Source organism: Pseudomonas beijingensis, from assembly GCF_030687295.1.
Taxonomy (GTDB): Bacteria; Pseudomonadota; Gammaproteobacteria; order Pseudomonadales; family Pseudomonadaceae; genus Aquipseudomonas; species Aquipseudomonas beijingensis.
This window is the reverse complement of the sequence record NZ_CP117425.1, coordinates 917,494-974,346: the sequence shown is the minus strand read 5'-3', so window position 1 is coordinate 974,346 and position 56,853 is coordinate 917,494. Positions and strand designations below refer to the sequence as shown.

The following is a 56,853-nucleotide window of genomic DNA, read 5'->3' as shown; positions in this document are numbered from 1 at the left end:
CCGGCAAGCCCACGATCAACAGCAACGGACCACAGGCCGACCGCAACCAGCCACTGGGCACGGGTCCAGGTTTGCCACCAGCGCCAGGGCCCAAGGCGAGCGCCAAAGGTGAACATCAATATGGCGACGGCCGCAAACGACAACCAGAACCCCGGCCGCAGGCTGGCGAGCGGGTCGAACACCAGCACCCCGACGAAGGCCAGCAGCCATGCCCACCACGGATCCGGCTGTTTGAAGCGCAAGCGCCACAGCAACACCAGGCCGATCATCGCGCAGGCCCGTCGCACCGGCACCTCGAAACCGGCGAGCAGGCCGTAGCCCAGGGCGGCGCAAAAGGCCAGCGCACACGCCCAAGGCAACCACGCCAGCCCCGTCGGCCACAGGCCATAACGCGCCGCACCGGCCACCAACAGGTACACCAGGCCGGCGAGCAGGCCGATGTGTTGCCCGGAGATCACCAGCAAATGGACCGTGCCGGTGTCTTGCAAAACCTGCCAGTCCTCGCGGCTCAGCCCACCCCCCGTCGCCCAGGACCAATGCCGCCAGCGCACCGGAGCGGCCGTGGGTGTCGACCTGTGCCAGCGCCTGGCGCACCTCGTCACGCCAGGCGCCCCGGGCTGCTTGCAGCAGACGCCCCTCCTTGACGGTACCGGTCGCGCCAATGCCACGGCTCAACAACCAGGCGGCATAGTCGAAGCCGTGCGGGTTCAGCAGCCCGGCAGGCCGCTTGAGCTTCACTGCCAATCGCCAGCGTTCGCCGCTGTTGACGGGCGGGCCACCGAACCAGGCGAGGCGCATCGTTGTCGGTAATCGGGTACGACGTGAATGGGCATCGGCCAGTTCGAAGCGCACCACGCCGTCGCCCTGTTGCGGCAAACCGACGACGCGCCCTTCAACCCAACGGGTTTCTCCGTCCAGGGCGGCGGGTAATCGATTGTCCAGCGCCCACTGCGCCGACAGGCAGGCCCAGGCCAGCCCGAACAGGAAAAAACCCGCCGCGTAGGTTCGAAATGGCAACGCCATCAATGCAAGCACCGGCATGGCTGCAATCAGCCACAACGGCGGCAGTGCCGGTAAAAAAATCGGGGCCACCAGCCCCAGTGCAAGCGCGACTAACCCTGTGCGCATAACCCGTCCTTGAGAGTGCCCTCTTCAGGCATAGACGGTTCGCGGCACCGCTGGCGTTATCAATTGTCACAAAGTCTGAATCTGCCAGCCGTAGAATCCAGACATACTTGCGGCTTTACTGCGTTGAACCGACCGAGAAGCCTTATGCCCCGGCGCCTATTCAAACGTTACATGCCAGACCCAGAGAGCATTCGGGAACATAAATCCTTACGTTTTCTCGGCACCCTGCTGCACGATCCCAACCTTTGGCACCTCAATCGGCACTCCGTGGCCCGGGCGATGGCGGTTGGCCTGTTTGCCGCGTTCTTGCCGATCCCATTGCAGATGTTGCTGGCCGCCGCGTTGGCCGTCACGGTGCGCGGCAATATGCCGATTGCGGTGAGCCTGGTGTGGCTGACCAATCCGATCACCATGCCGGCGGTGTTTTTCTGCACCTACCAGACCGGTGCCTGGCTGATGGACGTGCCTGCCCGGACACTGCCCGAAGAGCTGACCTGGGAATGGATCAGCGGCCAGTTGTCCACCTTGTGGCAGCCGTTCCTGCTCGGCTCGGTGGTGACCGGCCTGGTGCTCGGCGCCCTGGCCTACTTCGTCACCATGAGTTACTGGCGCTGGTGGGTGACCCGACAGTGGAAGCGGCGCAAGAAAAGCCGGATGTGAGATGCAAAAAAGGCCTCCTGGGATGGAGGCCTTTTTTGTGGCCACAAATCTGCGACCTCATGAAGATCAATGTAGGAGCGAGCTTGCTCGCGATAGCGGTATGTCAGTCAATAGGTTATTGAATGATCTGACGCCATCGCGAGCAAGCTCGCTCCCACAAGGGGTCAGGGGTTAAAGCTTAGGTACGCATCCCCCGCCCGCTGACCAGCAACCGCGCGCAACCGAGGTAAAGCACCACGGTTGCCACCAGCATGAAGGTGATGGCGATGCTGATCTTGATGTCCGATACCCCGAGGATGCCGTAGCGGAACGCGTTGACCATGTGCAGCACCGGGTTGGCCAGGGACACGGTCTGCCAGAACGGCGGCAACAGGGAGATGGAGTAGAACACCCCGCCCAGGTAGGTCAGCGGCGTGAGCACGAACGTCGGGATGATGGAGATGTCATCGAAGTTGCGTGCAAACACGGCATTGATGAAACCCAGCAGCGAAAAGATCGTGGCCGTGAGCACCACCACCAAGACCGTCACCCCCAGGTGATGCACCTGCAAATCGGTGAAGAACAACGACAGCAGGGTCACGATAAGGCCCACCGCCAGGCCGCGCAGCACGCCGCCCAAGGTGTAGCCGATGAGGATCGTATGGGGCGACACCGGCGAGACCATCAGCTCCTCGATCGAACGCTGGAACTTGCTGCCGAAAAAACTCGACACCACGTTGCCATAGGAGTTGGTGATCACCGACATCATGATCAGCCCCGGCACGATGTAGTCCATGTACGTGAAGCCACCCATGTCGCCGATCTGCCGCCCGATCAGGTTACCGAAGATCACGAAGTACAGGACCATGGTGATGGCCGGCGGCAGCAGGGTCTGCGGCCAGATCCGCATGAAACGCCGGACTTCACGGTAAACGATGGTATTGAGGGCGATGAGGTTGGGGCGCAGTTCGGAACTCATGCTCATACCGCCACCTTCGCCAGATTTTTCTCCACCAGGGACACGAACAACTCCTCGAGGCGATTGGTTTTGTTGCGCAGGCTCAGCACTTCAATGTTTTGCAGGGCCAGTTGGGTGAACAGCCCGGTGATGCCCACGGCTTTGTCCACCTGCACTTCCAGGGTATGGCTGTCCACCAGGCGAGCCGGATAACCGATGAGCTGGGGCGCGGTCTTCAGGTCGTGTTTCAGGTCCAGCAGGAAAGTTTCCACATGCAGTTGGCTGAGCAACTGGCGCATGCTGGTGTTCTCGACAATGGTGCCGTGGTCGATGATGCCGATGTTGCGGCACAACTGCTCAGCCTCTTCCAGGTAATGGGTGGTGAGGATGATGGTGATGCCTTTCTGGTTCAGCTCGGTCAGGAAGCTCCACATCGAGCGACGCAGCTCGATGTCCACGCCGGCGGTCGGTTCGTCGAGGATCAGCAGGCGCGGTTCATGCACCAGCGCGCGGGCGATCATCAGGCGTCGCTTCATGCCGCCGGACAGTGAACGGGACGGCACGTCACGCTTGTCCCACAGGCCCAATTGGGTCAGGTACTGCTCGGCGCGCTCGTTGGCGACCTTCGGCGGGATGCCGTAGTAACCGGCCTGGGTCACAACGATGTCGAAGGTCTTTTCGAACTGGTTGAAGTTGAATTCCTGGGGCACCACGCCGATGCAGCGCTTGAGGGCGGCGGGCTCGCGGTCCAGGTCATGACCAAAGACGTTCACCGTGCCGCTGGTCTTGTTCACCAGCGTGGAAAGAATGCCAATGGTGGTGGATTTGCCGGCACCGTTAGGGCCGAGCAAGGCGAAGAAATCACCTTCGGCGACGTCCAGATCGATACCACTCAAGGCCTGGAAACCGTTGCCGTAGGTTTTGGTTAGCTGCCGGATGGACAGAGCGGAACTCATATCGGATTACGCACCAAGAAGGGAAGGAAGAAAAGAATAGATAAGGGCGGGCGGCGAGCAATGCAACACAGCGCACGAAGGCCATGGTGCTTGGCGTCGCCGCACAAGTACAGTCAAGTGTGTCGATAGTAAGTATTAAGTCAACGCGGTCATGACGGCTTTGCGGTAGGCCGGACGCTGCTGCAACCGCGCGTACCAGGCCTGTACGCCAGGCCGCTCGGCGCGCTGGATGGGCATCTCGAACCAGGCATAAATGAAACTGCCCAGGGGAATGTCGCCCATGCCGATTTCATCACCCGACAGGTAAGGTTGTTCACTCAAGGTCTGTTCGACCATAGCCAGCAAATCGTCGCACTCCTTGATCGCCGCATTGATGGCCGCCCAGTCCTGTTGTTCGGCCGGGGTGCGCAAGACGCCCCAGAACACCGTGCGAAACGGTGCGGCGAAGCTGGACGTGGTCCAGTCCATCCATTTTTCAGCCAGGGCCCGAGCCTGTACGTCAGCGGGATACCAGGCCGAACCCGACGCATGGCGAGCTGCCAGGTAACGCACGATGGTGTTGGATTCCCACAGCACGAAGCCGTCGTCCTCGATCATCGGCACGCGGCCATTGGGGTTTTTCGCGCGGTACTCGGGCGTGTCCACCACACCGAACGCCCCGCCCGCATCGATGGCCTCGTAGGCCAGCCCCAACTCTTCTGCGCACCACAACGCCTTGCGCACATTCGATGAATTTTTCCGGCCCCATATCTTCAGCATCACGGCGTCCTCGATGGATAAATGCCGCAGCAGCATACGCCGGATCAAGCGTGACTCAAATCGCCCTGCATGTCGCCGAGCAAGAGCGGTACCTGCTCGCCGAACAGGTGCGGGTAGCACTTCTCCAGGTGTTCGAAGAAGAATGCCTCGGGCACGTCGGCGAACTGGCCATGGTTCGGTGATGTACTCCATCAGCTTCGCCCCTTGCCGATTGAACGGGTGGAAGACGCTGTCGTGGCGACCGTCGAACTCCAGCGGGGCCACGTCGAACAACGCGCACAAGCCCTGGTTGAAAGCCGGCGTGGCCTTGACCCAGCGGTCGTTCAGGTACAGCTCGGTATAACCGTGCATGGCGAACACGTCGCTCCTGAGCAATTCCAGCAGACGCGGGGTGGACAGGTGGTTGCGCACATCCGCCAGGCCGATGCGCGCCGGGATGCCGCAATGCCGGGCGCAGCCGGCCAGCAAAGTGGCCTTGGGCACACAATAGCTTTCACCGGCAACCAACGCGTAACTGCCGCGCAGGGTCGCCGGGTCGCGGCTGAAGGTGTAGGGGTTGTAGCGCACCCCCTCGCGCACGGCGTAATACAGGCTGACCGCCTGGGCCAGCGGGTCGTGGTCGGCGCCGCGGTGAGTTTCGGCGAAGTCGATGACCGCGGGGTGATCGCTGTCGATGAAGCGGCTAGGGGGTCAGGTATTGCTGCATAAAGGAAGGCCTCTGGAGAAACATCCCCCTCAGGGTCGAACTCGGTCTTTGTGGCGAGGGGATTTATCCCCGCTGGACGCGAAGCGGCCCTAAACCTGACACCTCGGTGTGCCAGGCAGATTGAGTGGGCCTGCCTTGGGGCGGCTTCGCAGCCCAGCGGGGATAAATCCCCTCGCCACAAGTACTGTGTTCGACTGGGGCTGACGGTGTCCGAGTTTATCCCCAGCCCTCGGCCCAGCGATAACGGCATTCCGGCCAAACAATGGCGTTTTCTCACCTTGTTAACGAACGATTTCCCACGGCTGTTGCCAACCAGACTGGCGCAATACATCCAGGGTTTCCCACGAAATCAATCACATCGCGCTGACCGCCGGTTTTGCAGATGCCGTCTAAGCTCTGAAGGTCGGTTTTGCCTTGGTTCACGGAGGATTACATATGCTGTTGTTGTGGATACTGGTCCTGATCGTCGGGATCGCCTGGCTGGCGCATCGGCGCACCGCCCCGCTGCCCGCGCTGGGTATCGTCGCGGTCTATCTGTTGGCCATGGGCATTTTCAGCCATGCGCCCGGCTGGCTGATGCTGATCCTCTGGGTGGTGCTCGCGGTCATCGCGGCCCCGTTGCTGCTGCCGGGACCTGCGCCGCCAGTATTTCAGTGCGCCGATGTTCGATTGGTTCCAGAAAACCCTGCCGCCCATGTCCGAGACCGAGCGTGACGCCATCGATGCCGGCACGGTGTGGTGGGACGGCGAACTGTTCAGCGGCCGCCCGGACTGGGACTTGCTGCTGGCCTACCCCAAGGTGCAACTGACCGAGGAAGAGCAGGCGTTCCTTGACGGCCCTACCGAAGCCCTCTGCGCGATGGTCAGCGACTGGCAGATCGGCCAGGCCATGGACCTGCCACCTGAAGCCTGGGCCCATATCAAGGAGCACGGCTTCTTCGCGCTGATCATTCCCAAGGAATACGGCGGCAAGGGTTTTTCCGCCTATGCCCACTCCCAGGTGGCGATGAAACTGGCCACCCGCAGTGGCGACCTGGCCTCCACCGTGATGGTCCCCAACTCCCTCGGCCCCGGCGGAACTGCTGCTGCACTACGGCACAGACGAGCAACGCGACCATTACCTGCCGCGACTGGCCCGAGGCGACGATATCCCCTGCTTCGCCCTGACCGGACCGCTAGCCGGCTCGGACGCCGGGGCGATGCCCGACACCGGCATCATCTGCAAGGGTGAATGGGAGGGCCAGGAAACCCTCGGCCTGCGCCTGAACTGGGAAAAGCGCTACATCACCCTCGGCCCGGTGGCCACCCTCCTGGGCCTGGCCTTCAAGGCGTATGACCCCGACCACCTGCTGGGTGACGAAGAAGACCTGGGCATCAGCCTCGCCCTGATTCCCACTGACACCCCTGGCGTGCAGATCGGCCGCCGTCACCTGCCCCTCGGCGCCGCGTTCATGAACGGTCCGAACTGGGGCAAGGACGTGTTCATTCCACTGGACTTTCTCATCGGCGGCCAGGCCATGCTCGGCAAGGGCTGGATGATGTTGATGAACTGCCTGTCGGTCGGGCGCTCGATTTCCCTGCCGGCGGTGGGCACCGGTGCGGCGAAGTTCACCAGCCTGGTGACGGGCCAGTACGCCCAGGTACGCGAGCAATTCAACGTACCGTTGTCGGCGTTCGAAGGCATCCAGGAAGCCATGGCGCGTATCGGTGGCAACGCCTGGATGATGGATGCGGCACGCATGCTGACCGCCAACGCGGTGGACCTGGGGGAAAAACCCTCGGTGCTGTCGGCCATCCTCAAGTACCACCTGACCGAACGCGGTCGCGAGTGCATCAGCCACGCCATGGATGTGCATGGCGGCAAAGGCATCATCATGGGCCCGAACAATTACCTGGGTCGCAGTTGGCAAGGTGCACCAATCTTCATCACGGTCGAAGGCGCGAACATTCTGTCGCGCAACCTGATGATCTTCGGCCAGGGCGCCATTCGCTGTCATCCGTTCGTCCTCAAGGAAATGGCCCTGGCCACCCGTGAAGACAAGGACCAGGCGCTGGTCGAGTTCGACGCCTTGTTGCTCAAGCACATCGGTTTCGCGATCAGCAATGCCGCCAGCACCCTGGTGCTGAACCTGGGCCTGGGGCATTTCGAGAGGGCCCCCGGCAATGCCTTGAGCCAGGGTTATTTCCGCGCCCTCAACCGGCAGGCGGCGGCATTCGCCCTGCTGGCGGACTTGAGCATGATGCTGCTGGGAGGGGAACTCAAACGTCGCGAACGCCTGTCGGCCCGCCTGGGCGACGTCTTGAGCAACCTGTACCTGGCGTCCGCCGCGCTCAAGCGTTATCACGACCTGGATTCGCCGGACCACATGACGCCGCTGTTCACATGGGCCATGGAGGAAAGCCTCGGCCAGTCGGAACGTGCGCTGGATGAGTTGCTGAGCAACTTCCCGAACCGGGTACTGGGTTGCCTATTGCGCCTGGTGGTGTTCCCCTTCGGCCGTCGTCACAAGGGTCCGAGCGACAGGCTCGACGCCGAGGTGGCCGCAGTCATCGGCCGGCCCAAAGGTGACCCGACCCTCGAAGAGTTGTTGCAGGGCTGCTATCGCCCGCAATCGACCGACGATCCAGTGGGCGCCCTGCAACACGCCGCCGACCTGCTGGCGGCCGCCCATCCGCTGCACAAGAAACTGCACGGTGCACTCAAGCAGGGTCAGCTCAATCCGGCACCTGGCGAACCACTCATCGATGCGGCCCTGGAGGCCGGCGTGCTGCAAGCCGGTGAAGCGCAGACCTTGCGCGCGGCCGAGGCGGCGCGGCGCAAAGTCATCGACGTGGATGATTTCGATAAGGCCGAATTGACGCTGGCGCAGGACAAGGTCCGTTGATCCTGACGGCCAGCTACGCTCGTCAACTATAAAAGCGGGCGCAAGGGCTTTATACTCCTGCGCCCGTTTTGCTCTTGAGGACTTATCTCGTGTCCAACATCGTTGCCGATCACCTTGTCTTGCTTGACCACTTGCGCAGCATCCTGGTCGCCGTGGGTGAAGCCGAACAGGTGCCCGAAGAAAGCCACGCGTTATTCCTGGAGCGCTTTGACGAGTTGCGCGCACAATTGCCCGTCGACCCGATCGAAAGCCAATACCTGGGCCAGGACCTCCTGTGCCAAGTGATCGTCCGTTATCCACAAATCGCCCACCTGGTGCCTCGCGACCTGCTCTGGTACTTCGCCGGTGACTGCCTGCACTACATGCCTGACGAAGAAATCGCCCTGTACCAGGCCCTGGAAGAACGTCGTTTCGAAGCCGAGCAGAACGACGAGCCTTTCGACTGGAACCAGGAAAAGCAACTGCTGGCGATGTCGGACCAGGACAGCAAGCACTGATTGCGATCCGTCATGCAAAGGCCCGCACGGTTAACCCGGCGGGCCTTTTTTTGGTCTTGTCGAAGTGTGTTGCCTGGGCGGGCCTCATCGCGAGCAAGCTCGCTCCCACAGGAGACCTGCAGTGAATATAGAATGTGTACTCACCATCGGCCCAGTGTGGGAGCGAGCTTGCTCGCGATGGCGCCCGTCAGAACAACCCATCACTCTCCGGCAACTCATAGTGCACCGCGTCCTTGCTGGATCGCCCCCCTCCCCCCACCTTGTACAAGGTCGGCTCCTTCGCCAGGCATTCCACCAGATAATCGATGAACACCCGCAGCTTGGGCGGCAGGTAGCGCGTCGGTGAATGCAGCAACCACAAGCCACCGTGGTAGGAAGCCTGGAACGTCCAGTCGGCCAACACCTGCACGATCAACCCCTGCTCCAAGGCATGACGGGCGGTGAAATACGGCAGGCTGCCGATGCCGATGTGCTGCAACACCGCCCCCAACCGCACACCTGTGTGATTCGCCGCATAACGTCCGCGCACACCTACGGTGACCGTCTTGCTGCCTTTCTTGAATTTCCAACGTGCGTCATTGGGCGTTTCTCCCAGGTAAATGCAACTGTGCTCCAGCAAGTCGTGGGGATGCGTGGGAACGCCATGCTCTGCCAGGTATTGCGGCGTGGCGCAGAGCAGGTGGTCAATGGTCAACAACTGACGCCCCACCAGCCCGGCTGATGGTTGATCGGTAATCCGGATGGCCAGGTCGACGTGATCATCGATCAGGTCGACCTGCCGATCCTCCAGGAACAACTCCACATCGACCTTCGGATAACGACGCAAAAATTCAGGCATGTGCGGATGAATCACGAAACGCCCCACCGCCTTGGGCACGCTGACGCGGATGCGCCCTTCAGCCTCCTGGGTGAACTGGCCGCTGATTTCCATCACCGACCGAGCGGCGGCGACCATCTCCTGGCAGCGCTTGAACACCTCTTCGCCGCCATCGCTCAAACGCAACTTGCGGGTGGTGCGCTGCAACAATCGGGTCGCCAGGGCTTTCTCCAGGCGAGAAATGCTGCGGCTGATGGCCGACGGCGATGAGCCTGACTGGCGAGCCGCCTCGGAAAAGCTACCGGTCTCCACGACCTTGACGAAGACGGCCATTTCGGCGAGCAACGGCAACGGAAGATTTGTGCTCATGACGCAACAGTCCTTTGAGATTTGAACGGATTATCACCCTTTTACGCGCTACCTATAATCCCGTCACAATTTCTGATGCGGGTATGGACCATGACGCTTCGCCTCTTTTTCCATAGCGATGACCTGAAGGCCAACGTGGAAGTCCTGGACTGCAGCCCCCAGGAAAACGAATTCGCCGTGGTGCTGCGCGCCACCCTGTTCCATCCCCAGGGCGGCGGTCAGCCCTGCGACATCGGATGGATCGACGACAGCCAGGTACTGCGCGTCCTTCAGGACGGGCAACAGATCATTCATTACGTCGACCGCCCCGTAGCCCCGGGCATGGCCACGATCCGCGTGGATGAGCAGCGGCGGTTGCTGAACTCACGCCTGCACTCGGCGGGGCACCTGATCGGCCATTTTGCTGAAAGCCGTGGCTGGAAACCGATCAAGGCCCACCACTGGCCCGGCGAAAGCCGCGTGCAGTTCCAACCTGGGGAACATCCCCAGGAGCTGGACACATCGATCATCCAGCAAGGCATCGATGCCTGGATCGCCGAGGACCTGCCTCGCCTGGTTACACTTAGCCAAGGCAGCCGGGAAGTCGGCTTCGGTGAGCTGACGGCCTATGGCTGCGGCGGCACCCATGTACGTCGGCTGCAGGATCTGGGTGCCGTCACCATCGCCTCGCTTTCACAGAAGAAAGGAACGTTGTCGGTTCACTACCATGTGGACTGACACCCGCCTGCTGCCTGGATCGCGGTTCGCAGGCCGACTGAATGGATCGGCCCAAGATCCTTGCCGTCGAAAACCTCGATTGGCGGTGTTCCGCGTCCCATAAATCAAAATGTTCCGTGTCTTTCCATGTAATTCGTCAGCGAACAATCGCAAGAAAAGACGGATTATTGACGCGCCCCTGATCGTTTTTTCCCACCTGTCAGCTTTTAGTCATTTTTTTGTCCTGAGGCGTGGCGCTTTGCCATGTTTGGACTAACGTGAAACAGAAGCGAGGACGGAGCCGGTAAAAGGTGCCTCAAGCGACCTGATCGATACCGTCACAGCCCTCGACAATTCCCGGAGATCCCGGGGCCCAGAAAGGTTGTTCGCAAGCTGCCTGTCGTTCAGTCGGGTCGGTGTAATGCGCCCGTTTGCTAGTAGCGACGAGGCCTGAAGCCGGCATTGATCAAATGATCTGGCGAGATGGAAAGGGGCAGCCCGGGCCTCTTAAGTGATCCGAGGCATCTGGCAAGCCTAGGGAAGGCCTCTCTATTGAGGATCACTTCATGACCCAGCGCACCGCACCCGTTTTAAAACATTTCATTCATGGCCTGTTCTGGATGGGCCTTGGCCTGGATGCGGCTCAGGCCGCAGCGGCAAACTGTTCGCAACTGGACAATTTGCCGGCGACCTTCGAGGTCGGCCAAGGGCTCCAGAGCGAACTGCGCATCCTCGCCCCCGTGACGAAGTTGGCCGTCGGCGACCCGAAAATTGCCGATGTGCAACCCAGTGGCAGCGATGCCTTTATCCTCACGGGTCTGGCGCCCGGCGCCACGAGCCTGATGGTCTGGACCGATTGTTCGAAAATACCGCGCCAGAGCATGGTCTTTGTCAAAGGCCGGGCCACTGAGGCGCTGACGGGCGCTGCGAACATACCTTCCGAAGACCCGATGCTGCTCGCCCAGGTACAGACCGACATCCGTTTCGTTGAAGTCAGCCGGACCAAGCTCAAGGAAGCCTCGACCTCGATTTTCGGCAGCCGTGGCAATTTCCTGTTCGGCTCGCCGAGGACCATGCCCACCATCGGCGGTGTTGTCCGGCCTTCATTGCCGGTCAATAACGACATGTTCAACTTGTCTTTCGCTACCGGTAAGACCCTGTTGATGATCAACGCCCTGGAAGGCAGCGGTTTTGCCTATACCCTGGCACGGCCAAGCCTGGTGGCCCTCAGCGGGCAGAGCGCGAGCTTCCTGGCCGGTGGCGAAGTACCGATCCCGGTGCCCAGTGCCGGCAGCGACAACGTGTCCATCGAGTACAAGGAATTCGGCATCCGCCTGACCCTGACCCCCACCGTCATCGGCAAGAATCGCATCGCCTTGAAGGTAGCGCCGGAAGTCAGTGAGCTGGATTTCACCAACGCGGTGAATATCGCCGGGACACTGGTGCCGGCACTCACCGTGCGCCGTACCGATACCAGCATCGCCCTGGCCGATGGCGAAAGTTTTGTCATCAGCGGCCTGATCAGCACCCGCAACAGCTCCCAGGTGAACAAGTTTCCAGGGCTGGGCGACGTGCCGATTCTCGGCGCGTTCTTTCGGGACAACGCCATCAACCGCGAAGAGCGCGAGCTGCTGATGATCGTCACGCCGCACCTGGTCCAACCGTTGGCGGCCGACGCGCAACTGCCGAGCTTGCCGGGTGAGCAATTGCGCAACTACGACCCGAATTTCTACCGCATGTACTTCCTCGAACATGGCGAGTTTGACAACCGCAGCGGGCTTTCCCAATGAGCCGGCGCCTGGTGTGCAAGGCGTGCGACGTCCAACGGTTCGCCAAGGGGTATTCCATGAAAACAGTGATCGCATTAACGGCGACCTTGATGCTTGCCGGTTGTGCCAGCAGCGGCGTGGTGGCTTCACGTACGGCCGATTGCGCCAAGCCCGGAGCCGACCAGGAACTGGCCTTGAACATGGCGGAAGACATGGCCAACGAAGGTCGTTTATATGCCAGCCTGGCGAACCTCGAACGCTTGCCCGAGGACTTGGTCCAGGTCCGCCTGCGCAAGGCTCGGGTGCTGCGCCTGATGGGCCGAAACGAGGCCGAACCGTTGTACAAAAGCCTGCAGGGGACTTGTCTGGCCGCTGATGGTGAACATGGCCTGGGTCAGTTGGCGGCCGCCAGGAATGACAATGCGGCGGCGACGCAATACCTCGAACACGCCGCGAAAATGGCCCCGACCGAAGGCAAGATCCGCAATGACCTGGGGGTTGTCTACCTCAATCAACGGCGCATTTCAGAGGCCCGCTTCGAGTTCATGACCGCCATGGAGCTCCAGCAGTCCGACACGCTGGCCGCGTTCAACATGGTGACCTTGCTGATTTACCAGGACAACTGGAAGCAGGCCGCCGAGCTCGCGAACATGGCCAAGCTCAGCCCCCAGCAAGTGGCAGATGCCCAGGCCCGTGCGGAAAGAATCAGGGGCGCGGCACCTCAGGCAGTGACATCACCCGCCAACCGCCTGACCGAGGTCGTCGATGCTTCAACCGGCGCGGTCCAGTAGAGCGTTACGAGGAGTTCAAGAAATGATGAGCAAACATTTGATGATCGTGTGCATGGTGAGCCTGTCCACCGCCGCCTGGGCCATTGAACCAGGACCCTCCTCAGCCGCACAGCAAGGCACCGAGGGTTGGATGCAACTGCAGATTCGTGGCGTGGTGGCCTCCACCAACCTGCAAACCGCCTCGGCCGCCGAGCGCGAGATGGCGATGCAGCGTTGGCTCAACAGCTTCAACTATCCGATCCCGGAGTTCTTTGACCAGGACTCGGCAGGAGAGATCACCAGCAGCAAATGAAATACGTGGGAAAGGAAAGATCGCAGCCTTCGGCAGTGCCTACATTCGATCCGATGTAGATGCTCCCGGAGGCTGCGGTCTTTTGGCTTGAACGATCGGCAGATCACAGGCGTGAACCTGTGGGAGCGAGCTTGCTCGCGATGGCGGTCTCCCAGTCAGCACCTTCATTGACTGACCCACCGCTATCGCGAGCAAGCTCGCTCCCACAGTGGTACAGAGCCGCCGCAAAAAGCAGGGCTGCTGCGCAGCCCAGCGGGAGCAAGCTCCCTCGCCACAGAGCGGTGTGTTGGCTGGAGTGATCAGTAGGTGGGCGCCGGAAAACCTGTGGGAGCGAGCTTGCTCGCGATGGCGATCTCCCAGTCAGCACCTTCATTGACTGTCGAACCGCTATCGCGAGCAAGCTCGCTCCCACAGTGGTGCAGAGCCGCCGCAAAAGCAGGGCTGCTGCGCAGCCCAGCGGGAGCAAGCTCCCTCGCCACAGAGCGGTGTGTTGGCTGGAGTGATCAGTAGGTGGGCGCCGGAAAACCTGTGGGAGCGAGCTTGCTCGCGATGGCGGTCTCCCAGTCAGCACCTTCATTGACTGTCGAACCGCTATCGCGAGCAAGCTCGCTCCCACAGTGGTGCAGAGCCGCCGCAAAAAGCCGGGGCTGCTGCGCAGCCCAGCGGGAGCAAGCTCCCTCGCCACAGAGCGGTGTGTTGGCTGGAGTGATCAGTAGGTGGGCGCCGGAAAACCTGTGGGAGCGAGCTTGCTCGCGATGGCGGTCTCCCAGTCAGCACCTTCATTGACTGTCGAACCGCCATCGCGAGCAAGCTCGCTCCCACAGTGGTGCAGAGCCGCCGCAAAAGCAGGGCTGCTGCGCAGCCCAGCGGGAGCAAGCTCCCTCGCCACAGAGCGGTGTGTTGGCTGGAGTGATCAGTAGGTGGGCGCCGGAAAACCTGTGGGAGCGAGCTTGCTCGCGATGGCGGTCTCCCAGTCAGCACCTTCATTGACTGTCGAACCGCTATCGCGAGCAAGCTCGCTCCCACAATAGATACCGTGTGTCCTACATATTCCCGAAAGCCCTGAACACACCAATCATGGCCGGGCCAATGGCGACAAGAAAGAAGCTCGGCCACAGGCAGAAAATCAGCGGAAAGATCAACTTGGTGCCAATCTTGGCCCCCATTTCTTCCGCCGCCTGGGTCCGTCGGTCGCGAAACTCATCGGCATAGATCCGCAAGGTATCGGCCACGCTGGTGCCGAAACGGATACTTTGCGCCAGCAGGCTGACCAGGCCCTGGATATCCTCCAGCCCGGTGCGCACGGCCAGTTGCTTGAGCGCCTCGGTACTGGTGATGCCCGCCCGGATCTGCGCATTGACCAACGCCAGCTCCTCGGCCAATTCCACCTGACTGACCGACATCTCTTCAGCCACCCGTTCAATCGTCGTGGGCAGGGCCAGGCCCGACTCGACGCAGACCACCATCAGATCCAGCGCATCCGGGAACGCGGCGCGCAGCCGGCCTTGGCGGGCCTGCTTGCGTTTGCCGACGTAGATCGCCGGCAGCAGCCAGCCGATGCCCGCGATAAGGGCCACCGTCAGCAAGCCGATAGCCAATGAAACCTTGACCATCGGCAGCAGCAACAACGCAACGCCAACCAGCAACAGCGGCAGCATCAGGCGCACGGCCCAATACATCTGCACCGCCGAGGCTGAACGGTAACCGGCGTGGGTCAGCAAGGTCTGGGTGGCCGACGTGTGGGCCTGGTCGGTGGAAGCAAAGCGCTGGCCGACCCGTTCCAACAAGAGCTGCAGGTTACCGGGCGCCTCCTGCCCTGCGGTGTTGCCGCCATAACCGCGCTTGATCAGCGCCAGGCGCCGCTGCACCGGATCCTGCAGGCCCAGCATCAATAGCAGGAGCGCGACGGCCGCCAGCACTGTACTGAGGCCAATCGCGCCGATGAACAACAGGCGTGCCAACTCTTCGTTGCCGGTCAACCGACTCAACAATCCGAGTAAAAAGTCCATGACTGAAACCTCGCGGCGCAACAGCGCTTAAACCTGGATCCGGATGATCTTTCTTATCCAGAAAATCCCGATCAACATGGCGCAGAACGCGCCGATGATCAGCTTGTGCCCTATGGGGTCATTGATCAGCACCGGCATGTAGCTGGGGCTGGTGAGCACGATGGCGATCGCCAGCACGAACGGGATCGCCACCAGCACCCACGCCGACATCCGCCCTTCCGCCGACAGCGTCTTGATCTTGCGCTGGAACCGGAAACGCCCGCGAATCAAGCGGCTCAGACGCTCCAGCACTTCGGTCAAATTGCCGCCAGTCTCGCGATGGATGAGGATCGACGTCACCAGCATCATCACCGTCATGCTCGGCATCCGCTCCAGCAGCCCGAGCATGGCCCGGCGCACGTCGTTGCCGTAGTTGATGTCGGAAAAGGTCATGCCGAACTCCTGGGCGACCGGTCCCTTGTGCTCCTCGGCGACCAGCCGCAAGGTTTCATTGAACGGGTGCCCGGCGCGCAAGGCTCGGCACATGGCGTCCAGCGCATCCGGCAAACCTTCCTCGAACGCGGCGAAACGCTTGTTGCGGTCACGCAGGATTTTCAGTACCGGCAACCAGGTCACTGCAAAGGCCGCCAGCAGCGCCATCCACCAGAGCGGCGAGACCATCAGCACCAAGACACCCGCCGCCGCCCCCAGGATCAGGCCAAGCAGCATCACCCGATAAGCCCGGTATTCATGCCCGGCCTGCTCGATCAGTTGCGTCAGGTTGGCCATGAACGGCAGTTGTTCCAGACGGGCTTCCAAGGGGGACAGGCGCGTCAGGTACTTCTGTCGCAACACGGTCTGCATGTTGGGCAGGTGGTTGGCCTTCTCCAGCACATGCAGGCGCCCGCGAATACGCTTGCGCATCTTGCCGGCTTCGCCGAACACCGGCACCACCACGCCCTGGGACAGCAGGAACACGGCGATAAACACCATGCCGAGGAAAATCAGGATGAACTCACTGGGGATATTGCTCATGACGTGCGGCCCTCCATCCACTCAGGGCGAAACAAGGTCAGCGGCAACTCGATGCCGCGCTTGGCCAGCACATCGCGGAAAGCCGGGATCATGCCACTGGGCCGATATTCGCCAAGCACCTCGCCGTGCTCGCCGATGCCCTGGCGCACGAAGGAGAAAATTTCGGTCATGGTGATGACCTCCCCCTCCATCCCGTTGATCTCTTGCATGCTCACCACGCGTCGCTTGCCGTCTTCTTGACGCTCCAGTTGGATCACCACATCGATGGCCGAGGCAATTTGTTGACGCATGGCCTTGATCGGAAACGTCGCCCCGGTCATCGACACCATATTCTCGATTCGCCCCAGCGCATCCCGTGCGGTGTTGGCGTGAATGGTGGTCAGCGAACCGTCGTGGCCGGTGTTCATCGCGGTGAGCATGTCCATCGCCTCGGCACCGCGCACCTCACCGATGACAATGCGGTCCGGGCGCATGCGCAGGCTGTTGCGCACCAGTTCCCGCTGGCTCACCTCGCCGCGCCCCTCGATGTTCGACGGCCGGGTTTCCAGGCGCACCACGTGGGGCTGTTGCAGTTGCAGCTCGGCCGAATCCTCGATGGTGACGATGCGCTCGTTGTGGGGGATGAAACTGGACAGCACGTTGAGCATGGTGGTCTTGCCGCTGCCGGTCCCGCCGGAGATCAGCACGTTCAGGCGCCCGCGAACAATGGCCTTGAGCAACAAGGCAATGGCCGGGGTCAATGGTGCCGACCTGGATCAGGCTGTCGGTGTTGAGCAGGTCCACGGCGAAGCGCCGGATCGACATGCTCGGACCGTCGATGGCCAGCGGTGGAATGATCGCGTTGACCCGCGAACCGTCCTTGAGCCGGGCATCCACCAGCGGCGAAGACTCGTCGATACGGCGTCCCAGGCTGGAGACGATGCGGTCGATGATGTTCAGCAAATGCTGGTCGTCGCGAAAACGCACGTCGGTGCGTTGCAGCTTGCCGAAGCGCTCGACGTAGACCGAGGCAAATCCGTTGACCAGGATGTCGGACACGCTGTGGTCGGCCAACAGCGGTTCCAGCGGCCCGAGGCCGAGCACTTCGTCGGTGATCTGCTTGATGATCAACTGCCGACTGGCGGTACTCACCGGTGCCGAGTGCTCCTCGAGCAGGCGCTGGCAGATATCGCGTATCTGCCGCGCGGCCTCGACCGGTTCAAGGGCATCGAGCAATGACAGGTCCATGACCTTGAGCAGTTGCTGGTAGATCTTTTCCCGCCATTCGGCCTCCACCGGGGTGACCTGGCTGCGGGTTTCATACAGCACGTCGGGGATGGCCTGCTCCCAGGCCATCAATGCGTCCGTGGGGTCCGGCAAACCGTCGCCGGGCTGGGCGCCCGCTGCGGCGCCAGGTTTGGCGGGCTGTTTGCGCAAGCGGTTACGAAAGTCGCTGATCATGGGTCATCCCCCGAAAAAACGGTTGAAGGCACGTTTAAGCAAGCCCTTGTCCGTGGCCATCTGGTGACCGACCAGGTCTTCGGTCAAATCGCGCAGGGCGGTGGTAATGGCCGCCTTCGGCGCATGCAGCCCCAACGGCACGCCAGTGTTCTGACTCTGGCTGACCAGGTTGAAGTCATTGGGCAATTTCGACAGGTTCGCGCAACGCAGGGCCTCACCGATGTCCTTGAGGCTGACGGCGGCGTTTTTGTCATAGCGGTTGATCAGGATCTGCAACTGCTCCCCACGCACGCCCAGGTCTTCGCGAAGGATCCGCACCAGGGCGCTGGCATCGCGCAGGTGGCTGACGCTCTGCTGCACCACCACATACACCCGATCCACCTGTTCCAGCACGGAGCCGGTGAGGTGATCGATCTGCCGCGGCAGGTCCACCACCACCCAGTCATAACTGGCGCGGGCCAGTTGCAACAGGGCGTCGAGCTGTTCGGGCTGGGCGTCCTGGGGCAGGCACAACTCGCCAGCCCGGCCTCCGAGGACGTGCAGGGTCGGGCTGAAGTGGCTGCAAAAACCCCGCAACGCGACACTGTCCATCTCATCGATCTGCTGCAGCACTTCCAGATGACTGTGGGACTGCGCCACGTCCAGGTAGTGGGTCACGCTGCCAAATTGCAGGTCCATGTCCAGCAACAGCGTATTGCCTGCCCGGGCGCTGAGTTGCTGGGCCAGGTTGCACGCCACCAGGGTTGCGCCGGAGCCACCCTTGGCGCTGATCACCGCGATCAGCTTCCCTTCGTTGCCGTTGCCGAGGCGGACTTCCGTCACCAGGCGATTGAGCGCCGCCACCAATTCCGTATCGGCGATGGGTTCGGGCAACACATCCCGGGCACCGGCCTGCATCGCCAGGCGCATGCCCTCCTGCTCGCCCAAGGGACCGCACACCAGCATCGGCGGACGTTCATGGGCCGGACGTTGCAACAACGCCGACAGCTCTTCGCGCCACAGATGGCTGACGCGCAACAGCAATAGGTCGGGCATGCGGTCCAGGCCGTAGAGCGGATCGACATGGCCGTTGCTGACCAGGCGCGTGCTGACCTCAAGGCCAGGCATGCGTTGGCAGACGCATTGCAGGTCACGCAGGGACGTGGCATCGCGGCTGCTGATCAGTATCCGCAGCCCGGCTCTGCCAGTGGTGGTCGAAAGCGGGTGTTCCCTGGTATTCAGCATGGTGTGATCTCCCCGGAATCGGAATGACGCCCAAGGCTTTCGCGTGGCAAGGTTGCCCTGAACGTGGGCAAGGTAATGGGCACGCCCAAGCCGGGAATGAACAGGTTGAAGACGAAGTTCTGCACGCTCAGCCGGACATAGCGGATAGCACGAAACCCGGAGGCACCGGACGTGTCGGTAGGGTTCGCCACCACGGCGCCATTGACGTCCAGGTAGGTCAGCGCCAGGTTAGACGTCGCCAGGTTGCTGATCAATTGACTGGTGCCGGTGTCCGTCGCGGCGTTGAAGATAGCCCGGCGCAACACCACCGGATCGCTGACATTGCACACCGCCGCCAGCCGCACGCCACGGCGCGCCGCTTCATCCAGCGCATTGACCGTGAAATACAACCGTCCCATTTCCACCACGCCGAACAGCAGGATGAACACCAGCAAGCCGACGAAGGAGAACTCCACGATGTAAGTGCCGCGCATGTGTTTGTGATTCATCACAGCGCCCTCATGACAGTGGTCGCGACCAACGGGATGCCCAGTGGAATGGCACTGCCGAAAAACCCAGGGATCGAACCCGCGCAGTTACCCGCGCCAATCACCGGGCAGAAGGTGTAGGTAATGGTGACGCGCACATGATCGATGCCCTCGGCGGCGACCTGCACATTCGCCGTGGTCAAGCCTGACACTACGGCGGCTCCCGTCGCGCTGGGCACGCCATACACCGCAACGTTTTTTGTCTGGGTCATGAGCGTGCTGCCCAAGGCGACGGAGCCAAGGGTGGTGTTCCACGCCTGGCTGGCGACGAAGCGCCCAGCATCGCGACTGGCCTGCAGCAGCACGTTGTACTGGTAGAGCATGCGACCGAACTCGCCGAAGGCCAGCAGCAACAACAGCAGCAATGGCAGCACCAGGGTGAATTCCACCAGCGCCACGCCTTGCTGGGCTTGCGCGGGTTTGAAATGAGAAAGTCCCATGACGCCTCCTACGAGTCGGTGCTCGGAGTGCCGCTGCCGTTGAGATAGGTTTTGTAGAGCTGGATGATCTGCGGGCCGGAATCGGTGGACGGCGTGGGGCCGGGGACGTTGTCGCCCTCGCACTCCTGGACGAACTGACCAAAGATGATGGACTCCGAACCACCACCGTTCACCGGCTGCAGGACGAAATAACAGCCGAACCCCAAGACCGGAATCGACGTCGAACCGCTCAGTTTCCCGGCGCAATCGCCAATCACGATCTTCAGCATCCGGCGTTCGAAAACCCCGTTGCTTTCACAACCACTGGCGCCTCCCGCCACACAGGCGGCGACGCTGGCCCGCCAGTCGTTGTAGTCCTGTATCGCCTCGCCGCCCGCCGAGAGATCGCCGTTGCTCGACGTCACGGTTTGGCCTTTGTATTGCGCCTGGGAAAGCGCATCGTTGTAGGTGATCGCCGGGGTACCCGAAGCCGTGACCAGGTCCGGTGGATAGTCCGAAGAACTGACCGGGCCGTTGTAGATACCAAAGCGCGTGTTCAAGCCCTGGGAGGTCGGGCCGGCTTTGTTACCTGGCGCCGTCTGGACGTTGTCGCCGACACTGCGGCAGACCGAGCCACCGCCGGCCAGGTCCTCCCGGACCGCACTGCCGCCTGAGCCGAAGTCCAGCAGTTGGAAGTTGCCGGGGCCGATGGGCGATGTGTTCCCCGCCGCCGTTTTCAAGACTTCCAGGTCACCAAACTGATACCCCCAGAAGTTGCCGGCGGCCGGGTTGTATTGAGTGGGGTCGCCACAAACCATCAACGGCGCCAGGTCACAAGGCGAGGTGGGGCTGGGGCCCGCCGTGGCGATCGCCGCCACGCGCTTGTTACCCAAGCCGGCGCTGCCCATGGTTTGCACGAAACTCCAGAAAAACCCGTTCAACTGATAGCTGGCCACCGACACCCGCACGTATTTGGCATCGGTAGGCCCGGGATAGGAGAACGGGCCGTAGACGCTGCTGGACAGCTCCACTACGGCAAACGCGCCCGGGTTGCCGGCGACCGCGGTGGCCAGCTCGGTATTGCCCAAGGCGTTGGCATTTCTGTTGAGCGTGTCCAGGGCCGCGGCGCGGGTCGTGCTGGCCATGTTGATGCCACCGCTCACCTGGCTCAGGGTCTTGGCGCCGCCCAAGGCCGCGGCGTCCACCGCATTCTGCAGGCGCGTCTTGTTCAGCAGCATGTGCCCGCCATCCAGGGCCAAGGCCGCCATCATGGAAATCGCCACCAGCGCGATCACCATCAGTACACTCACCGCCCCTCCCTGGCGCCGGATATTGGCATTCATCATCGAGCCCTCATCTACAACGTTTGAGGATCGGTATCGCCACGGCTCACAAGGGCCTGGCATGGGGGGGCTATTCAGCGGACATTGATCACGCTGCTTTCAACTCCGCGGATCAGCGTGATCGCCCCGCCTTGCGGCTTGGCACTGCGCAACACCACAGGTTTTGGTACCGGGGCGACCGCCATGGCCATGACCGGCGCAGGGGCTGGCGGCGCAACGGCCACGGGCTTTTTCTCCAGGTTCAACGGGTTGCGCAAGGCCAATTGCAGCTTGCCTTCGGTCTGCGCAGTGACCAGCGCTTCCGCTTCGGTGACCGACATTTCCAGGGTCACGGCCCGCACCACCACCGGCTGGGTCTTGTCGGTACCCGCGGTCTGGTCCACCGCCAGCACCCGCAGGTTTTCCAGGATGGTCCGGGACGTGGCGCTGTTGCTGCCGGCGCTGGTGGTCTTGGTCGCCAGTACATCGACCCGGTTGCCCGGCAAGAGGAAGCCACCCACGCCGACCACATCATCCACGCGGACCGAAATGGCGCGTTTGTCCGGTGCGATCAGCGAAGCCAGGGTGCTGCCGCCCAAGTGCTCACTCAGACGCGCGCCCCGCACGATGTCGCCGCGCAGGATGTCGAAGGTGGCGATCTTGCCCACGGCCTGTTCGCTGGCATCGAAGGCATCGTCCGGGATCGTGTCCATGGGCATGCGCACGGTGGTGACTTGTTGGGCCTCGACCATTTGCCCGAAGGGAATTTCCACCGTCGCGACCACCACGCTTCGCAGATGATCATCGGGGGACGCGTTGAGTCGTGCGCTTAGCCAAGCGTCAGCCATCCATGCGGCACCAAGGCCCATTACCAGGGAAACGCCTATCAGGGGAAGCGTACGAGAGCTCATGTCGGTATCTCCAGATCAAAGGAAGTCGAGCTGAACGAAGTAGTTGTGCCAGGCCCATTCCAGTTCCTGCGGCGACAGGGGGCCGGAACCGCCCAGGTAACGTTGGCGGTCGAGCGCCATGTTCAACAGGTCACGGGGATGGCAAGGCACCAGCGGCATGCCTTCGCCTGCATACAACTGCTGCAGCACATAACGCACCAACAGCGGGTCAAACGGGATGCCCAGGCGCTCGCACTCCTGGCGCCAGATGCGTTCGTACTCCTCGGGCTTGAGGTAGCCGAACTGCACTTTGTAGCCAATGCGCCGCAGGAAGGCCTCGTCGGCCAATTCGAGGGGGTTGAGGTTGGTGGAAAACACCAGCACCAGGTCGAACGGCAGTTCGCAATGCCGACCGCCGCCCAAGTTGATGAAGTCGCGCTTCTCCTCCATGGGCACGATCCAGCGATTGAGTAACTCGGCGGGCGCCATGCGCTGGCGGCCCATGTCATCGATGATGAACAGGCCGTTGCTGGCCTTGAGTTGCAACGCCGCCTGGTATTGCCGGGTGAACGGGTCGTAGCGCACGTCCAACTGCTCCATGCTCAGCTCGCCGCCGGTGATGACGATCGGGCGTTTGCAGCACAGCAGCCGGCGGTCGATGCCTTCGTTGAGCATCAGGTTGTTCGTTTGGCCGTTGTCGTCCAGGCGCTGGTGCACCTGCGGGTCGTAGATTTCGATCACCGACTCGTTGATAACGATGGCATGGGGCACCCAGATGGCTTCGGCAAACAACCGGATCAGCCGGCTGCTGACGTAGGTTTTGCCCGTGCCCGCCGGGCCGTAGATCATGATCGCCCGCCCTGAATTCAGGGCAACGCCCAACTGGTCGAGCATGCCTTGGCTCAGCACCATCCCCGCCAACGCCTGGTTCATGTCCTTGGCGGTAATGCGGCCGTGGTGGATGGTCTGGATCTTGATCAGCGAGCGATAGGTGCTGACCGGGAATGGCGCCGCGCCGATGTAGCCACTGCGGGCCAAGGCATCCCGGGCGGAACTGCGGCCGCGCTCGGTCAGGCCATAGCGCAGCGTCTGCCCACCGGTTTGCCCCAACTGGCCCAGCACTTCGACACGACCGTCCTTGCGCAGGAACGCCAGGACTTCCTCCAACACCGCGCCGGTCAGGGCCAGGCGCTCGACCAGTCGCGACATATCCAGCACGCCGCCATCGTGCAGGTGCTTACACACCAACTCACCCAGGAAGCTGTCGCTCAAGCCGGTGTCGCGAATGGTGCATGGCTGTGGCGCCAGGCGTTGTACCGCTTCCCGTTCGCTGGGGTAGGCATCGCTATCGTTGATGACGTGCATGACTAGACTCCCCAGCCGCCGGCAACCAGTTGCCAGTAAACACTGTTCAAAGTACCGATCAGGATCGCAATCGAATAAGGAAAGGGTTTACCGGCCACTTCGTCCGAAGTCGGCGCCAGATAAGCCTGGGCTCGCACCATCAACCAGTAGCGTCCCAGGGTCTGGAGCAGTTGGCCGCGGGCCAGGACGATCAGGACACCGCATACACCGCCGGCGATCAGGCTGAACAGCGCCGCCCACAGTGCGTAATGAAAAGGCAGGAAGCTGCCGACCATGGTCATCAGCTTGACGTCACCGGCGGCCATGCCACCGACCGCGTACATGGGCAGGAACAACCCGAAACAGATCAGCATGCCCAGCAGGCTGTCGCCCAGGCCGCCGATCCCGCCGGTATACACCTGGCCGGCCAATCCCAGGGCCAGGCCCAACAGGACCAGCGTGTTGGGGATGCGGTGGCGAAGCAGATCGCTCACCACCGCCACGCCCAGCAGTCCTAGCAGCAATACCGTCAACATCAGCAATTCCATGGACATGATGCGTCTCCATAGTGCGGTTGGGGTTAACAGGCAGCACCTTTAACCGCTGCACAAAGCGCAGTGATCCGATCATTCACCGCACCGCCCAGCAAAACGAACATCGCGGCAACCGCCACCGTAATCAGCCCGCCGGCCACGGCGTATTCCACAATGGTCAGACCATCTTCATCATCGATAAACTTAACTATCGAAGTTCTGAGTCTTTGAACTTTCATGTCATTTACCTCACTTCAACGGCAACAAAACCGGCTGATCAAGAACAACACGAAGCCCATTGAGCAAATACTTCGAAGCTTTATCAGACCATGCTGAAACCGGTGCCTCGATGGGCTTCATCCCGTTCCCGACAGGGAGCGCTTGTCAGCAGGCAGCGCCCTTGACCGCGGCGCAGAGTGCGGTAATCCGGGTGTTCACGGCACCGCCCAACAAGACGAACATCGCCGCCACAGCCACCGTGATCAACCCACCGGCCACGGCGTATTCCACAATGGTCAGGCCGTCTTCATCTTTGGCGAACTTCAGTACCGAAGCCTTGATAGTTTGAAGAGTCATTTCGCGCACCTCATCGGGTTGTTTTTCAAAGAGGCAGTACATTGCGAACTGCCTGATGCAACCCTAGTCAGCAGGTGGTCATAGCCGTTAGGAGGATTTTGCACATCGCTAGGATTTTTTTGCGCCGCGTGGCGAAGGCTCCGGGACGGGGAATCCATCCGTGCAACAGGCCGATACGGGCTTCCCACGAGGGAGCTGGCGCTAAAAGATCGAATTTTTATAAAAAATTATTCGGCGAAGTGATGGCACAGTGACAATACTGCTAGCTAAAGGGCAGCAAGCACCTGTGAGTAGTAGTCCTATGGCGCCAAACCCGACTGCAAAGCCAAAGCTGTTATGGGTTGATCTGACTCATGATCGATCCACCCAGGAACTCGTCTCCCAGTTCCAGGACACGTGCGACTGCACGCTGGCAAAAAACGCCATGCTGCCCAGCACGGAACAGGTCGACATGATCTGCATCCATTTCGACCGCCCGGACACGGCGGGCCTGCGACGCCTGTTGGAGATCAAGCGGATCGTGCCGGGCACGCCCATCACCATGTTCACCGTGCAGCACTCCGAAGAGCTGGCGGTGTGGGCCATGCGCTCCAGTGTCTGGGAATACATGGTGCTGCCCCTGTCTGTCGCCGAACGAAAGCGCTACCTCACGGCCGTGTCACAACTGTGTGAGCTGCGCCGCCATGCCAACGGCCGGGGAAAGACCTCGCAGATCGACCACTCCCCGACCCTGCCGGACAGCATTCGCCTGACCTCAGGGCACCAGAAGCACCAGGCCCTCAGTCACATCATGCTGTACATCGACCAGCATTTTCGCGACAGCATCGATCAGCGCGACCTGGCCAAGCGCTGCGGCATGACGACGTTTCGCTTCAGCCGGGTGTTCAAGGAAGCCAATGGGCTCGGTTTCACCGACTACGTGCTGAACAAACGCATGAGCTTCGCCAAGGAACTGCTCGATAACAGCCAGATGCCCATCACCAGCATCGGCTACGAGGCCGGCTTCAAGGACCCGTCCTACTTCGCCCGCGCCTTCAAGCAATACGCCAGTTGCACGCCCAGTGAGTACCGGCTCGCGTACCAGATGCGCAGTGCAAATCCTACTCCGCCGCCTCCGGATGAGGCGGCCCTGGAAGCGATTGAAAACCTGGTACACAGCCTTGAGGGTTGATGGTGGCCGACGCCCTGGCTCACGGGACGAGCTTTCTTCTCTCGATAGGAATGGACAGGACAATGCTGGTACGCGTCTCACCGTACGCGTTGATTTTCGCAATGATGTCCTCGATCTCTGCCATGGATCTGGCGTAGATCCGGATCAGATAGGAGTCGTTTCCCGTGATGTGCAGGCACTCGACGACTTCGGGTATGTCGGTGAGTGTCGCGATCAATTTGGCTTTCGCCGGCTTGAGGGTGGTGATGCCAACGACAGCCGATATGCCGTAGCCCAGCTTGGTCGGATCCAACTGAGCGCAATAGCCCTTGATGACCCCGGAGTCTTCAAGTTTGCGCAACCTGTCGTTAGTGGCAGGAATAGAAAGCCCCGCGTGCTTGGAAAGCTCTGTGATGGAAATGCGACCACAGTCCTGTACCTTACCCAGGATTTTGACGTCTATACGATCCATGTGCGTTTTCCCCGGTTAAAAGTATAAATTTTAATGAAAAGCCCGCGTTTTTCATTAAAAAAAGCATGCACCAAAATAAAGCATGGCGCTAGTCTATTTCCAGCCTGAAAGACCAGAAAAGAATCCGGGCAATCAACAGCCCTGCTCTTTTGCGTGACGCACTCATAATAAAATATTCTCTCCAGGGATGGTGCTCGCATGGAAGATGAAAAGAAAAAGTGTGAAAAAAAACCTCACCCGCTCGTTCAACACATTGGCACGCAAGTCCTAAGTCTTCGGTATTTCAAGAAAGATCAGTTACTGATGTACCTGATGGGTGTCAGTTTCTTTTCGCTGGGCGCCAAGTGCTTCATCATCAGTCAACTGGGTACTGATCCTTTAGACGTCTTGATCATCTCCATCGATAAAATACTCACGCTGGGCATGGGTGTTTGCTCGGCGATCGTGTCGCTGTTTTTCCTGACATGGTGGATGCTCTGGAACAAAAAATACCCGCCGATAAGTCCCTTCATTACCACCACGCTGACCGGGCTGTTGATTGATCTCTGGTCGTGGCTGGGACTCGGCGAGTACTTGATCGTCAGGCTGAATGAGTACGCGTTATTGGCCTCGGGGCTGGTGCTGTGTGCCTATTCCTCCGCATTGATCATCATGAGCGGCATCGGCATCAGGATCATGGACCTGGTGGTGCTGACCATGGTCTCCAAATGGAACTGGTCGTTCACCAAAGCCAAAATGCTCATTGAAATCGGCATCTTTTCCAGCGGTTGGCTTTTAGGCGGGCCCTTCGGTATAGGCACGATTGCATTTCTGCTGGTGATCGGCCCGCTTATTCAACCGTTCATGAATATGAATGCCAAGCGCTTTGCGCTTAAAAACTATGGATTGATGAGCGCTTCATCCGCTTACTAATAACCCATAACTATGACTGCCCTATAGGGCGGCAAAATTGTTTCGCCTCGACTTTTTCAAACCGATGCTATTGATGGCAACTTCCGTGATGAGGAGTGAAAGATGGACACTACAAAAAATAAAAACTGGACCTTGGAAAGCAGCCCGGCAAAACTCGAAGAAATACTCCCCGGGGGCGCTGTGAAGTGTCATCTTTCCCCACGCAACTGTGTCATCCAGGAAGGCAAGGTAGGTTTTTGCAAAGTGCGCGGAAACCGTGGGGGCAGGCTCGTTACATTGAACTACGGCAAAGGCGTTCACAGCACCGAAGAGACCATCGAAACCGAAGCCGTTTTCCACTTTGCCCCTGGGGAGCGGATTCTGTCGCTGGGCAATATCGGCTGCATGCTCAACTGCGGTTACTGTCATAACTGGAAGACATCGCAGGCCAAATACGTCACCGACAAGGACGTTTACTACTACACCCCTGAGCAGGTAGTGGAAACCGCTCTCAAGCACGGCATACGCGTCATTTCCTGGACCTATAACGATCCCGTCGTCTGGCACGAATTCATCCTCGACACGGCAAAGCTGGCCAAGGAAGCAGGCCTGATCAATCTCTATAAATCGGCATTCTTCATCAGTGAAGAAGCCATTGATGAGTTATTGCCAGTCATCGATATTTTCTCGATTTCGCTGAAATCCATTTCCCCGGAATACTACCGCAAGGTCACCACCGGCTGGGTAGAACCCGTCCTGGCCGGTATCAAGAAAGTCTATGACGCCGGCAAATATGTCGAGGTCAGCACCTTGATGGTGACCGACATCAGCGACGACGAAGAAACGGCCCGGAAAATCAGCCAGTGGGTCCTGGATGAACTGGGCCCGAACGTACCGCTGCACTTCGTCAGGTTTCACCCCGATTACAAGATGAGCAACAGCATCCGTACACCTGTGGACAGGCTCCTGAAGGCTCGGGACGTCGCTCGCAGCATGGGTGTCGAGCACGTGTACCTGGGGAACGTGAATGACGTCGAGGGGACCAACACCAGTTGCAACCACTGTAACGCCCTGCTCGTCACTCGTTATGGCTTGAACGCTGAAATCATCGGACTGGACAGTAAAGGGGGCTGCTCTCAATGCGGGCATGATGCGCATTTCAAATTACTCGGCGAACACCAGGCGAACGCCCCCGTCGAGCTGCGCGAGGATGCGTTGAGCACTTACGAGAAACGCAAGTTCGAATGGCACGGGGACATCGTGTCACTGCACGCCCAAGTGCTGAATACCGAAGACTTCGAACAGACCGTCTACCTGCGACGCAACTACACGGATGGACATAACAGCGAGTGGAAATCACTGACCCTGCGCCCGCATGAAAGCTATCGATTCATCATTGCCAAGGCTCGCATCGATGAAACAGGCCCTGAGGTCTGGCTTCCCAACGGCGTGAACTCCAACCTTCATGAAGTCTTCGACAGGGCTCACTTCCCGACAGAGTCGATTGAAGAGATTGGCATTTCGCAAAATGACATCACCCCGACCGTGGGTTACGAGGGCAAGCAAAACATGTATGAACAGGTCATCAAACTGGTCAGCCAAGCATGAAAACGTCTACTGAAATACTTCATATCAAGGTGGATGACCGGGACGCCCACCCTTCGGTAACACCTATTTATCAGTGCAGCGCTTTCAACGCTGACTCGGCCTTCTTCTATTCAAGGAAAGCCAATCCCAATGTGAGTGAACTGGAACAGGTCGTCGCGTCCCTGGAAGGCAGCGAATATGCCCTGGCCTACAGCACCGGGATGAGCGCGATTTATATGGTGTTGGAACTGTTGAAACCGGGAGCTTCGCTGGTCATCAACAAATACATCTATGGCTGTTCTTATAAATTGTTCCAGCGCTATGCGGCACGTATCGGCGCGCACCTGGCGATTCTGGATCTCACCACGGCAGAGGGGTTGAAGGACTTGCCGGCGAACGTCGACATGGTCATTTTCGAAACACCGACCAACCCGTTCCTGAAAGACATTGATATCCACGCGGTCAGCCGGGCCGTCAAGCAACACAACCCGCAGGCGCTGGTGGTCGTCGACAATACCTGGGCCACGCCAATCTTTCAGAAGCCGTTGAATTTTGGCGCCGACATTTCCCTGTACAGCGCCACCAAATACTTCTCTGGACACAGTGATGTCATGGGAGGGCTGGTGCTGGTCAACAATGAGACGATTTACAACCGTCTTCTTGAGGGCCGCTTCTACTCAGGCACGATACTCACCCCCAATAGCGCCTGGTTGCTGCGCAGGAGCATGCAGACGTTCAACCTGCGCATGGAAAAACACAGCCAGACGACAGCAAGCATGCTCAATTATCTGCGCGAGCTGCCTTTTATCGAGCATGTCTATTACCCACGCATCGATGGCCAGCAGTTGACCGGTTATGGCGGCATTGTGTTTGTTGATATACGGCCCGACCTGGTGCCCTTTTATAAAACATTCACCGGCGCACTCAAATGGTTTGGCACAGGCACCGGTATGGCCTGCGTGACCTCGATGGTCGCCCAACCCTTCAGTGGCAGCCACGCCTCGATGACGGATCAGGAAAAAGCGGACATGGGCATCGAGAAAGGCCTGGTTCGATTGTGCTTTGGCCTGGAGGATCTTGAAGACCTCAAGGAGGACCTGCTACAGGCATTCGAAACCATGGAAAGCAAGGTCGATCAGAAACACTCACTCGATCCTGCATAACGTGTCAGCACAAGCAACGAGCCTTCACTGGCTCGTTGCTTTTTTTATGGAGAAAAAAGTGTCCAGCGCATTCGAAAACACGATATTCGAAGACCCCATCCTGAACGTCATCCACCTTCTTAATTCCATCGCCCAGGAAAACCCGGAGGCCATTTCACTGGCCTCCGGTCGACCCGACGATCAGCAGTGCGACCTTTCTCTCATCGACAGGGGACTGGCCCGATACAAACATCACGTTGCCGGCACCGAGCAATCACTGGCGACGCTGCTTTGCCAATATGGAAAAACCTCGGGAATCATCAATGAAATAATCGCCACCTATTTGCAGGTCGATGAAGGGATAACCGTCTCCAACCCTGAAAGCATCGTGGTGTGCCTGGGGTTTCAGGAAGCCTGTACCTTGACGCTACTGTCCATCTTTGAAGGCGGCGGGGTTTTATTAGTGCCTGACCCGGTGTTTTCCGGGGTCACGGGCATCGCAAAACTGCTGGGCATAAAAATAGTCCCCGTCCCCATGGCGGCCTTTCTCGACCTGATCGCCCTGCGCAAGATCATTGAAGAACTTGAATCCAGAGGGGAAAAAACCAAAGCACTCTATGCCATTCCGGACTTCAGCAATCCGACCGCCGACAGCCTTTCCTATGACGCCAGGACAGCCATGCTTTCCTTGGCCAGTGAAAAGAACTTTTTCATCCTGGAAGACACGGCCTACCGTTACTTCAGGTATGAAGGCGAGGCCATTGCGTCCATGAAGTCCATCGACAGCAGTCGGGTGTTCTTGCTGGGCTCCTTTGCCAAATCGATTTTTCCGGGCGTGCGCATGGGGTATGTGGTCGCGCCGCTGGGCCCCGGCGTCATGTCGTTCAGCACAAAGTTGTGCAAGGCCAAGAGCTTGATCACCGTCAACACCCCTGCCCTGTGCCAAGCGGTCGTCGCCGGCTTGCTGATCGAGAACGACTACTCGTTGAAAGGGCTGAACCAACCCAGGGTGTTGTCCTATACGAACAAAAGAAACCACATGCTTGAATGCCTGGAGCGTGAATTCCCACCCAAGGTCGGCGGCCAAAGAACGGTCAGCTGGAACCATCCGGCAGGCGGCTTCTTCATCAATCTGCAGCTGCCTTTCGCTTTTGGGTATTGCGAAATGCGCGAATGCGCCCAGCAGTTCAAGGTAATCGTATTCCCCACCACTTTATTTTCGCTGACGAATGAAGCGGCTAACCAGGTCAGGCTTTCATTCAGCAATGCCAGCGCCCCGGACGTCACCCAGGCAATAGGCCGTTTCAGGGCGTATGTTGAGTCCAGACTGCAGTAAGACCTCGTTACGCGGATCAGATCAGGTTGCCGTAGCCAGCATGACGCCAGTGGCGACCTGGTAGGCCCCCAGAATGGTGATGGTCGCCCCTGAAAAGTAGTTGATCAGCCTCAGCTTCGATTCGGCAATCCGCGCCTTGAAAATGGAGGAAAACCCGCTCAACCCCAGCCACCAGGCAGCCGAACCCAGGAATATACCGGTCACCATTGGCAGCAAGGCGTGCTGGCCGCCTTGATCACTGGCCATGCCATCACTCAACGCGGCAAATATCGCGATGAACGACAAGATGGTCATGGGGTTCGACAGGGTCAGGAACAGCGTGGTCGAGTAGGCTTTGAACATGTTGGCCCGCTCACCCGCCATGGCGGTCGCGCCGCCCTTCGATCGTATTGTCTGATAGCCAATGTAGGCGAGGAACAGCCCGCCAAAGATACACAACCAAGGTTTAAAGCTGATGAGCGTCGCGATGATGGCCGTGACCCCCAGGGCCCCGATGAATCCATAGATCGAATCGGCGGTGGCGGCCCCTAATCCCGTCGCGAAACCGGCTCGCCATCCCAGCATGAGGCTTCTCTGTATGCACAGCAGCCCAATAGGTCCCACAGGGGCGGCAATGCACAGCCCAATGACCATCGATTTAACAAAAATCAGCATAAGTGCACCTCCAGAACGGGTACTGGAAGGTTAGGAGAAGAGCTTTTCTTTAGGAATGAACTATTAATCTTCTTGAGCGTTTTCCCTTAAGTTTTGCATGAAGTACGTTCGCGTCACCTTCATTATTAAGGTAAAGCGCGGAAAGCGCCCTCAGACAACAAAATCGTTCGTTAAAGACCATGGCCTTTTCACGCGCATAAAAAAACGCCGCTCGTATGAGCGGCGTTTTTTTTAATTTGGAGCGGGAAACGAGACTCGAACTCGCGACCCCGACCTTGGCAAGGTCGTGCTCTACCAACTGAGCTATTCCCGCAAATGGCGTCCCCTAGGGGACTCGAACCCCTGTTACCGCCGTGAAAGGGCGGTGTCCTAGGCCACTAGACGAAGGGGACACGCTAACTGAAACACATGGTGTGTATTTCAGTGCCCAAATCCGCACCCGAAGATGGCGGCTCTGGCTTCACTCAGCCCTGCCCGAAAGCAACGCTGTTTAAAATTGGAGCGGGAAACGAGACTCGAACTCGCGACCCCGACCTTGGCAAGGTCGTGCTCTACCAACTGAGCTATTCCCGCATTGGCGTCCCCTAGGGGACTCGAACCCCTGTTACCGCCGTGAAAGGGCGGTGTCCTAGGCCACTAGACGAAGGGGACACACGTACAACATTCACTCCTTAGAGCGTTTGGCTGAGTGCTTTACGCTGTAAGTGGCGCGCATTCTATGGATGGATTGAAGGGTCGTCAACCCCCAGATATAAATTTATTTAAATCAATGACTTCGCCCGGTTTGAGGGGGCGATCCATACATTTTGCTCGTCCGGTCTCTGACGCCTATATTCTGTCGTCCGCCGAGGCGCTATAGTCGCGCCCGGCAAATGATGGCAATGTGCTCCTACCCGGTCATGCTTCCTATAAACAGCACGACGCCCGTCTAATCACGTCGCTCGGGCCTATGCGCTTAAAAGCCAAGCCACTACACTCATGACATGCGTACCCTAATAAAGAGGTCTTACCGGTGACACCACTCATGATCACCCTGCTCGTCGTAGCCGGGATCGCCCTGTTGATCGCCATTGGCTACATGAACCACGTGGTGGAAAACAACAAGCTGGAAAAGGCCCGCACCAAGGTAGAACTCAACGACCGCATGCGTCGCTGTGGCGAGCTCACCGAAACCTTCCCCGGGCAGTTGATGACGCCAGCCTTGAAGTTGTTGATGACCCGCCTTGAGATGAATGTCTGCCAGCGCCTGCTGAACCTGGATAAAACCAATTCCGCGGTCAAGGCACGCCTGGACGAACTGAGCGCACTGGCTGCCCAGGGGGAGTCGATCCCGGTGAGCAATCCGCCGGCACCGATCCAGACCGAAGCCAAGGCCAAGGACGTTCGTTTCCTACTCGAAGCCTTGCACGGCCAGATCACCCGCGCCGCCCAGGACGGTTTCCTGCCACCCAACGAAGCCAAGCGCTGGATCCGTGAAGTGCGGCACATCCTGGTGCTGCTGCACATCGAGTTCTTCAACAACCTCGGCCAGCAGGCTTTGCAACAAGAACAACCCGGGCAGGCCCGCCTGGCCTTCGAACGCGGCGTGCAGTACCTGCGCAAGCAACAGGAACCACAGGTCTATGCCGAACAACTGGCCTACCTGGAGAAACTCCTGGCCCGCGCCAATGCCCAGGTCCTGGCCAGCACCCAGCCGGTCGAGGGCGAGGTCAACCAGTTGACCGAGGGCTTGAAGGACGACGAAATAAACGACGAGTGGAAGAAGAAGAAGGTCTACGACTGATACTAGGGCCGGGCTATCAAGCCTTCCCCATTGTGGCGAGGGGATTTATCCCCGCTGGGCTGCGCAGCAGCCCTGAAATCAGATAGCTCGATCTGCTCAGACGGACCAAGACAACTTGTTGGGGGTGCTACGCACCCCAGCGGGGATAAATCCCCTCGCCACAAGAGCTGCCACAAGAGCTGCATCGTCTTTGTCACAACTTGAAATGCCCCACCATCCCTTTCAGCTCAATCCCCAACTGCGCCAGCTCGATGCTGGAAGCGGCATTGCCGCGCATCGCCAGGGACGATTGATCGGCGCTGGCGCGAATGCTGGTGACACTGCGATTGATCTCTTCGGCCACCGAGCTCTGCTGCTCGGCCGCCGCGGCGATCTGTTGGTTCATCTGCTGGATCAACGACACCGCCGCCGCAATGCTGCCCAAGGCGCTCTCGGTCTGCAGTGCGTCGCTGACGGCCATCTTCACCAACTCGCCACTGCTCTGGATCTGCTGCACGGAAGCCTGGGCCGCTGAGCGCAAGGCACTCACCAGCCGCTCGATTTCCTCAGTGGACTGTTGCGTGCGCCTGGCCAGGGCCCGCACCTCATCGGCCACGACCGCAAACCCCCTGCCCTGCTCCCCGGCGCGGGCCGCTTCGATAGCGGCATTGAGGGCCAACAGGTTGGTTTGCTCGGCCACGCTCTTGATCACACTCAGCACCGTGCCGATGTTCTGGATCTCGGCGCTGAGGCTTTCGATGCTGGAACTGGCCGACGTGGCCGAATCGGCCAGTTGCTCGATGCGCACCATGCTCTGGCGCACCACCTGCTGGCCGCTTTCGACCTTGTCGTCGGCGGTCTGGGCCGCTTGTGCCGCTTCTTCGGCATTGCGTGCGACATCGTGCACCGTGGCCGTCATCTGGTTCATGGCCGTGGCAACCTGCTCGGTTTCCTCTTTCTGACTGCTGACCTCCAGGTTGGTCTGTTCGGTCACCGTCGACAACGATTGAGCCGAGTTGGCCAATTGCTCGATCCCGGCCTGCAAGCCGCTGACGATACTGCTCAGCCCGGCGCCCATCTGTTGCATCGCTTGCATCAACTGGCCAATCTCGTCCCGGCGCGTCACTTCCACCGTGGCGCTCAAGTCGCCCGCCGCGATCCGCTGGGCAACACGAATGACACTGCGCAGCGGCGTCACGATCAGTCGGGTGATGACCCACGCTGCGATCAACCCCACCAGCAATGCCAAGGCCGACGAACCGATGATCAGCAGCGAATTCTTCTTCAGTTCGCTCTGCATGGCATGGTCTTCGGCACTGAAGGCCTGGTCAACCCGCTCCACCACCTGGGCGGCACGCTCGTGCAGTTGCTGGTAGACGACTTTTTCCTTCGCCAGCAGGCCGGTGTATTCGGCCAATTGTTCATTGAACCCGGCGATATGCCCGGCCACTTCGTTCAGCACGGTCTGGTAACCCGGGTCCTTGACCGTAGTCTTGAGCGCTTCGGCCTGTTTCATGGCCTGCTCGGCCTGTTCGATGCTGCCTTCACCGGCGCCCTCAACATTGCCTTTGCGGCTCTGGTCCAAGCGAACCCGCGCTTCATTCATGGCTTGCAGCATCAGCCGCGACACTTCGCTGATCTGGTTGGCCTGTTCGATGAACTCGGCTCCTTCCTTGCCTTCGGAGTCTTTCAAGGTATAGGTGCCGTCATCCGCCAGCCCGGCCTGCAGCACATCGAGGTTGTTGGCCACGCTGGACACCGACCAACTGGCCATTTCCAGCGCCAGGTCCTTGCTCTGGCTCAACCCGACAAACTCGTCGAATGCCTTGCGATAGGCCCCCAGCGCCTGCTCGACGTCGTTCATCACCGGCACGTTGGCAGGCGACTGCGCCTTGAGTTCGTTCGCCAGGGCCAGCAGCCCGTCGACCCCTTGGCGCAGGGCATCGGCCGTCTTGGGGTCGGAACGCGAGGCGTATTCCTGCTCCAGCAGCCGGACCTTGAGCAACCCGCTGTTGAGGGACGACATCTGTTTCAGGCCATCGAAGCGATAGCTGATGGTCTGCAGGGACCAGACGCCGATGGCCGCGACCACAGCGGTCAACAGCAGCACCAGGACAAATCCGATACCCAGTTTTTTTGCCATACCCAGGTTGGCAAAACGTCCTTGCACGGCCGAAATCATTGCGCTCAGTCCTCTGCCAGTGTGTGTTGATTGCAGATTCGCAACGAGACGCCCTGCAACACAAGGTGCTGGCGTCGGAATAATGGCAAAAAGCTACAGCCGCGTCGTTTTCAGGACACTTGAGGTCGATCCAGAGCCGCGGCCCGGAAAAAACCCAGCGCCCGGGAATCACGGGCATAGGCCACGTTGATCCGTAGCCAGTCGCTGTCGGCGCCCGAGGGGCTGAAGGCCGTGGGCGAAGACAGCAACACGCCGAAGCGCTTGGCCAGACGTTGTAATCCAGCGTAGTCACTCATTGGCGATCTTGCCCAGATGAAAAGCCCGCCAGCGGGTTTGCCAAAGACCTCCCAGTCAGCATCCTCCAATACCTGCAGCAGTGCCGCCGTATCGACGCCCAAACGCTGCCGCTGGCGCTGGACCAGTTTGCGATAGGCCCCGTTGGCCAAGAGATTGGCAAGCACCGACTCACAGAACCGCGACCCGCCCATGCTGGTAATGCCCTTGACCTCGCTCAGGCGCGCGATGATGGACGGCCCGGCTACTACGAAACCGACGCGCAACGAACTGCTCAGGGTCTTCGAGAAACTGCCCACGTAGACCACGTCGGCATCCAGCGCCGCCAGCCGGGTCCGCGCCGAGTTCTGGAAATCGCCATAGGCATCGTCTTCGATCACCAGCACGGCGTGTTGCTTCGTCAGTTGCAGCAACCGTTGGGCCACGGCCGGTGCCAGGTTGCTGCCGGTCGGGTTGTGGCAGGCACTGTTGACGAACAGCGCACTGGGCCGATGTGTCGCCAACAACTCTTGCAACACATCAACGTCCGGGCCCCGCGGGGTCCTGGGCAGTTCGATCATGTCGATCTTGTGCAACTTGAGCAGGTCGAACAGGCTTGGATAACCGGGGCTCTCCACCACCACGCAGGCGCCTGGCTGCAACAGTGTCCGCACGATCAAGTCCAGCCCATGGGTGGCCCCGGTGGTGGTCAGGATCAGGTCTTTATCGGCCTCGATATTGAGCTGCTTCAGGCGCCTGGACAGCTGTTCACGCAGGGCGGGCAGCCCCAGCGATGTGCTGTAGTTGAACAGCCCCGCCATATCGGTGCGGGTAACCTGCCGGATCGCATAACCCAGGTCATCGCTTTCACGCCAGCTCTCGGGCAACCCGCCACATCCCAGCTTCAACGCCCATTGCGAGGAATCACCGCCCTCGGCGAGCGTGTCTTGCCACCGATCCGGGTCAGTGCACGCGTGCCCGGATGCAAGAGGTGGTGCGACAAAAAAGCTGGAGCCATGCCGGGACGCCAGCAGGCCTTGGGCAACCAGGCGCTCACACGCTTCATTGACGCTGGACTGGCTGAGCAGGTTCTGCCGCGCCAGTTGGCGCACGGACGGCAGGCGAGTCCCCGGTTGCACCGCATCCTGTCGGATCCAGCCGGTCAGCGCGTCGACGATTTGCTGCACGACAGGCACCAAGGCCTGCCGGTCGATTCTCAACTCCATGAGTAACCAAGCTCCTAAGCGTTTGTTTTATTTCCGGAAACAGTTAAGCACAGGCCACCCGCCAACGATGTACGACAACGTCGCCAAAACCGCCGATTCTCACCCTTTGAAACACATTGATAGGCCGCTCCGAGCTTTTTTTCACCGCCCAAAGAAAAAGCCCGCAACCAGTGCGGGCTTCGTCCTACAAGCTCAGGGAACCGTCCTCAGAACGCCGTGACCCCGCCGTCCACCGCCAAGGAATGGCCAGTGGTGAACGCCGCGCCATCGCTGCACAAATAGAGCACGGCGCTGGCGATTTCCTCGACCTTGCCGATACGCCCCACCGGGTGCATGGCATTGGCGAACTCGCCTTTTTTCGGGTCCGCCTCATAGGCGCGACGGAACATGTCAGTGTCGATCACCGCCGGACAGACCGCATTCACGCGAATCTTTTTCTTGGCGTATTCGATGGCGGCCGATTTGGTCAGGCCGATCACGGCGTGCTTGGAAGCGGCATAGATGCTCATCTTCGGCGCAGCGCCCAGGCCGGCCACCGAGGCCGTGTTGACGATAGCACCGCCGCCCTGCGCCAGCAGCAAGGGCAACTGGTACTTCATGCACAACCAGACGCCCTTCACATTGACGCCCATGATCGCGTCGAACTCGTCGAGCGTACCGTCGGCCAACTTGCCCTTCTCGATCTCGATCCCGGCGTTGTTGAAGGCATAGTCAAGGCGTCCGTAAGTCTTGATCACCTCGTCCATCAGCTGCTGCACATCGCTTTCCAACGTCACGTTGCAGCGCACGAACACCGCTTCGCCGCCCGCATCACGAATCGACTGCACCGTGCCCTCGCCGCCCGCTACGTCCAGGTCGGCCACGACCACTTTCAGGCCCTCTGCCGCGAACGCCTGGGCCGTGGCGCGACCAATGCCTGCGGCGGCGCCGGTTACCACGGCGACCTGTCCGGAAAACGTCATGCTCATTGTCAATTCCTCGAAGAATGCGGGGTCGCGCCAGTGTAGCCACAGCCTCCCGTGGCACGGCAGCACTATCCAGATGCCGGTTGAACGTTCATGGGCGCCAGTGATAACGGCCCTGGAGGCACTATCACTGGGTTGGATCGAAGTGCATTCGCTGAGGCTGCGAACCTTGCGGCAAATGCTTCGAAGGTCTATCAACAAGTCTTCATTCATCTTGAGTGCCAACCATGACTGCCCAGACCAATCGCCAGTTCCTGCTCGCCAAACGCCCGGTAGGCGCCGCGACCCGCGAGACTTTTACCTATCAGCAAGTACCGGTGGGCGAGCCGGCAGCCGGCCAGATCCTGGTGAAGAACGAATATCTGTCCCTGGACCCGGCCATGCGCGGCTGGATGAACGAGGGCAAGTCCTATATCCCACCGGTCGGTCTCGGTGAAGTGATGCGAGCGCTGGGTGTCGGCCAGGTGATCGCCTCGAACAACCCCGGGTTCGCGGTCGGGGACTACGTCAACGGTGCCCTGGGCGTGCAGGATTATTTCCTCGGCGAGCCAAGGGGTTTCTACAAAGTCGATCCGAAACTGGCACCGCTACCCCGTTATTTGTCCGCCCTGGGCATGACCGGCATGACCGCCTATTTCGCCCTGCTGGACGTCGGCGCGCCCAAGGCCGGCGAGACCGTGGTGCTGTCGGGCGCCGCCGGTGCGGTGGGGAGCATCGCCGGGCAGATCGCCAAGCTCAAAGGCTGTCGTGTGGTGGGCATCGCCGGCGGCGCCGACAAATGCAAATTCCTGGTCGATGAATTGGGCTTCGACGGGGCCATCGACTACAAGAACGAAGACGTCCACGCCGGTCTCAAGCGCGAATGCCCCAAAGGCGTGGATGTGTATTTCGACAACGTCGGGGGCGACATCCTCGATGCCGTGCTCAGCCGCCTGAACCTCAAGGCCCGCGTGGTGATTTGCGGCGCCATCAGCCAGTACAACAACAAGGAAGCGGTGAAGGGCCCCGCCAACTACCTGTCCCTGCTGGTCAACCGGGCACGCATGGAGGGCTTCGTGGTCATGGACTACGCCTCCCAGTTCGCCGCCGCCGGACAGGAAATGGCCGGCTGGATGGCCAAGGGGCAGCTCAAGAGCAAGGAAGACATCGTCGAAGGGTTGGAGACCTTCCCCGAGACGCTGACCAAGTTGTTCAGTGGGGAGAACTTCGGGAAACTCGTACTCAAGGTCTGATACACATCAACTGTGGGAGCTGGCTCTCAAGGTCTACACAAAACAACTGTGGGAGCGAGCTTGCTCGCGATGGGGCCGCGTCAGTCAACATTGATATTGACCGACGCACCGCTATCGCGAGCAAGCTCGCTCCCACAGGTTCACTCCCACATCAAGGGGTTTTCAGTGTTTGATCAGGCCAGTTCGGCCACGACCGCCGCCAATGCCTTGGCCGGATCAGCCGCCTGGCTGATCGGGCGACCGATCACCAGGTAATCGGAGCCGGCGTCCAGCGCCTGGCGCGGGGTCAGGATGCGGCGTTGATCGTCCTGGGCGCTGCCCGCCGGACGAATCCCCGGGGTCACCAGTTGCAACGACGGGTGGGCCGCTTTCAGGGCGCTGGCCTCCAGGGCCGAGCAGACCAGACCGTCCAGGCCGGCCTTCTGCGCCAGCGCCGCCAACCGCAGCACCTGCTCCTGGGGCTCGATGTCCAGACCGATCCCGGCCAGGTCCTCGCGCTCCATGCTGGTCAGCACGGTCACGCCGATCAGCAACGGTTTCGGGCCGCTGCGCTGATCCAGCACTTCACGGCAAGCCGCCATCATGCGCAGGCCACCGGAGCAATGCACGTTGACCATCCACACGCCCATCTCCGCAGCTGCCTTGACCGCCATGGCGGTGGTATTGGGAATGTCGTGGAATTTCAGGTCCAGGAACACTTCGAAACCCTTGTCACGCAGGGTCCCGACAATTTCCGAAGCGCAACTGGTGAACAGTTCCTTGCCGACTTTGACCCGGCAAAGCTTGGGGTCCAACTGGTCGGCCAGCTTCAGGGCGGCGTCACGGGTGGGGAAATCCAGGGCGACGATAATGGGCGTCTGGCAGGCGGACATGAGCGGGCTCTCAGGCAAGTCGAAATCGGCGCGCATTGTAGCGGAACGAGCGCCCGTGCGGGACCCGATGATCGGTAAATCTCATCGCCCCCCGACATGGCACTGCGCTATGCCGTAACCCCGTGGCGAGGGAGCTTGCTCCCGCTGGGCTGCGTAGCGGCCCTAAAGCCAGATAACGCGGTGTGTCAGGTAGATCAAGGTGATTGGTTTGGGGTCGCTTCGCAAGCCAGCGGGAGCAAGCTCCCTCGCCACTGGTGCTCGGACCACAAATGCTCGGCATTCAAACTATCGAGCCTGGCTTTTGCTCCAGTCCGTCAACAGGCTGTACGCCACCGCCAACAGGGTCGGGCCGATGAACAGGCCGATGAACCCGAAGGCGATCAATCCGCCGAACACCCCCAGCAACACGATGACCAGGGGCAGGTTTCCGCCTCGGCTGATCAGGTAGGGTTTGAGCACGTTGTCCACACCACTGATGATGAACGTGCCCCAGATGCCGAGGAACACCGCCATTCCGTATTCACCCTTCCATGCCAGCCACGCCGTGGCGGGGATCCAGACCAGGGGAGGCCCCATGGGGATCAGGCTCAGCAGGAACGTGACGATCCCCAGCACCAGCGCCCCCGGCACCCCGGCGATCAGGAAACCGATCAGCGCCAGCACGGCCTGGGCCGCCGCGGTGCCGATCACGCCGTTGACCACCCGTTGCACCGTACCGGCCACCAGCTCGATGTAGTAACCGGCACGGTCGCCGATCAGACGCTCCAGCAACCCGTGGACGAACACCGCCAGGCGCGGGCCGTCGCGATAGAAAAAGAACACGAATACGATGCTCAGGGTCAGTTCGAGGATGCCACCGCCGATCTGCGCACTGCGCGCCAACAGCCAGTTGCCCACCTGCCCCAGGTACGGTTTGATGGACACCATCATGGCCGCGCCCTGCTGATCGATGCTGTTCCAGATGCCGACCAGTCGCCCGCCCACCAGCGGCACGCCGGCCAGCCAGACGGGCGCTTCCGGCAAGCCGTCGACCTGCACGTCCCTGATGAACGCCGTGGCATCGCGCACATGGTCGGCCAGGTTGAACCCCAGCCACACCAGCGGCACCGCCACCAACAGCATCCAGCCCACCGTCAGCAACGCCGCCGCCAGGGATTCGCGGCCATTGACCCAACGGGTCAGCAGGCGCATCAACGGCCAACTGGCGAACGCCAGCACCGCACCCCAGAACAGCGCCGACCAGAACGGCGCCATGACCCAGAGGCTTGCGCCGAACAACACCAGGAGCAGGATCTGCACCAACAGCCGATCGTTATTGAGCATGTAGGGTCTCGAAAAAATGAACAGGACCGGGGCAACGGTGTGAACCCGCTGCCCCGAAACAGCTTAGCGCAGCAATTCCAGGTGCAATCCCGCCGCCTCGCCGCTGGCGGCCTCCATGCGCGCCGCCCGGACACCCTGGCCCGCCAGCGCCTCAAGCCAGTCCTCGGCCCGGGGACCGGCGATACTGACCCGCAGGCCCGTGTCCAGGTTCAGCGCCCGGGACAACAGGCGCAACCAGGTGTCGTCCGGCTCACCGGCAAGACGCGGCAAGTCCAGGACACCGGTGTCCTTGAGTTGGCGCAGCAGGGTGGCCGAGGTCGGCAGCAAGTCCCCCAGCGCAGCATTCGCCTCGAACTGCTCGACATGCAGGTAGGCCTTGCGATTGCCGCGGGTGATGGCATACAGCGCAATCAGCGTGTTGTCCGCGGGCGGCGCCAGGCGCAGCAGCAGGAAGGCCTGGCCGTTGTCGGCGCCATAGAGCTTGGCATTGCCGAAGACGTCGTTGGCCCACAGGCTGCTTTCGCCGCAATCGCGGGCCTGGCACCAGAACAACAGCTCGGCACCCTGTTTCTGCAACGCTTCGCGAGCCGCGGTGAAGGCCTGGGTGGCGGAATGTTCCGGCGGCAGTTCATAGGTAACCGACGTGACATTCCCACGGGCATCGACCTGGCCGTCAAAGCGCAACTGGCCGCTGATCTTGCGGATCGAGCCCATGGGGTAGACACGTTCCAGGTCGCCGGTCTGCCGGTAATCGACAATCTGGGCATCGGGCATGCGCGGCACGCGATCCAGATCGCGACTGCCCGGCACATCGACGGCGAACGACGCCGGGCTGAGGCAGGCCAGCGCCAGCAGGACGAGTGAGTGAGCGGATAATTTCATCGGATCGGCTTTGCCTGGGACACTTGAACGCAACGGGCGTCGTCGATGTGCCGCGAGGCTGGCAAACAGAGGTCTGTCATGGTTGTCTCCCTTTCAACCCGCCCAGCCTCGACAGTTGCCCGGCGCAAGTCAAGGAGCGGTGAAGAACCGATTGAAACAGTCTGCTACAAGCGCGGCACCGACCTCGTCGTTCAGGTGCAAATGATGGCCGCCCGGCAACTGCTCATGACTGAAGGGTAGACGCTCCAGCAGTTCCGGGTGCTGGGCAAGCATGCCGTCGGCCGCCACCACCAGATGCGCCGGACAACCGACCCGGGCGACGAACGCCATGGCCTGGTCCTCGGTCAGGCGCAGGGGCGATGGCAGGGTCAGGCGGTTGTCGGTGCGCCAGGTGTAGCCCCCCGGCACCGGCATCAGGCCACGCTGGGCCAGCAACTCGGCAGCCTCACGGCTGACCGCCACCAGCCCCTTCATGCGCACTTCGATGGCCCGCTCGAGGGTCTTGTAGACCGGCTTGCGTTTTTGCTGCAAATCCAACTGGGCTTGCAGGGCCATGCCCATGCGTTCGGCCGCGTTATCACCTTTGGCTGTAGGAGGAATCACCCCGTCGATCAACCCCAGGTGCGTCACCCGTTCCGGCAGAGAGCCGGCCAGTACCAGCGACACAATGGCGCCCATGGAATGCCCCAACAGGGCGAAGCGCTTCAAGCCCAGTTGCTCGGCCACTTGCAGCACATCATGGGCGTAGTCCCACAAGGCATAGCCGGCGCCCGGCGGCCGATGTTCGGAATGACCGTGACCGGCCATGTCCAGGGCAATCACCCGCAGCCCCTCAAGCTTGGGCGCCAAGCGGGCGAAGCTGTTGGCGTTGTCCAACCAACCGTGCAGGGCAATCACCGGCAAACCGTCTTCCGGGCCGAACAAGTGCGCCGCCAGTTCGATGTGAGGCAGGCTCAGGCGGACCTCCTCGACCACACTCATGCGCTGCGCCCTTCCCAACGCTGGAACAGATTCTTGAGCAGGTTGGCCGTGTCTTGTGGACGTTCGAGGGGAAACATATGGCCGCCGGGCATGCTCAGGGATTCGCCATGGAGCATGCGCCCGACCGAACGGGTGTGATGCCGCATCACCACGCGACTCTGCCGGCCGCGCACCACGGCCAGCGGCACCTTGAGCTTACGGGGCCGACCTGGGCTGGTGTGCGGCACGCCGCGGTAGATGCTGATTTCCGTGGCCGGGTCGAAGCGCAGCCGCAGTCGGTCGCCGACTTGCTGCAGGCCGTGCTGCAGGTAGGCGTCGAAACAATCCGGATCAAAGCTGCGGAACAGTGTCTTGCCGGCAAAATACTGCCGGGCGGATTCCAGGTCAGCGAACTCCTCACGCCGTCCCAGGGTCCGGCCGGCCGGGGTCAGGCGATCGATGAGCCCCAGGCGCTTGGCAGCCAGGATCACCCACTGGTCGGTACGGGTCAGCACCGGCGAATCGAGCATGACCACGCCGCGATACAACTGGGGGCAGCGCAACGCCGCGTGCAGATGCAACACACCACCCAGGGAGTGACCAACGCCCCACACCGGCGCCGGTTGCTGTTCCAGGTGATGGATCAGTTCGTCCACCAGGTTGTGCCAGTTATCGTCCACCGGAAAACGCGGGTCATGGCCGTGCAGTTCCAGGTGCGCGACCTGGTACTGCGGCGCCAATGCGGCGAACAGCTTGCCGTAGGTGGCCGAGGGAAAACCATTGGCGTGGGCGAAAAAAATCTGTTGCGACATGACAGCCGATCCATTGGGGGAACTGTGGCAGATTGTCCGCAGAACCCGACGGCGCGGCAATGACCGTAACTGACAGGAATGATGACAGTCGGGCTTGGGCTATGGGGCTATCAAGCTGTAAGCGCTGCCCCATGTGGCGAGGAGACTTGTGGGAGCAAGGCTTGCCCGCGACACAGGCGACTCGATTTCTGAAAGACCGCATCGCCGCCATCGCGGGCAAGCCTTGCTCCCACAGAGAATCCCCTCGCCACAGGGGGCGGATTAACCTCGTTTCAACGCGCCGGCGGCTGCTCGCCCAACGGCACCACCGCCATGGTCAGGCGCGACACGCAGTTGACCTTGCCCTCGTCATTGACCAGGCGGATGTCCCAGACCTGGGTGGTACGGCCCAGGTGAACCATCCGGGCCGTGGCGGTCACCCGCCCGCTGCGCACGCCGCGCAGGTGGTTGGCGTTGATTTCCAGGCCCACGCAATAGAATTTGGTGGGGTCCACACAGAGGTAGGCAGCCATGGACCCGACCGTTTCGGCCAGCACCACCGAAGCACCGCCGTGCAACAGGCCGAACGGCTGGTGGGTGCGCTGATCGACCACCATGCTGGCGGTCAGGGATTCGTCGTCGAAGGACTCGAACCGGATGTCCAGCACTTCGCTGATGGTGTTTTTACCGGCGGCGTTCAGTTTCTCGATGTCGGGGGTGGTGCGCCACAGACTCATCGTTGCCCTTCCTTTGTTGTTTTTGTTGCAATCAATCCTGCATAGCACTGTGGGAGCAAGGCTTGCCCGCGATGCAAACGCTGGGGGTGGATCAGGTGTTGCTCGTCGACACTATCGCGGGCAAGCCTTGCTCCCACATCACAGACGCCTGAGCGTCATCGCCCCGGCCAGCGGCATATCGCCTTCCAGCTCGGCCAGGCCAGCCGTCTGCACTTGCTCGGGTTGTTGCAGGTGGCCGTGCTGCAGTAAGCCCAGCAAGCTGCCCACCAACGGGTTATGGCTGACCAGCAGCACATCGTCCTGGTCCTCCAGATGCCTTAGCACCTCCGTCGGCCGGGTTTCCGGCGTGAGCCAATCGACGGTGATCAGTTCAGGTTCGAAACCCAGTGCTTCGCGCACCAGTTGCGCGGTCTGCTGGGCACGCACATAAGGGCTGGCATAGATGGCCCGCAATGGCTCGCCCATCAACCGGCCGGCGCTGAGCAACACCTCCTCGCGGCCATGCACCGTCAAGACCCGTTCCGGATCGGGGCGGACACCATGGGGCTCGGCCTCACCGTGCCGCAATATCCACAGTTTCATAGCTTCGGCTCCTCGTCACGGACGGGGTGCGGGGCCGGTGCCACGGCGTGTGGCGCTTCACCTTCCGGCGTGCGCGGGGTCGGCCAGTCGGCGAACGGCCACGGCTTCTGGTCGCTGTGGAAGGTGCCGAAGCGGCCGATCTGGGCCAGGAACTGGCTCAGGCTATCGCCGAAGTTCATCAGGCTTGCACTAGGCGCGCCGTAGATCAGTCGATAGATCAATTGCACCAGCACCACGGCGCCGAGGATGAATTGCGCCACCTGCCAGACCAGCAGATAGACCACCATCCACAGCACACGCAGCAGGATGGATTCGTATTGGGGTTGCCCTTGCGGATCGTTCATGGCTCGCTCCTGCTTGCGGTCAATAGCGGTTCAATTGAAACCGCTGGTGGAAATGAAATCGACGTCGGTCTTCGGTTCGCCACGCATCAACAGCTCGATCACCTGTTCCAGCGTGCGCCCTTCGAACAGAATCGCGTGCAGCCCGGCGACCAGCGGCATGTACACCCCCGCCTCCTGGGATTTGGCCTTGAGCACCTTGAGGGTGTTGACCCCTTCGGCCACTTCACCCAGGCGCGACACGGCCTCGTCAAGGCTCAAGCCCTGGCCGAGGGCAAAGCCGACCTGGTAGTTGCGGCTCTTGGGCGAGGAACAGGTGACGATCAGGTCGCCCACCCCGGCCAATCCCAGGAAGGTCATCGGATTGGCGCCCTGGCTGACGGCGAAGCGGGTCATTTCCGCCAGCGCGCGGGTGATCAGCATGCTCTTGGTGTTCTCGCCCATGCCCAGCGCCACCGCCATGCCGGCGATGATGGCATAGACGTTTTTCAGCGCCCCGCCCAGCTCCACCCCGAAACGGTCGGCGCTGGCGTAGACCCGAAAGGTGCGGCCATGGAGTGCGGCCTGGACCCGTTGGCAGAGCTCCTCATCCTCACTGGCGACCACCGTGGCGGTCAGCGCGTGCTCGGCGATTTCCCGCGCCAGGTTCGGACCGGAAATCACACCGATCCGCGCCTTGGGGGCGATTTCTTCGAGAATCTCGCTCATCAGCTTGAAGGTCTGGGCTTCGATGCCCTTCGTCAGGCTCACCAACAGCTTGCCGCTCAAGCGTTCGGCATGGGGCGCCAATACCGAACGCAAGGCACTGGACGGCAAGGCGACGAAGAACAGGTCGCTGCCCTCCAGGGTGGCCTGCAAATCAGTCACCGGCACCACTTCCGGGCGAATCTTGATGCCCTTGAGGTAACGCGGGTTCTCGCGATTGACCCGGATGGCCTCGGCCTGTTCCGGGTCACGCATCCACTGGCGCACCGGGTGACCATTCTCGGCCAGCAGGTTAGCCACGGCGGTACCGAAACTCCCGCCCCCCAGGACCGCAATCGGGCGCTGTTCAGTCATATGCAATCCGTTCATCCATACCAAGTGGCAATGCGGGGCATTATACGGAGCGGCCGGATGGCGACCAGCCCCGGCAACAATTACCGCCAGCTGTAGGAAGCTGACCACCAATTCCTAGGAAAATGCTGTCAACGTGAATGGAAAAGTCGTTCAGCTCAGTTAACATGCCCGTCACCCACCCATTCTCATAGGCTGTGCCGTGTCCGTTGGCCCTTCCCGTTCAGGTTCGTCCCTGCTTTTGGCACTGATCATCAGCCCGCCAGTGCTGGCCGACGACTTGTTCGTGGACAGCCAGCCCCTGCCCCAGGTGCTGACGGCCACGCGCCTCAAGCAATCGCCGGCGGCGGTGCCGGGCAGCATGACCGTGCTCGACAGCGAGCTGATCAAGGCCAGCGGCGCCCGGGACATCAGCGAGCTGCTGCGCCTGGTACCGGGCATGATGGTCGGCAACATCACCGGCAACCAGGCCGCCGTGAACTACCATGGCACCAACGCCAGCGAAGCGCGCCGCATGCAAGTGCTGATCGACGGCCGCTCGGTGTACCGCGCCGGCCTGGCCACGGTGGACTGGAGCGATATTCCGGTGGCCATGGAAGACATCGAGCGGATCGAAGTCTTTCGCGGCCCCAACACCGTCAGTTATGGCGCCAACGCGCTGATGGCAGTGGTCAACATCATCACCCGCGCCCCGGCCGACAGCCACGGCACCCGGCTGAAAATTACCCGGGGCCAGCGTGGCATCAGCGACTGGTACGCCAGTCAGGGCAGCGGCTGGGAAGGCGGCGACCTGCGGCTGTCGCTGTCAGGCCAAGAAGATGATGGTTTTGACAGCGACCGCAACGGCGCCGACTACCGCGACAGCCGCCGCCTGAACCGCTTCAACCTGTCCGTCAGCCAGACCCTGGACGAACGGCAGAGCATCGACTGGCAATTGAACGCCAAGGATGGGACCAACCAGCGGCCTTATACCTACCGCCCCGTGTTCGCCGGGATTACCGCCGCCGGGGATAACTCCGACGTCATCGCCAAGGACTACGCCGGCTCACTGCGCTGGAACCTGGACCTGGACCCCGACCACAGCCTTTATGTACAAGGCTCGATCCAGCACTGGGATCGCCAGCAGACCTGGCGCGCCTGTGACGCCGAGGTGTCCTTCAGCCCACAACTGACCGACCTGTGGCAGCTCAACCCCAACTATGCCGAGAAGCTGGCGCGCAATATCCCCAGCTACATCAACAACGGCGCGCCAACCGGCACGCCACAGGAACAGGCGCTGGCCAATCAGGTGCTCGACCAGTGGCGCAACGGTGCCTCGCAAACCCTATGCGGCGATATCGACCAGAGCGCCCGGGAATCGCGCTACGACCTGGAGATCCAGGACACCCTGAGCCTGTCCGACAGCCTGCGACTGGTCACCGGCGCCAACTATCGCTACGACCGGGCCGACTCGGAGACGTACTTCAACGGCACCCTGGACGACACCACCTGGCGCCTGTTCGGCCAGCTCGAATGGCGGGCCACCGAGCATTGGCTGTTGCAGGGTGGCGCGATGTTCGAAGACACCCGTTTGACCGGCAGTTCGCTGACTCCGCGGGTCGCGGTCAACTACCTGATCACCCCGCGCCACGGCCTGCGGGCGGTGTACTCCGAAGCCGTGCGCTCGCCGGACATGTTCGAGAACAACGTCAACTGGAGCTATCAGGTCACCAACCTGCAACCCGCCGCCTTCGGCCAGAACAGTGCCCGTTACTTCGTCCGGACCCGCGGCCCGGGCAATCTGGAGCAAGAACACATGCGCTCCCGGGAACTGGGCTACAACGGTTACTTCGTGGACTTGGGCCTGGCCGTCGACGTGAAGCTGTTCCATGACGAAATCACCGGCATGATCAGCGAGCCGCTGCGCAACAATCAGTACATTGCCAGCAACGCCAATGAATCACAGTTCTCCGGGGTCGAGACCCAGTTCGACTGGCGCATGACCAGCACCGATCGCTTGCGCCTGACCTACGCCTATGTCGACGCCCAGGCCAGCAACCCTCTCGATGAACAACTGACCGCCCGCAACAGCGGTTCGGCCGGTTGGCTACGGGATTGGGGCCAGGGCTGGAACAGCGCACTGTTCTATTACGCCGCCGACGACCTCAACGGCTATCGCTTCGAACGGGTGGACACCCGCGTCGCCCGGCGCATTCCCCTGGGCAAGGCCAGCCTGGAGCTGGCGGGCGTCCTGCAGCAGCGCCTGGACAACCAACCCATGACCTTCGTCGACAACCGCTACGACGCCCGCCATGTCGTGTACTTCAGCGCGGAGTTGTCGTTCTAGATGTCCCGGCACTCACCCTGCAAGACGCCATTTCATGGCCGCCTGAGGCTGACCCTGTGCCTGGTGTTTGCCGGGTGGCTGGCAACCTTCCAAGCCCGGGCCGCCGAAATTCTGTTGACCGGCGCCGAGGACAGCCCCGGCGTGCAGTCTTTCACCCAGGCCCTGAAAACCCTGCGCCCCGAAGACAGCGTGCGGTTTACGTCGCTGGCCAACCTGCCGACGCCGGATAAGTTGCCGGACAATGTCCGCCTGGTCCTGCTTGACCTGCCCAGCCTGGAGTGGCGCCTGCAGGATGCCCAGGGGCCGGCCACCCTGGTCCTGCGCATCAGCCGCCAGCAAGCCCGCGACCGCCTGGGCGACGCTACGCCCGCGCACCTGAGCCTGCTGTGGAGTGACCCACCGATGGCGCGGCAATTGCGGCTGATCCGCACCATCCTGCCGCAAGTGCGACGGGTCGGCGTGCTATACGACACCCACAGTGAATTCCTGCTCAAGGACATCCGACAGGCCGCGGCACCGCTGGGCCTGGTGATCGTCAGCGAACGCTGGGACGACACCAGCGACAGCCGTCCCCTGCAAAACCTGCTGGGCCAGAGCGACGTGCTGCTGGGCCTCGATGACCCCGACTTGTACAACCCCAAGACCGTGAAGAACCTGTTGCTCAGCAGCTACGCCCGGCAACGCGCCCTGATCGGGCCGAGCGCCGCATTCGTCAAGGCCGGCAGCCTGGCCAGCACCTACAGCGACCAACACGACTGGCTGGCGATTCTCGACGACCTGCTCGACCGCCCCGCCACGACCTGGCCGCGCACGTTGTATCCGGACCGTTTCAAGGTCCTGGGCAACCGGCAGGTCTCCCGCTCGCTGGGAATCGAACCGATTGACGCCGAATCCGTCGCGGCAACGCTGGCCGAAGGAGAACACCGCCCATGACCTTGCGTCGCCGTTGGGACATCAACACCCGTACCCAGCTCATCGCCCTCGGCCCGGCGTTGCTGCTGACCTTGCTGCTGATCAGCTTCTTTACCTTCGTGCGGATCCAGGACTTGCGCCAGGAGCTCAATCACACCGGTCAACTGATCGCCAACCAACTGGCCCCCGCCACGGAGTACGGGGTGATTTCCGGCAACAACGAAGTGCTGGAAAGCCTGCTCACCGCGACCCTGGCCACCCCGCACGTGCGTTTCCTGGAGGTGCAGGACAGCACCGACAAGGTCCTGGTGTACGTCGAACAACCCGAGCAGGTCCACAGCCGTGCCCAGCAGATCGAAGTCTTCCAGGCCCCGGTGCGCCTGCAACGCATTGCCCTGAACAATGATTTCCTGCAAGGCAACAGCACCGCCGTCGAAGCGTCCGGCGAAGACTACCTGGGCCGCGTGATCGTCGGCATGTCCAGTGACGCCTTCAGCCAGCGGCAACAGGAGATCCTGTTCAAGGCCGCGATCCTCGCGCTGTTCGCCCTGCTGTTTACCTTCCTGGTGGCGCGCCGGCTGGCGACCAACCTGTCCCGGCCGATCCGCGACATCGGCAACGCGGTCAAGGCCATCCAGCAAGGCGACTACAGTACCCCGCTGCCGATCGTCGATGACGCCGAACTGGGCGCCTTGTCCCGGCACATCAACAACCTGGCCGACGGCCTGGAGCAAGCCAGCCGCGAACAGCACCAGGCCATGGCGCAGTTGATCAAGACCCGCGAAGAAGCGGAAAAAGCCAACAGCGCCAAGTCCGAGTTCCTGGCGATGATGAGCCATGAACTGCGCACGCCCATGAACGGCGTACTGGGTATGCTGCAGTTGTTGGAAACCACCCGCATGACCGACGAGCAGCACGAGTACACGGCACTGGCCTCGGAATCCACCGAACACCTGCTGAAGGTGATCAACGACATCCTCGATTTCTCGCGCATCGAACGCTCGGCCCTGGAACTGGAGCACATCCCGTTCAACCTGGCCGAACTGGTGGGCAGTTGCGCGCAGTCGTTCCAGCACAGCGCCGCGCAACGCAAGCTCGGCCTGGACCTGCTGGTCCCGGACGACATGCAGGCCTTGCAGGTGCAGGGCGATCCGACGCGGATACGGCAGATCCTGGTGAACCTGATCGGCAACGCGCTGAAATTCACCGAGCAAGGCCGCGTCACCGTGCAATGCCAGTGGCAGGCCCTGGATCACGAACTGCTGTGGTTCACCTGCACGGTGCGCGACAGTGGCATCGGTATCCCCGCCGAGAGCCTGGAGCGCATGTTCGACGCCTTCCAGCAGGCCGACAATTCGATTTCCCGGCGCTACGGCGGCACCGGCCTGGGCCTGCCGATCGCCCGCACCCTGGCTGAACGCATGGGCGGGACACTGCGGGCCCAGAGCGAAGAAGGCCAGGGCTCGGTGTTCACCCTCGAGATCCCGCTGGCCCTGTCGCGCCAGACGCCACCGACCCTGGCGCCGCGCCTGCCCACCGGCAATGGCAATGGCAATGGCAATGGCGAAGGTCGCAACGTGTTGCTGGTGGAAGACAATCCGGTCAACCAGACGGTGATCGAAGCCATGCTGCGCAGCCTGGGCTTCACCGTCAGCGTCGCCACCGATGGCGCCCAGGCCGTACGCAGCGCCGAAAGCCTGATTTTCGAAGCGATCCTCATGGATTGCCGATTGCCCATCATCGATGGCTACGAAGCCACGCGGCAGATCCGCCAATTGCCAGGCTGCGACGAGGTGCCGATCATCGCCCTGACGGCCAACGCCTTGCAGGGCGACCGCGAAGCCTGCCTCGCGGCAGGCATGAACGATTACCTGGCCAAGCCGTTCAAAAGGAACGACCTGCAGCAGATTCTGCAGCGCTGGGTGAATTAGAACAGGTCGCCGGACCATCTGTGACTGGCGTGAAAGGCGAAAGTGCGGCAGTCTTAGGCACCCGAACAAGCCTCGATTGGGGCTTGAATAAAAATTTCAGTGCACAGGTGTACATTCATTTCCCGTGTGCTGTGACTTTCACTACAACGCAATAGTCTATGAGTAGGCTGTCGATTCGAGGCATGAACGCTTCGATCGGCCGGGAAGATTTGCCCCACCCTGCCGCATGGGACTATTGAGGAGCTCGCATGACCAAACAAAACGCCTTTACCCGGGAAGATCTGCTGCGCTGCAGTCGCGGTGAGCTGTTCGGCCCAGGTAACGCGCAACTGCCCGCCCCGAACATGCTGATGGTGGATCGCATCACCCATATCAGCGAAGAGGGTGGCAAGTACGGCAAAGGTGAATTGGTCGCCGAGCTGGATATCACTCCGGACCTGTGGTTCTTCGCCTGCCACTTCGAAGGTGACCCGGTGATGCCGGGCTGCCTGGGCCTGGACGCCATGTGGCAACTGGTCGGTTTCTTCCTCGGCTGGCAAGGCCTGCCGGGTCGCGGTCGCGCCCTGGGTTCGGGCGAAGTGAAGTTCTTTGGTCAGGTCCTCCCGACCGCCAAGAAAATCACCTATAACATTCATATCAAACGCGTCCTCAAGGGCAAGCTGAACATGGCCATTGCCGATGGTTCGGTAGCCGTGGATGGTCGCGAGATCTACACCGCCGAAGGCCTCCGGGTCGGCGTTTTCACCTCCACTGACAACTTCTAAGGGTTATCCGCATGCGCCGCGTCGTTATCACTGGTCTGGGCATCGTTTCGTGCCTGGGCAATGACAAAGAGACCGTCTCCGCTAACCTGCGTGCAAGTCGCCCTGGCATCCGGTTCAACCCGGAATATGCCGAAATGGGTCTGCGTAGCCAGGTTTCCGGCTCCATTGACCTTCCCCTCGAAGAGCTGATCGATCGCAAGATCTACCGTTTCGTCGGCCATGCGGCGGCCTACGCCTACCTGGCCATGAAGGACGCCATCACTGACTCCGGCCTGACCGAAGAGCAAGTGTCCAACCCGCGCACCGGCCTGATCGCCGGCTCGGGCGGCGCCTCCACCTTGAATCAGATGGAAGCGCTGGACATCCTGCGCGAAAAAGGCGTTAAGCGCGTTGGCCCATACCGCGTCACGCGGACCATGAGCAGCACCGTTTCCGCCTGCCTGGCCACGCCGTTCAAGATCAAGGGCCTGAACTACTCCATCGCTTCCGCTTGCGCCACCAGTGCCCATTGCATCGGTACCGCCATGGAACAGATCCAGATGGGCAAGCAGGACATCGTGTTCGCCGGTGGCGGTGAAGAAGAACATTGGAGCCAGTCGTTCCTGTTCGACGCCATGGGCGCGCTGTCCAGCAAGCGCAACGACACCCCGGAAAAAGCTTCCCGTGCCTACGATGCCGACCGTGACGGTTTCGTCATCGCCGGCGGCGGCGGCATGGTCGTGGTCGAGGAGCTGGAACACGCCTTGGCCCGTGGCGCGAAGATCTACGCGGAAATCGTCGGCTACGGCGCCACTTCCGACGGCTACGACATGGTCGCACCAAGCGGTGAAGGCGCCGTACGTTGCATGCAGATGGCCATGTCCACCGTCGACGCACCGATCGACTACCTGAACACCCACGGCACCTCGACCCCGGTCGGCGACGTCGCGGAAATGAAGGGTGTGCGCGAAGTGTTCGGCGACAAGGCCCCGGCCATCAGCTCCACCAAGAGCCTGTCGGGTCACTCCCTGGGCGCCGCCGGCGTTCACGAAGCGATCTACTGCATGCTGATGATGGAAGGCAACTTCATGGCCGGTTCGGCCAACATCGACGAACTGGATCCGGAAGTGGCCGACCTGCCCATCCTGACCAAGACTCGCGAAGACGCCACCATCAATACCGTGATGAGCAACAGCTTCGGCTTCGGTGGCACCAACGCCACCTTGGTATTGAAGCGCTGGCAGGGCAAGTAAGCCCCGCCGCTAACGCCACACACAAAAACGCCCCGACTGGTTCGGGGCGTTTTTTTTGCCTGCTTACACCACAAAGTTTCTGTGGAAAACGCCCTTGTGGGAGCGAGCTTGCTCGCGATGGCGCCGGGTCAGTCAGTATTGAAGTTGGCTGATCCACCGCTATCGCGAGCAAGCTCGCTCCCACACAAGCTCGCTCCCACAGTTGACTCCAATTCAGCGCACGACAAACCGCTGCTGCGTCAGCAACCGATCACCCTGGAACACCATGAACCGCCACTCCCCCGGCACCACTTCGTGGCTTTCGGTGAATTCGTAGGCCATGACATCCTGAGGCGCGCCGGGCACCAGCTTCTGGATGACCTCGAACTTGTCGTGGCGCACGCCATCGGGGGTGCGGATACCAGGGGTGAAGTACAACAGGGTCAACGGCTGGTCGTCTGCGACCTTGCCGGCCAACTGATAGCGCATGCCGAACTTGGTGCCCAGCTTCGCCGGCACGCTCTCGGTCTGGCGAATCTGCTCGTTGCTGCGCCGCAGGACCCGCTCTCCCGATTGCAGCTCCGCTTGCGGCCCTTCGAAGACGCCATATTCCACCGGGCCTTCGACACGGACTTCGGCCTGTGCCAGGCCGCAGGTCAACAACAGCGCGACCAGTGCGCTTGAACGGGTGAGGTGCATAGTGCGCTCCTTGATTGAGATGAGCGCGAGGGTATGACGCGGGCGTGACAGGCTGATGACAAAGCGATGTTGGTCTGTGGGAGCAAAGCTTGCTCGCGATGCCGGCACTTCAGACTTCAAGACCGCATGACCTTCATCGCGGGCAAGCCTTGCTCCCACACAACACCGAAAGGAAGTTATCCCGCGCCACTTTCCTCGCCACGTCTTCTGGCAAGGCATCGAGGAACGGATCGAAACTGCGCAGTTCCTTGCCCAACTGATTGAAACGCCCGACGACATCCGACCCCACCATGAAACGCTCAGGAAAGCGTTCCACCAGCTTTACCCACTCGTCCCGGGGCTTGCCCGCCTTGTCCAGCAAGTACGGCGTGAGCACGCTCCAGGACAGGTCTATGTACAGATTGGGGTAGGCCTCGAGCAGGCGGCTCAGGGTCGGCAGCAGAAAATCCAAACGGGTCTGGTGGCGATGGATTTCCATACTGGTGCCGGCATGAGCCCAGATGAAGCGCGTGTGCGGGTGATTGCGCAGCGGCTCCTCGATTTCAGCCAGGTACAGCGGATTTCTCTCACGCTTGGAGGTGATGTTGGAATGCAGCATCACCGGCAGGTCGTTCTCGGCCGCCAAGTGATAGATCCGGGTCATGGCTTCGTTGTTGGCCCGCGGGGTATCGCCCGAGGTCAGCGCTGTCAGGTCGTCATGGCGGGTGAAGACCTCGCCGATGCCTTGCCACAAGCCCGGGTAGAGATCGAGCATGCGCTGGATGTGGGCGGCGGAGTTCTTGTCGTTGGGATTGAAGCCCGACAGGAACGGATGAAAGTGCTGGCGTTGCTCCTCGGTCAGCTTGCTCACTGCCGCCGCAACAATCACATCGGTGGCGCTGTACCAGTAGGCATCCGCGTCGTCACCGGCGTAATAACGTGGACGCTTGGGCTCGTCCTCATGCCATTTCTTGGCCACCGGCACACCGGAAATCATCACATGTTCGATGCGATTGTCCGCCATCGCCTGGAGCAGCTTGGGCATGCCGGCGGTTTCCTGAAAGAAATCGACGTAATGCAGGTGCGCATCGCTGTAGGCATATTCGCGGGCCACGGCGCTGCTACTCGAAACAACCAGCAGCCAGGCGAAGATCAAACGGGTCAAAGGCACGGGCAGTCTCCAGAAGCTATAAGCAACATAGACCCCCGCCGTCCCGCTCGGGTTCAAGGCGCATCTGCCGCCTCTGCCGGCGGCGGGTTATGCTTCGTGCGACCGTTGTTCAACCTGGAAGACAACATGACCACTCCCCTGACCGTTCGCCCCCGCGCCGAAGACGTAGAAGGCCAGCCGATTCTTCGCCCGCTGCCGTCCGCCAAATGCCGCAGCGTCGGGCCTTTCGTGTTTTTCGATCACATGCTGCAAACCACCTATCCGGCCGGCAAAGGCATGAACATCCGCCAACACCCGCATATCGGCCTGTCCACCCTCACCTATCTGTTCGAAGGCAAACTCCAACACAAGGACAGCCTGGGTTCCGACCAGGTAGTGGACGCCGGGGACGTCAGTTGGATGACCGCCGGCAGCGCCATCGCCCACGTCGAGCGCACTCCAGAATCATTGCTGGGCAACGCTTTCGTCATGCACGGGTTGCAAGTCTGGCTGGCCTCGCCCAAGTCCCACGAACAAGGCCCGGGGCACTACAGTCATCACCCGGCACACAGCCTGCCGGTCAGCGAGAACCTGGGGGTCAGCATCCGCATGATCGCCGGGTCAGGCTTTTGCCTGGAATCGCCAGTGCCGGTGCTCTCGCCTACGCTGTATGCCGAACTGCATCTGCAGACCGCGACGACGTTGCTGATTCCCACTGAGCATGAAGAACGGGCCCTGTACGTGCTGAGCGGCGAGGCACTATTGGATGGCGAGCCGGTAGAAGCCCATTCCCTGGTGATATTGCCGACAGGGCAAGAGATGACGCTGTGTGCCGACAGTGACTGCCACGCCGTGCTGTTCGGCGGTGCGCCGCTGGATGGACCGCGACGGATCAACTGGAATTT

General features: G+C 61.1%; 50 protein-coding genes, 4 tRNA genes and 5 pseudogenes (2 of these 59 cut by a window edge). 20 read left to right on the top strand and 39 right to left on the bottom strand.

Translation table 11 applies throughout. The annotated features are described in order from the left end of the window. A pseudogene (locus tag PSH84_RS04545) lies at positions 1-1,128 on the bottom strand (DNA internalization-related competence protein ComEC/Rec2) (it extends 1,121 nt beyond the left edge of the window). Positions 1,129-1,272: 144 nt separating this feature from the next. Here PSH84_RS04545 and PSH84_RS04540 point away from each other — a divergent pair. Further along, complete coding sequence (locus tag PSH84_RS04540; RefSeq protein WP_122565904.1) at positions 1,273-1,788, top strand: DUF2062 domain-containing protein; 516 nt, start codon at positions 1,273-1,275, stop codon at positions 1,786-1,788. Between the two features lie 178 nt (positions 1,789-1,966). On the opposite strand, the gene PSH84_RS04535 is transcribed toward PSH84_RS04540, so the two are convergent. From PSH84_RS04535 to PSH84_RS04520, 4 genes and pseudogenes are all read right to left on the bottom strand, one after another. After that, positions 1,967-2,746 (bottom strand): ABC transporter permease, encoded by a 780-nt coding sequence (locus tag PSH84_RS04535; protein WP_041476072.1) that lies wholly within the window; start codon positions 2,744-2,746, stop codon positions 1,967-1,969. A gap of 2 nt (positions 2,747-2,748) precedes the next feature. After that, positions 2,749-3,681, bottom strand: a complete 933-nt coding sequence (locus PSH84_RS04530) for an ABC transporter ATP-binding protein (RefSeq protein ID WP_122565905.1) — start codon at positions 3,679-3,681, stop codon at positions 2,749-2,751. A gap of 135 nt (positions 3,682-3,816) precedes the next feature. Beyond that, complete coding sequence (locus tag PSH84_RS04525) at positions 3,817-4,440, bottom strand: glutathione S-transferase family protein (RefSeq protein WP_305482344.1); 624 nt, start codon at positions 4,438-4,440, stop codon at positions 3,817-3,819. A gap of 44 nt (positions 4,441-4,484) precedes the next feature. Then, positions 4,485-5,146 (bottom strand): annotated as a pseudogene (locus tag PSH84_RS04520) (transglutaminase-like domain-containing protein). Between the two features lie 435 nt (positions 5,147-5,581). Between PSH84_RS04520 and PSH84_RS04515 the strand changes: the two are divergent. Together PSH84_RS04515 and PSH84_RS04510 are read left to right on the top strand one after the other, a co-directional pair. Continuing rightward, positions 5,582-8,031: pseudogene (locus PSH84_RS04515) on the top strand (acyl-CoA dehydrogenase). A gap of 89 nt (positions 8,032-8,120) precedes the next feature. Next, entirely contained in the window at positions 8,121-8,528 is a 408-nt protein-coding gene (locus tag PSH84_RS04510) for a PA2817 family protein (RefSeq protein ID WP_003179340.1), read from the top strand. Positions 8,529-8,715: 187 nt separating this feature from the next. Here the strand turns inward: PSH84_RS04510 and PSH84_RS04505 are convergent, their stop codons facing one another. Then, on the bottom strand, positions 8,716-9,714 hold the full coding sequence (locus PSH84_RS04505; RefSeq protein ID WP_305482343.1) for a LysR family transcriptional regulator: 999 nt from the start codon (positions 9,712-9,714) through the stop codon (positions 8,716-8,718). Between the two features lie 90 nt (positions 9,715-9,804). Here PSH84_RS04505 and PSH84_RS04500 point away from each other — a divergent pair, with 90 nt between their 5' ends. From PSH84_RS04500 to PSH84_RS04485, 4 genes are all read left to right on the top strand, one after another. After that, complete coding sequence (locus PSH84_RS04500; RefSeq protein WP_305482342.1) at positions 9,805-10,431, top strand: alanyl-tRNA editing protein; 627 nt, start codon at positions 9,805-9,807, stop codon at positions 10,429-10,431. 545 nt (positions 10,432-10,976) lie between these two features. Then, positions 10,977-12,200 carry a type II and III secretion system protein family protein gene (locus PSH84_RS04495; protein ID WP_305467895.1) on the top strand — a complete coding sequence of 408 codons (1,224 nt, stop codon included), beginning with the start codon at positions 10,977-10,979 and terminating at the stop codon, positions 12,198-12,200. A gap of 56 nt (positions 12,201-12,256) precedes the next feature. After that, positions 12,257-12,970, top strand: coding sequence for a tetratricopeptide repeat protein (locus PSH84_RS04490; protein WP_305467896.1), 714 nt, complete (start codon positions 12,257-12,259; stop codon positions 12,968-12,970). Positions 12,971-12,992: 22 nt separating this feature from the next. Beyond that, positions 12,993-13,262: a DUF3613 domain-containing protein gene (locus tag PSH84_RS04485; RefSeq protein ID WP_122565911.1), complete on the top strand. Its 270-nt coding sequence runs from the start codon at positions 12,993-12,995 to the stop codon at positions 13,260-13,262. A gap of 1,043 nt (positions 13,263-14,305) precedes the next feature. Here the strand turns inward: PSH84_RS04485 and PSH84_RS04480 are convergent. From PSH84_RS04480 to PSH84_RS04425, 12 genes and pseudogenes are all read right to left on the bottom strand, one after another. Continuing rightward, complete coding sequence (locus tag PSH84_RS04480; protein WP_305467897.1) at positions 14,306-15,271, bottom strand: type II secretion system F family protein; 966 nt, start codon at positions 15,269-15,271, stop codon at positions 14,306-14,308. Between the two features lie 27 nt (positions 15,272-15,298). Beyond that, on the bottom strand, positions 15,299-16,285 hold the full coding sequence (locus PSH84_RS04475; protein WP_305467898.1) for a type II secretion system F family protein: 987 nt from the start codon (positions 16,283-16,285) through the stop codon (positions 15,299-15,301). Then, a pseudogene (locus PSH84_RS04470) lies at positions 16,282-17,725 on the bottom strand (TadA family conjugal transfer-associated ATPase). Before PSH84_RS04470 ends, PSH84_RS04475 begins: the two are co-directional and overlap by 4 nt. 3 nt (positions 17,726-17,728) lie before the next feature. Further along, the gene (locus PSH84_RS04465) at positions 17,729-18,949 is read right to left on the bottom strand and encodes an AAA family ATPase (protein WP_122565918.1); all 1,221 of its coding nucleotides are present in this window, start codon (positions 18,947-18,949) and stop codon (positions 17,729-17,731) included. Then, a complete protein-coding gene (locus PSH84_RS04460; protein ID WP_305482341.1) occupies positions 18,943-19,437 on the bottom strand; it encodes a TadE/TadG family type IV pilus assembly protein in 495 nt (164 codons plus the stop codon). The genes PSH84_RS04465 and PSH84_RS04460 overlap by 7 nt, the downstream gene beginning before the upstream one ends. After that, on the bottom strand, positions 19,437-19,916 hold the full coding sequence (locus tag PSH84_RS04455; RefSeq protein WP_305482340.1) for a TadE/TadG family type IV pilus assembly protein: 480 nt from the start codon (positions 19,914-19,916) through the stop codon (positions 19,437-19,439). The genes PSH84_RS04460 and PSH84_RS04455 overlap by 1 nt, the downstream gene beginning before the upstream one ends. 8 nt (positions 19,917-19,924) lie before the next feature. Continuing rightward, positions 19,925-21,241: a TadE/TadG family type IV pilus assembly protein gene (locus PSH84_RS04450; RefSeq protein WP_305482339.1), complete on the bottom strand. Its 1,317-nt coding sequence runs from the start codon at positions 21,239-21,241 to the stop codon at positions 19,925-19,927. 71 nt (positions 21,242-21,312) lie between these two features. Continuing rightward, on the bottom strand, positions 21,313-22,128 hold the full coding sequence (gene cpaB / locus PSH84_RS04445) for a Flp pilus assembly protein CpaB (RefSeq protein WP_305482338.1): 816 nt from the start codon (positions 22,126-22,128) through the stop codon (positions 21,313-21,315). Between the two features lie 15 nt (positions 22,129-22,143). After that, complete coding sequence (locus tag PSH84_RS04440; protein ID WP_122565923.1) at positions 22,144-23,472, bottom strand: DUF8689 domain-containing protein; 1,329 nt, start codon at positions 23,470-23,472, stop codon at positions 22,144-22,146. 2 nt (positions 23,473-23,474) lie between these two features. After that, entirely contained in the window at positions 23,475-24,005 is a 531-nt protein-coding gene (locus PSH84_RS04435; RefSeq protein ID WP_305482337.1) for an A24 family peptidase, read from the bottom strand. 26 nt (positions 24,006-24,031) lie between these two features. Then, positions 24,032-24,223: a Flp family type IVb pilin gene (locus tag PSH84_RS04430; RefSeq protein WP_305482336.1), complete on the bottom strand. Its 192-nt coding sequence runs from the start codon at positions 24,221-24,223 to the stop codon at positions 24,032-24,034. Positions 24,224-24,368: 145 nt separating this feature from the next. Continuing rightward, positions 24,369-24,560 carry a Flp family type IVb pilin gene (locus PSH84_RS04425; protein WP_030138367.1) on the bottom strand — a complete coding sequence of 64 codons (192 nt, stop codon included), beginning with the start codon at positions 24,558-24,560 and terminating at the stop codon, positions 24,369-24,371. A gap of 301 nt (positions 24,561-24,861) precedes the next feature. On the opposite strand from PSH84_RS04425, the gene PSH84_RS04420 reads away from it, so the two are divergent. Further along, a complete protein-coding gene (locus PSH84_RS04420; RefSeq protein ID WP_305483157.1) occupies positions 24,862-25,731 on the top strand; it encodes a response regulator transcription factor in 870 nt (289 codons plus the stop codon). A 19-nt stretch (positions 25,732-25,750) separates the two neighbouring features. Here PSH84_RS04420 and PSH84_RS04415 read toward each other — a convergent pair whose 3' ends face one another. Beyond that, complete coding sequence (locus PSH84_RS04415) at positions 25,751-26,182, bottom strand: Lrp/AsnC family transcriptional regulator (RefSeq protein ID WP_122565927.1); 432 nt, start codon at positions 26,180-26,182, stop codon at positions 25,751-25,753. 198 nt (positions 26,183-26,380) lie between these two features. Between PSH84_RS04415 and PSH84_RS04410 the strand changes: the two genes are divergently transcribed. The 4 genes from PSH84_RS04410 to PSH84_RS04395 all read left to right on the top strand — a co-directional run bounded on the left by PSH84_RS04410 (position 26,381) and on the right by PSH84_RS04395 (position 31,138). Then, positions 26,381-27,094: a YczE/YyaS/YitT family protein gene (locus PSH84_RS04410; RefSeq protein WP_122565928.1), complete on the top strand. Its 714-nt coding sequence runs from the start codon at positions 26,381-26,383 to the stop codon at positions 27,092-27,094. A 102-nt stretch (positions 27,095-27,196) separates the two neighbouring features. Continuing rightward, positions 27,197-28,681, top strand: a complete 1,485-nt coding sequence (gene amrS / locus PSH84_RS04405) for an AmmeMemoRadiSam system radical SAM enzyme (protein WP_305482335.1) — start codon at positions 27,197-27,199, stop codon at positions 28,679-28,681. Then, a complete protein-coding gene (locus PSH84_RS04400; RefSeq protein WP_305467903.1) occupies positions 28,678-29,823 on the top strand; it encodes a trans-sulfuration enzyme family protein in 1,146 nt (381 codons plus the stop codon). Before amrS ends, PSH84_RS04400 begins: the two co-directional genes overlap by 4 nt. Positions 29,824-29,881: 58 nt before the next feature. After that, a complete protein-coding gene (locus PSH84_RS04395) occupies positions 29,882-31,138 on the top strand; it encodes an aminotransferase-like domain-containing protein (RefSeq protein ID WP_305467904.1) in 1,257 nt (418 codons plus the stop codon). 21 nt (positions 31,139-31,159) lie between these two features. Here PSH84_RS04395 and PSH84_RS04390 read toward each other — a convergent pair whose 3' ends face one another. The 5 genes from PSH84_RS04390 to PSH84_RS04370 form a co-directional block, all read right to left on the bottom strand. Continuing rightward, positions 31,160-31,792: a LysE family translocator gene (locus tag PSH84_RS04390; RefSeq protein ID WP_072406398.1), complete on the bottom strand. Its 633-nt coding sequence runs from the start codon at positions 31,790-31,792 to the stop codon at positions 31,160-31,162. Between the two features lie 237 nt (positions 31,793-32,029). Next, positions 32,030-32,105 (bottom strand) — tRNA-Gly (locus PSH84_RS04385). Positions 32,106-32,108: 3 nt separating this feature from the next. Next, positions 32,109-32,184, bottom strand: a tRNA-Glu gene (locus PSH84_RS04380). 105 nt (positions 32,185-32,289) lie between these two features. Beyond that, positions 32,290-32,365, bottom strand: a tRNA-Gly gene (locus PSH84_RS04375). A gap of 2 nt (positions 32,366-32,367) precedes the next feature. Continuing rightward, positions 32,368-32,443: transfer RNA gene (locus PSH84_RS04370), tRNA-Glu, on the bottom strand. Positions 32,444-32,816: 373 nt separating this feature from the next. Between PSH84_RS04370 and PSH84_RS04365 the strand changes: the two genes are divergently transcribed. After that, positions 32,817-33,575 (top strand): hypothetical protein, encoded by a 759-nt coding sequence (locus PSH84_RS04365; RefSeq protein WP_122565931.1) that lies wholly within the window; start codon positions 32,817-32,819, stop codon positions 33,573-33,575. 193 nt (positions 33,576-33,768) lie between these two features. Here PSH84_RS04365 and PSH84_RS28915 read toward each other — a convergent pair whose 3' ends face one another. The 4 genes and pseudogenes from PSH84_RS28915 to PSH84_RS04350 all read right to left on the bottom strand — a co-directional run bounded on the left by PSH84_RS28915 (position 33,769) and on the right by PSH84_RS04350 (position 38,203). Next, entirely contained in the window at positions 33,769-34,473 is a 705-nt protein-coding gene (locus PSH84_RS28915) for a methyl-accepting chemotaxis protein (protein WP_420480621.1), read from the bottom strand. A gap of 204 nt (positions 34,474-34,677) precedes the next feature. Then, positions 34,678-34,854, bottom strand: a pseudogene (locus PSH84_RS28910) (HAMP domain-containing protein); the annotation flags it as partial. 992 nt (positions 34,855-35,846) lie between these two features. Next, positions 35,847-37,235: an aminotransferase-like domain-containing protein gene (locus PSH84_RS04355; RefSeq protein WP_305467906.1), complete on the bottom strand. Its 1,389-nt coding sequence runs from the start codon at positions 37,233-37,235 to the stop codon at positions 35,847-35,849. Positions 37,236-37,441: 206 nt separating this feature from the next. Then, a complete protein-coding gene (locus PSH84_RS04350; RefSeq protein WP_122565934.1) occupies positions 37,442-38,203 on the bottom strand; it encodes an SDR family oxidoreductase in 762 nt (253 codons plus the stop codon). Between the two features lie 224 nt (positions 38,204-38,427). Here PSH84_RS04350 and PSH84_RS04345 point away from each other — a divergent pair, with 224 nt between their 5' ends. Then, positions 38,428-39,432 carry an NADP-dependent oxidoreductase gene (locus PSH84_RS04345; protein WP_122565935.1) on the top strand — a complete coding sequence of 335 codons (1,005 nt, stop codon included), beginning with the start codon at positions 38,428-38,430 and terminating at the stop codon, positions 39,430-39,432. Positions 39,433-39,605: 173 nt separating this feature from the next. Here the strand turns inward: PSH84_RS04345 and pyrF are convergent, their stop codons facing one another. The 9 genes from pyrF to PSH84_RS04300 form a co-directional block, all read right to left on the bottom strand. Then, positions 39,606-40,304, bottom strand: coding sequence for an orotidine-5'-phosphate decarboxylase (gene pyrF / locus PSH84_RS04340; protein WP_160893102.1), 699 nt, complete (start codon positions 40,302-40,304; stop codon positions 39,606-39,608). Positions 40,305-40,589: 285 nt separating this feature from the next. Beyond that, positions 40,590-41,627, bottom strand: a complete 1,038-nt coding sequence (locus tag PSH84_RS04335) for an AI-2E family transporter (RefSeq protein ID WP_122565937.1) — start codon at positions 41,625-41,627, stop codon at positions 40,590-40,592. 63 nt (positions 41,628-41,690) lie between these two features. Continuing rightward, positions 41,691-42,509, bottom strand: coding sequence for a DUF4892 domain-containing protein (locus PSH84_RS04330; protein WP_305467909.1), 819 nt, complete (start codon positions 42,507-42,509; stop codon positions 41,691-41,693). 129 nt (positions 42,510-42,638) lie between these two features. Then, positions 42,639-43,490 (bottom strand): alpha/beta hydrolase, encoded by an 852-nt coding sequence (locus tag PSH84_RS04325; RefSeq protein WP_305467910.1) that lies wholly within the window; start codon positions 43,488-43,490, stop codon positions 42,639-42,641. Continuing rightward, a complete protein-coding gene (locus PSH84_RS04320) occupies positions 43,487-44,281 on the bottom strand; it encodes an alpha/beta fold hydrolase (RefSeq protein ID WP_305467911.1) in 795 nt (264 codons plus the stop codon). The genes PSH84_RS04325 and PSH84_RS04320 overlap by 4 nt, the downstream gene beginning before the upstream one ends. 272 nt (positions 44,282-44,553) lie before the next feature. Then, positions 44,554-44,997, bottom strand: coding sequence for a hotdog fold thioesterase (locus PSH84_RS04315; protein WP_122565941.1), 444 nt, complete (start codon positions 44,995-44,997; stop codon positions 44,554-44,556). A gap of 138 nt (positions 44,998-45,135) precedes the next feature. Next, a complete protein-coding gene (sixA, locus tag PSH84_RS04310; protein ID WP_305482334.1) occupies positions 45,136-45,579 on the bottom strand; it encodes a phosphohistidine phosphatase SixA in 444 nt (147 codons plus the stop codon). Then, positions 45,576-45,923, bottom strand: a complete 348-nt coding sequence (locus PSH84_RS04305) for a DUF4389 domain-containing protein (protein ID WP_053123936.1) — start codon at positions 45,921-45,923, stop codon at positions 45,576-45,578. Before PSH84_RS04305 ends, sixA begins: the two co-directional genes overlap by 4 nt. A gap of 30 nt (positions 45,924-45,953) precedes the next feature. Then, the gene (locus PSH84_RS04300) at positions 45,954-46,979 is read right to left on the bottom strand and encodes an NAD(P)H-dependent glycerol-3-phosphate dehydrogenase (RefSeq protein WP_122565943.1); all 1,026 of its coding nucleotides are present in this window, start codon (positions 46,977-46,979) and stop codon (positions 45,954-45,956) included. 199 nt (positions 46,980-47,178) lie between these two features. Here PSH84_RS04300 and PSH84_RS04295 point away from each other — a divergent pair, with 199 nt between their 5' ends. The 5 genes from PSH84_RS04295 to fabB all read left to right on the top strand — a co-directional run bounded on the left by PSH84_RS04295 (position 47,179) and on the right by fabB (position 54,141). Then, positions 47,179-49,302 carry a TonB-dependent receptor plug domain-containing protein gene (locus tag PSH84_RS04295; protein ID WP_122565944.1) on the top strand — a complete coding sequence of 708 codons (2,124 nt, stop codon included), beginning with the start codon at positions 47,179-47,181 and terminating at the stop codon, positions 49,300-49,302. After that, positions 49,303-50,235 carry an ABC transporter substrate-binding protein gene (locus PSH84_RS04290; protein ID WP_122565945.1) on the top strand — a complete coding sequence of 311 codons (933 nt, stop codon included), beginning with the start codon at positions 49,303-49,305 and terminating at the stop codon, positions 50,233-50,235. Beyond that, complete coding sequence (locus PSH84_RS04285; protein ID WP_305467917.1) at positions 50,232-52,145, top strand: ATP-binding protein; 1,914 nt, start codon at positions 50,232-50,234, stop codon at positions 52,143-52,145. Before PSH84_RS04290 ends, PSH84_RS04285 begins: the two co-directional genes overlap by 4 nt. A gap of 248 nt (positions 52,146-52,393) precedes the next feature. Next, positions 52,394-52,909: a 3-hydroxyacyl-[acyl-carrier-protein] dehydratase FabA gene (fabA, locus tag PSH84_RS04280; RefSeq protein ID WP_003204400.1), complete on the top strand. Its 516-nt coding sequence runs from the start codon at positions 52,394-52,396 to the stop codon at positions 52,907-52,909. 11 nt (positions 52,910-52,920) lie between these two features. Further along, positions 52,921-54,141, top strand: coding sequence for a beta-ketoacyl-ACP synthase I (gene fabB / locus PSH84_RS04275; protein WP_122565947.1), 1,221 nt, complete (start codon positions 52,921-52,923; stop codon positions 54,139-54,141). A gap of 213 nt (positions 54,142-54,354) precedes the next feature. Here fabB and PSH84_RS04270 read toward each other — a convergent pair whose 3' ends face one another. Together PSH84_RS04270 and PSH84_RS04265 are read right to left on the bottom strand one after the other, a co-directional pair. After that, a complete protein-coding gene (locus PSH84_RS04270) occupies positions 54,355-54,819 on the bottom strand; it encodes a DUF3859 domain-containing protein (protein WP_018610122.1) in 465 nt (154 codons plus the stop codon). 133 nt (positions 54,820-54,952) lie between these two features. Continuing rightward, positions 54,953-55,969, bottom strand: a complete 1,017-nt coding sequence (locus PSH84_RS04265; protein WP_439800553.1) for an amidohydrolase family protein — start codon at positions 55,967-55,969, stop codon at positions 54,953-54,955. A gap of 126 nt (positions 55,970-56,095) precedes the next feature. Between PSH84_RS04265 and PSH84_RS04260 the strand changes: the two genes are divergently transcribed. Beyond that, positions 56,096-56,853 carry the 5' portion of a pirin family protein gene (locus PSH84_RS04260; protein WP_305467919.1) on the top strand. Its footprint extends 103 nt past the window's final position, so 758 of the gene's 861 nt are visible here — the first part of the coding sequence; its start codon is at positions 56,096-56,098; its stop codon lies beyond the right edge, outside the window.

What these genes read in the sequence shown, in the direction of transcription:
- PSH84_RS04350 (WP_122565934.1), bottom strand. Translation starts at nt 38,203, where the DNA reads ATGAGCATGACGTTTTCCGGACAGGTCGCCGTGGTAACCGGCGCCGCC.
- PSH84_RS04300 (WP_122565943.1), bottom strand. Translation starts at nt 46,979, where the DNA reads ATGACTGAACAGCGCCCGATTGCGGTCCTGGGGGGCGGGAGTTTCGGT.
- PSH84_RS04305 (WP_053123936.1), bottom strand. Translation starts at nt 45,923, where the DNA reads ATGAACGATCCGCAAGGGCAACCCCAATACGAATCCATCCTGCTGCGT.
- PSH84_RS04355 (WP_305467906.1), bottom strand. Translation starts at nt 37,235, where the DNA reads ATGGAGTTGAGAATCGACCGGCAGGCCTTGGTGCCTGTCGTGCAGCAA.
- PSH84_RS04495 (WP_305467895.1), top strand. Translation starts at nt 10,977, where the DNA reads ATGACCCAGCGCACCGCACCCGTTTTAAAACATTTCATTCATGGCCTG.
- PSH84_RS04335 (WP_122565937.1), bottom strand. Translation starts at nt 41,627, where the DNA reads ATGCTCAATAACGATCGGCTGTTGGTGCAGATCCTGCTCCTGGTGTTG.
- PSH84_RS04330 (WP_305467909.1), bottom strand. Translation starts at nt 42,509, where the DNA reads ATGAAATTATCCGCTCACTCACTCGTCCTGCTGGCGCTGGCCTGCCTC.
- PSH84_RS04525 (WP_305482344.1), bottom strand. Translation starts at nt 4,440, where the DNA reads ATGCTGAAGATATGGGGCCGGAAAAATTCATCGAATGTGCGCAAGGCG.
- PSH84_RS04420 (WP_305483157.1), top strand. Translation starts at nt 24,862, where the DNA reads ATGGCGCCAAACCCGACTGCAAAGCCAAAGCTGTTATGGGTTGATCTG.
- PSH84_RS04455 (WP_305482340.1), bottom strand. Translation starts at nt 19,916, where the DNA reads ATGGGACTTTCTCATTTCAAACCCGCGCAAGCCCAGCAAGGCGTGGCG.
- PSH84_RS04485 (WP_122565911.1), top strand. Translation starts at nt 12,993, where the DNA reads ATGATGAGCAAACATTTGATGATCGTGTGCATGGTGAGCCTGTCCACC.
- PSH84_RS04505 (WP_305482343.1), bottom strand. Translation starts at nt 9,714, where the DNA reads ATGAGCACAAATCTTCCGTTGCCGTTGCTCGCCGAAATGGCCGTCTTC.
- PSH84_RS28915 (WP_420480621.1), bottom strand. Translation starts at nt 34,473, where the DNA reads ATGACGGCCACGGTGCACGATGTCGCACGCAATGCCGAAGAAGCGGCA.
- PSH84_RS04535 (WP_041476072.1), bottom strand. Translation starts at nt 2,746, where the DNA reads ATGAGTTCCGAACTGCGCCCCAACCTCATCGCCCTCAATACCATCGTT.
- PSH84_RS04415 (WP_122565927.1), bottom strand. Translation starts at nt 26,182, where the DNA reads ATGGATCGTATAGACGTCAAAATCCTGGGTAAGGTACAGGACTGTGGT.
- PSH84_RS04460 (WP_305482341.1), bottom strand. Translation starts at nt 19,437, where the DNA reads ATGAATCACAAACACATGCGCGGCACTTACATCGTGGAGTTCTCCTTC.
- PSH84_RS04450 (WP_305482339.1), bottom strand. Translation starts at nt 21,241, where the DNA reads ATGATGAATGCCAATATCCGGCGCCAGGGAGGGGCGGTGAGTGTACTG.
- PSH84_RS04400 (WP_305467903.1), top strand. Translation starts at nt 28,678, where the DNA reads ATGAAAACGTCTACTGAAATACTTCATATCAAGGTGGATGACCGGGAC.
- fabA (WP_003204400.1), top strand. Translation starts at nt 52,394, where the DNA reads ATGACCAAACAAAACGCCTTTACCCGGGAAGATCTGCTGCGCTGCAGT.
- PSH84_RS04365 (WP_122565931.1), top strand. Translation starts at nt 32,817, where the DNA reads ATGATCACCCTGCTCGTCGTAGCCGGGATCGCCCTGTTGATCGCCATT.
- PSH84_RS04440 (WP_122565923.1), bottom strand. Translation starts at nt 23,472, where the DNA reads ATGCACGTCATCAACGATAGCGATGCCTACCCCAGCGAACGGGAAGCG.
- PSH84_RS04465 (WP_122565918.1), bottom strand. Translation starts at nt 18,949, where the DNA reads ATGCTGAATACCAGGGAACACCCGCTTTCGACCACCACTGGCAGAGCC.
- fabB (WP_122565947.1), top strand. Translation starts at nt 52,921, where the DNA reads ATGCGCCGCGTCGTTATCACTGGTCTGGGCATCGTTTCGTGCCTGGGC.
- PSH84_RS04480 (WP_305467897.1), bottom strand. Translation starts at nt 15,271, where the DNA reads ATGGACTTTTTACTCGGATTGTTGAGTCGGTTGACCGGCAACGAAGAG.
- PSH84_RS04490 (WP_305467896.1), top strand. Translation starts at nt 12,257, where the DNA reads ATGAAAACAGTGATCGCATTAACGGCGACCTTGATGCTTGCCGGTTGT.
- PSH84_RS04325 (WP_305467910.1), bottom strand. Translation starts at nt 43,490, where the DNA reads ATGAGTGTGGTCGAGGAGGTCCGCCTGAGCCTGCCTCACATCGAACTG.
- PSH84_RS04320 (WP_305467911.1), bottom strand. Translation starts at nt 44,281, where the DNA reads ATGTCGCAACAGATTTTTTTCGCCCACGCCAATGGTTTTCCCTCGGCC.
- pyrF (WP_160893102.1), bottom strand. Translation starts at nt 40,304, where the DNA reads ATGTCCGCCTGCCAGACGCCCATTATCGTCGCCCTGGATTTCCCCACC.
- PSH84_RS04390 (WP_072406398.1), bottom strand. Translation starts at nt 31,792, where the DNA reads ATGCTGATTTTTGTTAAATCGATGGTCATTGGGCTGTGCATTGCCGCC.
- PSH84_RS04315 (WP_122565941.1), bottom strand. Translation starts at nt 44,997, where the DNA reads ATGAGTCTGTGGCGCACCACCCCCGACATCGAGAAACTGAACGCCGCC.
- PSH84_RS04285 (WP_305467917.1), top strand. Translation starts at nt 50,232, where the DNA reads ATGACCTTGCGTCGCCGTTGGGACATCAACACCCGTACCCAGCTCATC.
- PSH84_RS04530 (WP_122565905.1), bottom strand. Translation starts at nt 3,681, where the DNA reads ATGAGTTCCGCTCTGTCCATCCGGCAGCTAACCAAAACCTACGGCAAC.
- PSH84_RS04540 (WP_122565904.1), top strand. Translation starts at nt 1,273, where the DNA reads ATGCCCCGGCGCCTATTCAAACGTTACATGCCAGACCCAGAGAGCATT.
- PSH84_RS04410 (WP_122565928.1), top strand. Translation starts at nt 26,381, where the DNA reads ATGGAAGATGAAAAGAAAAAGTGTGAAAAAAAACCTCACCCGCTCGTT.
- PSH84_RS04290 (WP_122565945.1), top strand. Translation starts at nt 49,303, where the DNA reads ATGTCCCGGCACTCACCCTGCAAGACGCCATTTCATGGCCGCCTGAGG.
- PSH84_RS04435 (WP_305482337.1), bottom strand. Translation starts at nt 24,005, where the DNA reads ATGTCCATGGAATTGCTGATGTTGACGGTATTGCTGCTAGGACTGCTG.
- amrS (WP_305482335.1), top strand. Translation starts at nt 27,197, where the DNA reads ATGGACACTACAAAAAATAAAAACTGGACCTTGGAAAGCAGCCCGGCA.
- cpaB (WP_305482338.1), bottom strand. Translation starts at nt 22,128, where the DNA reads ATGAGCTCTCGTACGCTTCCCCTGATAGGCGTTTCCCTGGTAATGGGC.
- PSH84_RS04500 (WP_305482342.1), top strand. Translation starts at nt 9,805, where the DNA reads ATGACGCTTCGCCTCTTTTTCCATAGCGATGACCTGAAGGCCAACGTG.
- PSH84_RS04475 (WP_305467898.1), bottom strand. Translation starts at nt 16,285, where the DNA reads ATGAGCAATATCCCCAGTGAGTTCATCCTGATTTTCCTCGGCATGGTG.
- PSH84_RS04270 (WP_018610122.1), bottom strand. Translation starts at nt 54,819, where the DNA reads ATGCACCTCACCCGTTCAAGCGCACTGGTCGCGCTGTTGTTGACCTGC.
- PSH84_RS04425 (WP_030138367.1), bottom strand. Translation starts at nt 24,560, where the DNA reads ATGACTCTTCAAACTATCAAGGCTTCGGTACTGAAGTTCGCCAAAGAT.
- PSH84_RS04430 (WP_305482336.1), bottom strand. Translation starts at nt 24,223, where the DNA reads ATGAAAGTTCAAAGACTCAGAACTTCGATAGTTAAGTTTATCGATGAT.
- sixA (WP_305482334.1), bottom strand. Translation starts at nt 45,579, where the DNA reads ATGAAACTGTGGATATTGCGGCACGGTGAGGCCGAGCCCCATGGTGTC.
- PSH84_RS04345 (WP_122565935.1), top strand. Translation starts at nt 38,428, where the DNA reads ATGACTGCCCAGACCAATCGCCAGTTCCTGCTCGCCAAACGCCCGGTA.